We start from the raw sequence: 57,671 nt of genomic DNA on the forward strand, positions 1-57,671 counted from the left end.
TACGTGGTGGTGGCTTAAACGATGTACTGAAAGCGTACCGCCCTTATATTGATACGGCTCTTTTTGAGGGGACACAGTTTCAAAATGTCATCGTCCTGAACAAAGCATCGGTTAATATTTACGAAAGCTCCAAGATGGTGTTTGAAGATATTAAGTATCAGTTAAGTGATAACAAAGCGGCGGCGGTTCTCGCACTGGACAAACAGGCGGATAAAGTGGTGGCCAATTTAGGCACATTGATCGCCCAACTAAAACGCGGGAGCATCGACGTATAGAAGTAGCGAAGTAGAACAAGAGGAATGCCAAGCAAAAAAACAGGCTATTTTGATATTTAATCAGTAGCCTGTTTTTTTAGACAAAAGGATGATGGTGAATTTTAAATGTAAAACATATACCCATCTTGCGGTTCATCTTTATTTTCGTTGGCAAGTAAATCGGCCAAAGTGGTGTTATCTAAAACATTTCGAACAGCATCGCGCATAATCGTCCAAAGTTCGCGTTGTGCAGCTTCTTCGTCTTCCATACTTTCCACTAAAACAATCGGCCCTTCAAGCGTACGAATCACATCTCCAGCAGTAATTTCGCTAGGCTCTGCGTTTAAAATATAGCCGCCGTGTGCGCCGCGAATGCTTTTGACAATGCCGGCATTTCGAAGTGGGCCGACTAATTGCTCTAAATAATGTTCTGATAGATTTTTCTTCTCCGCAATGCTGCGTAGTGATGTTGGTCCTGTACCCATTTGACGTGCAAGTTCAAGGGCGATTGTCAAACCATAGCGCCCCTTCGTTGTAATTTTCATGCTTAAACCTCCACTATTCCGCTAGACTTTATATAGATTCATTATAGCGGAAGTTCCGACAGCACGCAACGAAGTCACTACATATGGTATAATGTAAACAGAACTCAAGGAGGAAGAGAGTATATGGCGATTCAACCTTTAGCATACCGAATGCGACCGCGAAATTTAGACGAAATCGTAGGACAAAGTCATTTGGTAGGAAAAGATAAAATTATATATCGAATGGTTAAAGCGAAGCAGCTGTCGTCGATGATTTTATACGGGCCGCCGGGCATTGGCAAGACGTCTATTGCAAGCGCGATAGCAGGAAGCACGAAATATGCTTTTCGGACGCTAAACGCGGTGACGAATAATAAAAAAGACATGGAAGTTGTGGCAGCAGAAGCGAAAATGAGCGGTACCGTGATTTTACTCCTAGATGAAGTGCATCGTTTGGATAAAGCGAAACAAGATTTTCTCTTGCCGCATTTAGAGAGTGGCGCAATCATTTTGGTTGGGGCGACAACGAGCAATCCATATATCGCCATCAACCCCGCCATTCGCAGTAGAACGCAAATTTTTGAACTAAAGCCGCTTTCAGTAGCCGATATTGAAAAGACAATAGATAGGGCATTGACTGATGCGGAACGTGGTCTTGGAAATTATGACGTTGAACTTGCGGCGGATGCGAAGACGCATTTTGCGACAGCAAGTGGTGGAGATGTTAGGAGCGCGTTAAATGCGCTTGAACTTGCCGTCGTCTCATCAGAACCGAATGATGCAGGAAAAATTTATGTGACGCTTGAGATTGCAGAAGAGTGTTTACAAAGAAAAAGTTTAGCCCATGATAAAGATGGTGATGCGCATTATGATGTGCTTAGTGCGTTTCAAAAGTCGGTGCGCGGAAGCGATGTGAATGCGGCACTTCATTACATGGGGCGTTTAATTGAAGCGGGAGATTTGGTGAGCATTTCAAGACGACTTCTTGTGATGGCCTATGAAGATGTGGGGTTGGCGAATCCAGCTGCTTGTGCGAGGACGCTCGCGGCGATTCAAACAGCTGAAAAGGTTGGTTTTCCAGAAGCGCGTATTCCACTTGCGAATGCAGTTATTGAGCTATGTTTATCACCTAAATCAAATTCAGCTATTACGGCGATTGATGCGGCGCTTTCAGATATTCGAAAAGGCGTGAGCGGTGAGGTGCCTGATCATTTGCGTGATGGACATTATTCAGGTGCTATGAAACTTGGTCGCGCGATTGATTATAAGTATCCGCATAATTATGAGAATGCTTGGGTGGATCAACAATATTTGCCGAATGCACTTAAAAATAAACAGTATTATGAGCCGAAGAAAAATTCAAAATTTGAACAGGCTTTTGCGGCCGTTTATGACAATATTAATGCGAATAAAAAAAGTGGTAAAAATAAAAACTAAAGCCGCTAAAATTGAAAATTTGCTTGGAATATGCTATTCTAAGGATAATAAAAGAAACCCTAATGTATTCGTTACAGTGCCATATATTTTTGAACCGAACAATTATGATTACCTTGGGAGCTCGGTGTTCAGACGCGGCGCAAATGCCTTCACACGAGGACTTGCAAACCGCCTGACAGAGCACCCACCTGTTTTTAAGCAGGTTCAAAGGGAGGGACTCCAAACGGTACGATTGGGGTTTCTTTTTGCTTTTTAGACACTAACTATTTGTAAGGAAGTCAGGTTGCTTTCGCTAGAAATAGTTGTTACAATAGGAATCGATTAAAGGCGTTATGCCGAAAAAAGGAAGAGATACGCTATGGAAAATAAAATTTATCTAGACCATGCGGCAACGAGCCCGGTTCACCCTGAAGTCGTTCAGGCGATGCTCGGTGTTTTGACAAATGATTACGGGAATCCGTCGAGTGTTCACTATGCGGGGCGTTCTGCACGCAAAACGCTTGATGAGTCGCGCGCGAAAATTGCGAATCAAATTGGTGCGAGTGAGCGAGAAATCATTTTTACGAGTGGTGGAACGGAAAGCGATAATACGGCTGTCATTGGAACGGCGCTTGCTTCAAAAGAGCGGGGCAAACATATTATTACGTCGCAAATTGAACACCATGCGGTCTTAAAATCATGCGTTTATCTCGAAAGTCTTGGTTTTTCGGTGACCTATTTACCGGTGGGGGAAGATGGTCTTGTGCGCGTAGCTGATGTTCAGGCGGCGCTGCGTGAGGATACAATTTTAGTGACGATTATGTATGGTAATAATGAAATGGGTGCCATTCAGCCGATTGCGGAAATTGCGGAACTGCTTAAAGAGCATCAGGCGGTGTTTCATACGGACGCGGTTCAGGCGTTTGGGCTTGTTCCAATTGATGTGAGTGCCCTTGGCGTGGATTTACTCTCGGCTTCTGCACATAAAATTAACGGGCCACGCGGTGTCGGCTTCCTCTACGTCAAACAAGGTACAGTGGTTGAATTTCCATTTCACGGGGGCGAACAGGAACGCGCGCGCCGTTCTGGGACGGAGAATTTGGCTGGCATTGCGGGCTTTGCGAAGGCAAGCGAATTAATGGCGGCAAACCGGACGGAAAAAGTAGCAGAATACGAGGAATTCAAGTCGACTATGGTTGAAATTTTCTCCCAAAATGAACTGGCTTTTGAAGTGAATGGTTCAGCGGGAACAAGTTTACCACATATTTTAAGCGTGCGTTTTCACGGTGTGCAGGTGGAGCAGCTCTTGATGAACCTTGATATGGCAGGTGTTGCGGTGTCGAGTGGTTCAGCTTGTACGGCGGGAACAGTGGACCCGTCACATGTGCTCGTTGCGATTTTTGGCGAGAATCATCCAGGTGTAACGGAGACGGTACGAATCAGTTTTGGCCTTGGGAACACATATGAAGAAGTGGTGCTTGCAGCGAGCAAGATAACGGATGTTGTAAACCGCTTAGCTAAACGGAAGGAGCAAAAGGCGTGACGAAAAAAGAAAACAAAGATATACGTGTTGTGGTGGGGATGTCAGGCGGTGTTGACTCTTCGGTAACAGCGTATTTGCTGAAAAAACAAGGATATGACGTCATTGGTATTTTTATGAAAAACTGGGATGATACGGATGAATTTGGTGTCTGCACGGCAACGGAAGATTTTGAAGATGTCATTCGCGTCGCGAATCAAATTGGTATCCCGTATTACGCGGTTAATTTTGAGAAGGAATATTGGGATAAGGTGTTTACGTATTTCTTAGAGGAATACAAGCTCGGTAGAACACCAAACCCGGATGTGATGTGCAACAAGGAAATCAAATTCAAGGCGTTTTTAGAACATGCGGAAAGTCTTGGTGCGGATTTTGTGGCGACGGGACATTACGCGCGGATTAGTCGCGAGGACGGCGAAGTGAAGTTGCTGCGCGGCGTGGATAATAATAAAGATCAAACTTACTTTTTGAACCAATTATCACAAGAACAGTTGTCACATGTGATGTTTCCGCTTGGTGAAATGGAGAAAAGCGAAGTACGTGAAATTGCGCAAAAAGCAGGTCTTGCGACGGCGAATAAAAAGGATTCCACGGGGATTTGTTTTATTGGTGAACGTAATTTCAAGCAGTTTTTGAGCGAGTATTTGCCTGCAAAGCCGGGTGAGATGAAGACGCTCGCTGGGAAAAAGATGGGAAAACATGATGGCTTGATGTATTATACGATTGGTCAGCGTCACGGTTTAGGTATTGGTGGTGACGGTGAAGCTTGGTTTGTAGTGGGGAAAGACTTATCGGAAAATGTCCTTTTCGTTGAACAAGGTTTTCATCACGAAAGTTTATACTCGAATTCATTAATCGCAACGGACGTTTCTTTTACTTCCAACAAACCGAAAGAACAGCATTTTACGTGTACGGCGAAATTCCGCTATCGTCAAGTGGATTCTGGTGTAACGGTACATTTACGTGCGGACGGAACAGCTGAAGTGGTATTTGATGAACCAGTTCGGGCGATTACGCCGGGGCAAGCGGTCGTTTTCTATGACGGTGAAGAATGTATAGGCGGCGCCACGATTGATACGGTTTGGAAAGCGGACGAACAATTGGATTATGTTGGCTAAAATAGAATTTTGAACGGGAAAGTTGCAAGTTAAGCGGCTTTCCTGTTTTTTATGTGCATCTCGTTATTTTTTGGCGAAAATATGGTAAAATATGAAGCGAACGTATGAAATGAGGGTGATTATGAAAAAGATAATTGGTTTTTCAAGTGTGGTCATTGTCGTGCTTCTCGCCATATGGGGCTATTTTTATTTTAATACAGCGCCAAATGAAGTGGCTGAAGAGGCGGCTAATCCTACCCAGGCCGTTAATGTGTTTGAGGAAAACAATACGCTCATTTTTGAACCGAAAAAGGAACAGGCGAAAACAAGCGTGATTTTGTATCCAGGCGCTTTTGTGAATGCACTTAGTTATGCGCCGCTTGCGAAAGAGCTTGCCGATTCTGGATATAAAACGTATGTCGTTGAAATGCCTTTAGACCTCGCGGTATTTGGAAAAAATAAGGCGGAGGCGATTATGAATGAAAATGCCGATGAACAGTTTGTAATTGGTGGTCATTCACTTGGCGGCGTGATGGCGGCTAGGTTTGCCCATGAGCATGCGTCTGATTTACGCGGCGTATTTTTCTTGGCGAGTTATCCAGATAAAAAAGGTTCTTTAAAACAAAGCGGTTTGCCTGTTTTATCGATAACGGCTTCTAATGATGGCGTTTTGAACTTTAAAAAGTTTGAGGAAAATAAAAAGTACTTATCAAATGAAGCGACTTTTCTTAACATAAACGGCGGAAATCATGCGCAGTTTGGTTCATACGGGAAACAAAGTGGAGACCATGATGCGAGCATTTCTGCGGCAAAGCAGACGGCTGAAACAGCAGAAGCGATTACGAATTGGCTTCAAAATTCTGTGAACTAGAAGGAGATATAAAATGGATAAAAATCAGCAAGGTATTGAGTTTATGCAGCAAGGGAAATTGGAAGAGGCTGTTCAAATGTTTACGGAGGTCATTGAGGAGCACCCGACTGATCCGGTTGGCTATATTAATTTTGGTAATGTACTCCTTTCGATGGATGATTTTGAGCGGGCGGAATTGTTTTTTAAACGTGCTACTGATTTAGATGCAACAGTTCCTGCGGCGTATTATAGTTTAGGGACGCTATACTTTGAGTTGGAACGTTACGGGGAAGCGATTCAGGCTTTTGAAAATGCCATCAGCCAAGGCATGGAAAATGCGGATGTGTTTTTCATGCTCGGAATTAGTTTTGTAAATGCCGACCAAAATTCGCTTGCACTTGCTTATTTGCTTCGCAGTACGGAGTTGAATCCGAAAGACGCGGAAAGTGTTTTCCAGTACGGGATTGCGCTTGCTAAGGAAGGGCTTTACGAAGAAGCGGAAATTCAATTGGAGCGTGTGCTGGCGCTAAAACCTGACGATGCGGATGCGCTCTACAATTTGGGGGCGGTGTATTTGGCTTGGCAAGGCGATATTGTCATCGCCAAAAATTATTTTGAGCGTGCGGTAGCCGCTGATGCCAATCATGTGCTGGCTCAAAACGCGCTTGTCGCAATATCGGATTTGGAGGAAAACGCGGAATAGGCGTTTAAACAGAAGTGGGGTGAAAAATATGGCGACACAGGAATCGCTTGCGCTTTTTCAACCAGAAAATGAAGAGTGGTTTATGAAGGGCACGGTGCTGTCGACGATTTTTCATAACCCGGACAATTTATTTTCGGTTGTGCGCTTGCTTGTGAAGGAAACGAATACGACTTGGGATGAAAAGGATATTATTGTGACGGGTGTTTTCCCGAAACTGCATGAGCAGGAAGTGTACATGTTTTACGGGAAAATCACGGAACATGCGAAGTTTGGGGAGCAATTTAAGGCGGAAAAATTTCGAAAAGAGATGCCGCAGACGAAAGCGGGCATCGTTCAATATTTATCAGGCGAGCTGTTTAAAGGTGTTGGGAAGAAAACGGCGGAAAACATTGTCGAGGTGCTCGGGGAAGACGCGATTTCGATTATGATGGCGGATCCAGATAGGCTTTCTGATGTGCCAAAACTTCCTAAAAATACGGCGGATACGCTGATTGCGACGCTGCGGGAAAATCAAGGCTTAGAGCATGTTATGATAGGCTTAAATGAATATGGTTTTGGTCCGCAACTTTCGATGAAAATTTTTCAAGTGTATAAAGAGAATGCGTTAACTATTTTGGAACAAAGTCCGTATAAGTTGATTGAAGACGTAAAAGGGATTGGTTTCCAGCGGGCAGACGATTTGGGGAGAAAACTTGGTCTTGGCGGGGAACATCCGGAACGAATTCGCGCGGGTTTATTGTACGTAATTGATACGGAATCAATTCGAAATGGTGACGTATATTTGGAACGTGCGGACTTAATTCGTGCGGCGCAAAGTTTGCTTGAAGAAAGCGACCCGGTACCGATTCACGAGGAAAACGTGGAGCGCGAAATTGAATACTTAAGTGATAGCGATAAAATCATTATTGAAAATTCGCGCGTTTATATGCCGTCTTTATATTTTGCTGAAAATGGTTTGGCGCACCATGTCAAACGGCTTATGGGCCAGTCTGAATATGCGGAACAATTTCCAGAGTCGGAATTTTTGCTTGCGCTAGGCGATTTGGAGGAGCGCATCAATGTGTCCTACGGGGAATCGCAAAAAGAGGCGCTTCAAACGGCGCTCGAGTCGCCCATGCTCGTTTTGACGGGTGGACCGGGAACAGGTAAGACGACGGTTATTAAGGGCATTGTGGAGCTTTACAGCGAATTAAACGGCGTAAGTCTTGATCCGCATGCGTACAAAGATGGGAACAAATTTCCGATTTTGCTCGCGGCACCAACTGGACGGGCAGCGAAACGAATGAGCGAGTCAACTGGTCTCCCGGCGATGACGATTCACCGCTTGCTCGGCATGAATGGGCAGGAGCAGATGGACGATGATTCGGAGCGCTTAATTGATGGGCGGCTCTTAATTGTCGACGAGATGTCGATGGTGGATATTTGGCTTGCGAACCAATTGTTCCGCGCGCTTCCTAGTCACATTCAAGTCATTTTAGTTGGCGATAAAGATCAGTTGCCATCTGTTGGGCCGGGGCAAGTGTTAAAAGACATTTTAGAATCGAAAGTGATTCCTACAGTGGAATTAACGGATATTTATCGTCAAGAGGACGGCTCTTCGATAATCGAAATGGCGCATGATATTCGGGAAGGCTTCTTGCCGCAAGACTTCGCAAAAAATCGCAAGGATCGCTCGTTTTTCCATTGCCACGTCAACCAAATCGCTGACGTCGTGGAACAGGTTGTGCAAAACGCAAAATCAAAAGGGTTTCGCGCGAAGGACATCCAAGTTTTAGCCCCCATGTACAGAGGGCCTGCGGGTATAAATGTGCTAAATAAAAACTTGCAAGAGATTTTCAACCCTAACGATACGGGGAAAAGAAAGGAACTGACTTTCGGGGATATAAAGTACCGTGTGCACGACAAAGTGCTTCAACTGGTCAACCAGCCCGAAAAAAATGTGTTTAACGGCGATATTGGTGAAGTGGTTTCGATTATGTACGCAAAGGAAAATACGGAAAATCAAGATATGATTGTCGTACAGTTTGATCAAACGGAAGTGACGTATTATCGCCAAGAATTCAATCAATTGACGCACGCGTACTGCTGCTCGATTCATAAAGCCCAGGGGAGCGAATTCCCAATTGTGATTATGCCAGTTGTGCGCAGCTATTACCGCATGCTTAGGCGCGATTTGCTTTACACGGGCGTGACGCGAAGCAAGCAATTTCTTATTTTATGCGGCGAGGAAGACGCATTTCGAATGGGGATTGAGCGAACGGATGAAACAGAGCGACAAACGACGCTTTTGGAACGATTAACATCTGACGAGGCGCTTGAACTTGTGAGCAGCGTGAAGCGGCTTACGGAAGAGAATATGGCAGAAATTGATCCAATGATTGGAATGGACGATGTGACGCCATATACGTTTATGTCAGCATGAAAAAAGCATACATTCAGTAATCATGCCATTTAAAAATGGATTTTACTGGATGTATGCTTTTTTTATTTAAAGCTTATTACGTAAAAAGTGTGTCAACGAAATTTTTATTTAATGTGTAGATAACAGGATTCTTTTTAATTTTAGTAATGATATTTTGTTGCTCAAGTTTCTCAAATTGAGCGTTTAACTTTCTTCTACCAATTTTTAACAATGCTTCTAATTCAGGTGCTGTAATTTGATTGTATTGCGACTGGAAAAGATAGCTTTGTGTAAGAAATTCTAATAATTCATACTCTAACGCATCGCTAGTGACTGTTTTTAATTGTTCTAGCATGGAGTAGAGTAAAGCATTTTTTTCTTGTAAATCAGTCAAAATAGACATTTGCCCTTTTCGAATTAATTTTAACATGGCAAGCACGAAAAAGGTCATTTCACCTTTATTCATAAATGAAGAAGCTTCCTCAAAAGCTTGGTAATAGTCAGAGCGATTTCGGTTAATCATATATGAAAAGGTGAATGCACTATGTGGCCCTAACTTTTTCTGCAAGTTCTTACATAGTATATATCTACCCAGCCTACCATTTCCATCATAAAATGGGTGAATATATTCAAAAAGGTAGTGTCCAATGAGATATTTGTATAAATCGGGCATGTCATTTTCATTCAGTTGTAATAGTTTAGCAAGATGTAAAAAGATTTCATATTCTGGAGTCACACCAGTATGCCGTACCTTCATGCCATCTTTAACGAAAACAATTTCTTTTCTAAACATATCCCCATCAGGCTGGTCATCTTTCTTGACCTCATTTGCGACAAGTTTATCATAGATGCTCCTAAAATCCTCCACTTTCGTTATTTTTTCATCCTCTTCTATGCGATTATACAACTGAACGAGACCAAAGAATCTTTTGTGACTTATTTTATTTCCTTTTTCAATATCTGCCAAAATTTCAGCGAGCTCTTTTTTAGAACTATGAACGCCTTCAACTTCATTAGTGCTTTGCAATTCATTAATTAATATATTCTCCATGAATTTCCTTACAGAAATAGGAGGCATATCTTTTATTAAAAGTTGTATGGCTTTGCTATTTTCGATTACTTCTTCATTTATTTTAGCTAACTCAGGAATATTCACAATAAAAAGCGCTTCCTGATGCGACATCGGTTTACCATTATCCATTGGTTTGATTTCTATTCCGGTTGTATAGGTTGAAAAGCTGGAAATACGCCTTTGAAATTCCTCTAATTGAGCTTTTTCATTTTCCATATAACGTATATTTTTTAAAGGGTAATATTTATCCAATAGAAACAGCTCCTTTTTGTTAATATTAGCACTTATAACCGAATAGAGCAATTATAAAATATAATAAAACAGCTTTTTCCGTAGAAAAAGCTGTTTTCTAAACATCATTATCTCGATAAAACGGCAATCGAATCGTAAATGTCGCTCCGGCACCTGGCGAACTTTCTGCTTCAACAGTACCGCCGTGATTCTCCACAAGTTGCTTCACAATCGAAAGCCCAATGCCAGATTCCCCGAATGCCGTATTCGTCCGTGAAATATCCGCCTTATAAAATCGTTCCCAAATTTGCTCGAGTTCGTCTGTATTCATACCAATCCCCGTATCTTGGATTTGCAAAATCGTTTCCTTATAATCTTGGAAGCCGCGAAGTGTGATGGTACCATTTTCCGTAAACTGAATGCTATTTTTCACAATGTTCATCACAATTTGCGTCAGCCGGTCGTAATCCGCATAGACCTCTAAATCGAGCGGAGCTTCGACCACCAGTTTGTCATTTTTCTTACTGGCTAAAGGCTCTAACTGTTCACTAAGCAAATCGAAAAAGGAATGAACACCGAATTTTGTTTGGTATAAAACGATTTTATTCGCTTGAATGCGTTCATAATCCAAGTTTTCATTGACAAGTTTCGTGAGCCGTTTTGCCTCCGTATCAATCAACTGAACCGCACGATTTGTTTCGCTCAGCGGAATAATATCATTGACAAGACCTTCCGTAAGTCCACTGATGGTTGTTAGTGGCGTGCGCATTTCATGAGAAACGTCCGCAATGAATTGCTGCCTGCGCCGTTCTTGCCGTTCAATTTCCTCGCGCGATTCTGCCAAGTTTTCTGTCATCTTATTAAAATCGTGAGCTAGTTCGCCGATTTCATCAAACGAGTTTTCCTTAAGCCGCGTCTCGTAATCACCACGCGTGACACGCTTCGTTGCATCACGCAATTTGTTAATTCGATTCACCTGAAATTTTGACATGAGCAAGCTTAAAATTAAAGCGACCGCAATCGAAATGAGAATCGTATAAAACATGTACTGGTTAATCGTGCCAATTACTTTCTCCGTTCCGCTAATCGGCGCATTTAAAATCACCGCACCAAGATAGGTGTCGCCGTTCATAATCGGCACATAGACAACAGACATTTCTTGATTAAAACGATTGTCCACTTTTATCGTGACGGTTTCACCTTTTTTCAGTTTTTCCATGTCCGCGTCTGAAATTTTGAAATCTGGTGGAAGAGGTCGACTAGTGTCTGGATAAATGGTTTGGTTGTCGTTGTTCATAATCGTATAGTGAATATTATTCACATCTAAAATCCGCTGATAGGAATTTAATACAGATACCGTCTGATTTCCCGGTGCGTATTTAATATCATTTGAAATCGTATCCCCGTATTTCGATAAAACACCCACTTGTTCCTCAAAAAAATAGTCTTTTAAAAAGTGTGAAACGGACAAGCCAATCATTAAACAAGCAATAAGGAGAATGACAAATTGCGTTAAAAACAATTGATACATATATTTAAATTTCACGTTTATCATTCCGTTTCATCGAATTTATACCCGACACCCCACACAGTATGGAGGAAAGGGTGGTTTTCCGTCGCAATTTTTTGACGAAGACGTTTAATGTGCACATCGACCGTCCGTTCATCGCCATAAAATTGGTAGCCCCAAACGCGTTCTAAAAGCTGTTCTCTTGAGAAGACTTGACGCGGGTGTTGCATTAAGAAATAAAGCAAATCGAACTCTTTTGGTGTAAGCGATTCTAAAAGTTTGTCGCCGTAAAAGACTTCCCGTGTCGTTTTGCTAATTTTAAAATAAGTTGTCTGTAAAATGGAGGCATTTTCACTTGCGGAACCAGGCCCAGAATGGCCACGCCGAGCAACAGCTTTAATTCGCGCCATTAATGTGAGCGGACTAAACGGCTTGGTCACATAATCATCGGCGCCAATTTCAAGCCCTAAAACTTGGTCGGATTCTGATTCTTTCGCAGTTAAAATAATAATCGGCACATCGCTCGTTTCGCGGATTTTCTTACATATCGTCATGCCGTCCATACTAGGCAGCATGAGGTCGATAATAATCATATCAAAATCTTCTTTTAAAAAAGTTTCATAGCCCAGTTTGCCGTCATGTTTAAAAGTTGCTTCAATATTTTCTTTCATAAAAAACATTTCAATCATCTGGCAGACACTTTCGTTATCTTCAATCATTAATAGTCTCACTTGAATCCACTCCTCATACAATAAAATTAGCCCAAAAAAGTGAATTTAGCAAGCATTTACAGAAAGTTTAAAAGTTTGTTCATATTTAGTTCACACACTTCAACTAATCTAGGGTTACTGGCAATGAATGGAGGAAAGAAGTATGAATTTTATTAAACGAGCATTTTTTAGTATGAAAGCGAGAATAGGGCGAGGAGCCTTACAACTTATTATATTTACAATCGTTTCCGTACTTATATTAGCTGGCTTTACGATTCAATCTGCTGCAAATAAAGCAAGTGAAATGGCAAAAGAAGAACTAGGCGGGACCGTAACACTTACGGTTGATCGTGAGAAACAAATGGAACAACAGCAAGCTAATCAGAGCGAGAGTGACTCTGGCGAAAGGACGCCTCCTTCGTTTGAAAGTACACCAATTTCTTTAGAAAACGCGGAAAGTTTAGCGAAATTAAATCATGTTGCAACGTACAACTATTACTCAAGCACGCAAGCTCTGGCGAAAGATTTCGACCCAGTAAAGTCTTCTGGAGATAGTTCAACTGGCGACAACAATGCACCGCAAATGGGCGGTCGGCAAATGACCCAAGCAGATTTAAGTATTAGTGGCGTGTTGGATTCTCAGACTTCAACGGATTTTGACGGCGGAACAGCGGAGCTAAAAAGCGGGCGCGCTTTAACGAGTGACGACGCGAACAAAAATGTCGTCCTAGTGGAGGAGACGCTCGCGGAACAAAATGATTTAAAAGTTGGCGACAAAATGAGCATTCAGTCGAGTGATGAGGAAACGACGGTCGAACTTGAAATTGTCGGCATCTATAAAACGAGCGATTCTGGAAGCGATATGGCGAGCAATTTCTCATTTTTAAATCCGTACAATAAATTGTATGTTCCTTATACGGTCGCTAATACGTTAAAAGGCTCAGACTATAAAGACACGGTTGATTCGGCTGTTTATACAATGGACGATGCCGCGAATATTTCAAGCTTTGAAAAACAAGCGAAACAAGTGGATTCAATTGATTGGGATACATTTAAATTGGACGCAAATGATGCGCTTTACCAACAAATGATTGGCCCTATTAATAATGTGGCTTCGTTTTCAAAAAATGTCGTCTATATTGTGACAATTGCGGGCGCGTTAATTTTAGCTTTACTCGTGATGATGCAAGTACGTGAACGCAAATATGAAATGGGCGTTTTACTAGCTATTGGCGAAAATAGAATGAAACTCGTCGGGCAGTTTTTCGTGGAAATTTTAACAGTTGCGCTAATTTCATTTATGCTGGCAGGATTTAGTAGTCACTACGTTGCCCAAATTGCCGGCAACCAATTGCTTTCGCAGCAAAATGAGACGGCGCAAACAACGACAGAACAAAATGGAAATCGTGGTCCAAGCGGCGGACCTGGCGGTGGCATGATGAGCGGCGGTTTTTCAAGCTTGACGCAAAACACCGAAGAAATTAAAGAACTGGACATTCAAGTAACGCTAGCTGATATGTTGAAGATGGGCGGAATTGGCGTAGGAATTGCTTTCATTTCGGTACTGCTACCTGCTGCTGCGATTTTACGAATGAATCCAAAAACGATTTTAACGAAACAGGAATAGAGGTGTAAGCATGACGAAAATTTTAGAATTTGAACATGTCGATTATTGGTACAAAACAAAAGAGGAAAGTATTTTAACGGATATTAATTACACATTTAAAGCAGGTGTATTTTATACGGTTGTAGGGAGTTCAGGCTCTGGGAAAACAACGTTCCTTTCCTTGGCTGGTGGTTTAGATACGCAAAAATCAGGCGATATTTTTTACAAAGGGCGCTCTTTAAAAGAACTTGGTTTGCCTGTATTTCGGAATAAATATGTATCCATCGTTTTCCAAAGTTATAATCTGTTAACGTATATGACGGCGCTCCAAAATGTGACGACAGCGATGGAAATTACGAAAGTGAAGCATTCGAATCGAAAAGAATTTGCCCTAGAAATGCTCGAAAAGGTGGGTATTGATGAAAAAATGGCGAAGCAGCGCGTTTTAACACTTAGTGGTGGGCAGCAACAGCGTGTAGCCATCGCAAGGGCACTTTCCTGCGAAACGGATTTGATTGTGGCTGATGAGCCGACTGGAAATCTGGATGAACGCACAAGTAAGGAAGTGGTGCGTTTGTTCCAAGATTTAGCACACAAAGAAGGCAAGTGTGTGATTATGGTCACGCACGACCCAGAAATTTCCAAAGTTTCCGATGTGAAACTAACGCTTAAAAATGGACAGTTTGAATCAAAAGAACAAATGCAATTTAACGGTTGACAGATAAGGGCGGCTTCTCTATAATTTAAATGAATAAGCTAGACTTTGTAAGAATTTAATTTTAGAGATGCTTACTTAAAAAGAGAACTTTTCCTTGGCTGAAAGAAAAGTAGAAGCCTCTACAAATCGCTCTCTTACGTGAAAAAGTCCGTTCATCTGCGTTAAAGATGCTAAAGAGGTAATGATACAAGTCTTGTGTCGTTGCAAACAGGGTGGTACCGCGAGAATTCGTCCCTGTAGCAACGATTCACAAGGCTTATTTTTTTCGAGGAGGAAAATAAAATGAAGCAACTAACGAGCAGTGAAGTAAGACAAATGTTTCTTGATTTTTTTAAGGAGAAAGGCCATACTGTCGAGCCTAGTGCGCCACTTGTTCCTGTAAATGATCCGACACTTCTTTGGATTAACAGCGGTGTCGCGACAATGAAAAAATATTTTGATGGCTCTGTTATTCCAGATAATCCGCGCCTTGTGAATGCGCAAAAATCGATTCGAACGAACGACATTGAAAACGTTGGTAAAACAGCGCGCCATCATACGTTTTTCGAGATGCTTGGCAATTTTTCAATTGGCGATTATTTCAAAGAGGGTGCGATTGAATTCGCGTGGGAATTTTTAACGAGCCCCAAATGGCTTGGTTTTGACCCTGAAAAATTATATGTCACGGTGTATCCAGAAGATAAGGAAGCGAAAACAATTTGGAAAGAAAAAATTGGTTTGACTGACGAACATATCGTTGAAATTGAAGATAACTTCTGGGATATTGGCGGCGGTCCATGTGGTCCGGATAGCGAAATTTTTTATGACCGCGGCGAAGCATTTGGAAATGATGCGAATGACCCAGAACTTTATCCAGGTGGGGAAAATGAACGCTATTTGGAAATTTGGAATTTGGTTTTCTCGCAATTTAATCATAACCCTGATGGTTCTTATACGCCGCTTCCAAAGCAAAACATTGATACGGGAATGGGTCTTGAACGAGTGGTTTCCATTATTCAAGGTGCGAAAACAAATTTTGAAACGGATTTATTCATGCCAATCATTCGTGAAGTGGAGCTTATTTCTGGTGAAAAATATGGTGTGACGGACGAAAAAGATGTGGCTTTTAAAGTCATTGCGGATCATATTCGTACAGTTGCCTTTGCTACTGGTGACGGTGCGCTGCCATCAAATGAAGGACGTGGTTATGTTCTTCGTCGTTTACTTCGTCGTGCTGTACGCTACGCGAAACAACTTGGCATTAGTGAGCCATTTATGTTTAAACTAGTTCCTACTGTTGGCAAAATCATGAATGCATTTTATCCAGAAGTTGAAAAACAACAAGCGTTTATTGAAAAAGTGATTCGCAGTGAAGAAGAGCGCTTCCATGAAACATTAAATGAAGGCTTAGCCATCTTAGAAGATATTTTGCAAGAAGCGAAAAGCGGCAAGGGTATTATTTCCGGCAAAGACATTTTCAAATTGTATGACACCTATGGTTTCCCGGTTGAATTAACGGAAGAATACGGTCTTGATCACGGGCTGAAAATTGACCATGAAGGCTTTGAAGCGGAAATGAAATTACAGCGCGACCGTGCGCGTGAAGCACGTGCTGATGTTCAGTCGATGCAAGTTCAAGGCGAGCTACTTGCGAATTTGACGGATGAAAGTACCTTTGTTGGATACGGGCAAACGGTTGTGGACTCTACGATTTTGCATATCATTCAAGAGGACCAACTTGTGAGTGAGGCGGTAGCCGGGAGTGACGTTCAGGTTATGTTTAAGGAAACTCCGTTTTATGCCGAAAGTGGGGGTCAAGTGGCGGATCACGGAACGGTTCAAAGTGATGCGGGGCTAGCGTTTGTGAAAGATGTCCAAAAAGCGCCGAACAAGCAAAATCTGCACCAAATTTTGGTGAAAGAAGGCGTGCTCAAAGTTGGCGATAAAGTTCAGCTTACGGTGGACGAGTATGACCGCAAAAAGACGGTGAAAAACCATACAGCGACTCATTTACTGCACCGCGCGCTTAAAGATGTATTAGGTGAACATGTCAACCAAGCGGGCTCACTTGTCGCGCCTGATCGTCTGCGCTTTGACTTCTCGCACTTTGGGCAAATCACAGAGGAAGAACTGTCCAAAATGGAAACAATTGTGAATGAAAAAATCTGGGCGCAGCTTGCGGTCGATATTCGCGAAATGCCGATTGATGAAGCGAAAGCGCTAGGGGCAATGGCTCTATTTGGGGAAAAATACGGTGATGTTGTCCGTGTTGTTAAAATTGGTGACTACAGCATCGAGCTTTGCGGCGGCGTCCACGTGAAAAACACTGCGGAAATTGGTTTGTTTAAAATTCAAAGTGAAACAGGTATTGGTGCAGGCACACGCCGAATTGAAGCGCTCACTGGTGAAGCGGCTTATCATTTTGTGACGGAACAGGAAAACACGCTAAAAGAAGTAGCGAAAATCTTGAAAGCGAAAGCTTCTGACGCGCCACAAAAAATGGAACAGCTGCAAAATGAACTTCGCGAAGTACGACGTGAAAACGATTCGTTACAAGCGAAACTGGCAAGTGCCGCGAGTGCTGACATTTTTGCTGGCGCTGAAGAAATTGACGGCGTTAAGGTGATTCATAAGCAAGTGAATGCGAAAGACATGGCGAGCTTACGCCAATTTGCCGACAATTGGAAAGACAAAAAAATGGATGGCGTCCTCGTTTTAGGCGCGGTTTCTGGTGAAAAAGTCAACCTCATTGCGGCTGTTTCGAAAGAGGCGATTGAAGCGGGCTTACATGCCGGTAAGATTATTAAGGAAGTGGCGACAATTTGCGGTGGTAACGGCGGCGGCAAGCCTGATTTAGCGCAAGCGGGCGGAAAAGACCCAGCACTACTTGAAAAAGCGCTTGGCGCGGTGCCGGACATCATTCGTAAGCTTAAATAAGTGGCCAAGCAATTGGCAGTTTGCCTGTTTGACGTGTTGCCCCTCTTAAATGCTTTCGCGAACTCGCTTTAAACAATATTAAAATTGTGTTAAAGTATATAATTTCTTTGTCAATTCTGAACGGTTAGTGTAAAATAGGTGGAAGAGCGAAGGAATTGAGGTGTTTAGAATTATGGGTACTAAAGATCAAACAATGCATTATAATTTCGGTGACGGTTCCATTGAAGAAGATGTCAAAAAGATTATGAGCCAAGTCTATTCAGCGCTTGAAGAGAAAGGGTACAATCCTGTCAATCAAATTGTTGGCTATTTACTTTCTGGAGACCCTGCCTATATCCCGCGCCACATGGATGCCCGAAACTTAATTCGTAAACTGGAACGTGATGAAATCATCGAAGAATTAGTTCGCGCATATTTAAAAAACAACGAAATTGGTGGAAAATGAGAATAATGGGTTTAGACGTCGGCTCTAAAACGGTCGGCGTTGCGATAAGTGATGCACTGGGCTGGACGGCGCAAGGGATTGAAACCATTGCGATTAACGAGGAAGCAAAGCAATTTGGCTATAATCGTGTACAGGAACTTGCGACAGAATATGAGGTAGAAAAGATTATCGTGGGTTTGCCTAAAAATATGAACAACACGCTTGGTCCACGTGCTGAAAGCTCCGAGAAGTACGCAGAAGTTCTTGAAAATCGGACGGGGATAAAAGTCGAGCTTTGGGACGAGCGTTTAACGACGCAAGCGGCTGAACGCACGCTTTTAGAAGCAGATGTAAGTCGAAAAAAAAGAAAGCAAGTCATTGATAAATTGGCAGCTGTGATGATTTTGCAGTCCTACCTAGATGCAAATAATTAAATGAGGTGACGTATATGTCAGAAAACCATAATCACGAGGAAGAACAAAATTTTATTACGATTGTAAACGAAGAAGGACAAGAAGAGCAGTTTGAAATTTTATTTAATTTTGATTCAGAGGAATTTGATAAATCTTACGTGCTTTACTTCCCAGCAGGGGCAAGTGAAGACGAGGAAATCGAAATTTTAGCTTCTTCTTACATTCAAGATGAAGAAGGCAATCAAGGACAACTGATGCCAGTTGAAACTGATGAAGAGTGGGATATGATTGAAGAAATCTTAGCTACTTTTTTAGCGGACGAAGAATAATCGAAAAAAGGTATCCCAATTTGGGATACCTTTTTTTAATTTCTTGCCCGCGCTTTTTTATTCCAAATCTTGTATGCAAGCCAAATGACAAAAATGATGCAGAGGGCTAAAATTCCATATGTAATGGGGCGCGTGTATTTTTCAACGATTGACCAATTAGCGCCAAGTGTGTAGCCGAGCCATGTTAAAAATAAATTCCAAGGAATACAGCCAAGAATTGTGTAGAGAATAAATTTTGAAACGTTCATTTTGGCAATTCCAGCGGGAAGTGAGATAAATGTGCGGATAACTGGGAGGATGCGGCCGAAAAAGACAGCGCTTGCTCCGTAGCGATTAAACCAAATTTCGGCTTTATCAAGATGTTTGACGTTTAAGAAAATATATTTGCCGTATTTTAAGACGAGTGTTCGTCCGCCAGCTTTTCCGATGTAGTAGGCAATGAGTGAGCCGACTAAGTTTCCGGCGATACCCGCAAATACAACAAGCCAAAAATTGAGTTTTCCAGCTTCAGCCATAAAACCACCAAATAGCATGACAACTTCGCTAGGCAGGGGGATACAGACGCTCTCGATTAGCATCGCAAGGAAAATCCCGAAATGTCCAAAGGTATCAATTAAATACATGACAAAATCTTGAAGGCTTTGAATAATTGTATGTAACATAAAAAGACTCCTTCTAAATACAATAGTGACTTTGTTATTATAGCATAAGGAAATCATAACGCGTTATTTTTTATAAAAGAAAAGGTTTTTGTATGTTTTTTCGCGTAATCTTTGTTATGATAGTTTTATTCCAAAAATGAAAGAAGGGTTACCATGGAAAAATTTGTTGTGACGGTTCATATGGTGAGCGGGCGTACATACAGCAAAACAGTAGAGAGCGATTCGCAGAAAAAAGCGATTTCGGAGGCGTTAGTGCCAACAGGAGAGGGAACATTTTTACTGGATGATAATGAAGGTCGTTCGGTTAGACTATATAAACGCAATATTGAATCAGTGGAATCGATTGAAGCTTAAAGGTGCCGAAAATTCTGAAAGTGACTTCGCTTTCAGGATTTTTTTTATGAAATATTAAAATTTGTTAAAAAAAATAAATACGCATAGTAATGTGCGGAAAAAATCGGTATAATGGACTGGATAATGTAAAGAAACGAGGGGTCAACTTGAGTAAGTCTAAAGGTAAAAAAATGACCATTATTATTTCTGCCATCGTTCTAGTTCTTATAATTGCCACTTTTTCAGGATATTTTTATATCCAAAGTCAACTAGGTGCGAAAGATGCGGATAGTAAAGCGGAAGTTATTGTTGAGATTCCATCAGGGTCAAATGTGAAAGATATTGGCAATCTATTAGAAGAGAAAAACGTGATTAATGATGCGAGAGTTTTTTCATACTATGTTAAATATACGAATGAAAATAATTTAAAAGCAGGTAAATATCAACTCAGCCCATCAATGGATACGGATGAAATTGTGAAAGTCTTAAAAGAAGGCGATACAGTTGCTCCTGAAAAACTCGTCATTCCAGAAGGGTATGCACTGGATCAAATTGCGGAAAGAATCGTGAATTACCAACCTAACTTGAAGAAAAATGACGTTTTAAAAACGATGGATGACCCAAGTTTTGTGAAAGAAATGATTAAAAAATATCCTGACACGGTGACAGATGCTGTGCTGAATAAAGACATTAAACATCCGCTAGAAGGCTACTTATATCCAGCGACGTATACGTTTAAAGATGCAAATGCTAGTGCGGAGACGATTATCGAAGAAATGATTAAAGCAACGGACACGAACTTAGCGCCGTACCGTGCGGAATTAGCGAAGCAACAAAAGTCGGTTCACGAATTTTTAACGATGTCTTCCTTAATTGAAAAAGAAGCGACAGAAAATGTAGACCGCAAAAAAATCGCAAGCGTTTTTTACAACCGCTTGGACGAAAATATGCGCCTCCAAACCGATCCAACAGTACTTTACGCACTCGGAGAACATAAGGACAGAACCCTTTATTCGGATTTAAAAGTAGATTCACCTTACAATACTTATCGTGTAAACGGCTTACCGCCGGGCCCGATTGCAAATAGTGGTCAAAATTCGATGGAAGCAGCGCTCTATCCAGAAAAAACCGACTATCTATACTTTTTAGCGAATACAAAAACAGGGAAAGTTTATTTTTCAAAAACATTAGACGAACATAATCGCTTGAAAGAAGAGCATATTACAAGCAATCAAGAGTAAGAGGGGAAGTTTATGAATCAAACTATTCAAGATTACCTAGTTGCGCAAATTCCAAAACGATCTGTTTTCTTTACAAAAATGGAAGAGTTTGCGAAAGAAAATCATGTGCCTATTATGGAAGCAGATTCCTTGCACGCGATGCTACAAATTATGGCAATTCAACAGCCAAAGCGCATTTTAGAGCTTGGAACGGCAATTGGTTATTCAGCACTACGCATGCAAGACGTACTCCCAAACGCTGAAATTGTAACGATTGAGCGCGATGAGGAACGTCATCAGACGGCCTTGGAAAACATTGAACGCTACGGGGCGAACAATATTGATTGTGTGCTCGGAGATGCGCTAATTGACGCGGATAAGCTGCTTGAAAAGGGACCGTATGATGCCATTTTTATTGATGCAGCGAAAGCGCAATATGAAAAATTTTTCGCGCTTTATACGCCAAGTTTAAATCAAAAGGGCGTTTTATACAGCGATAATGTTTTATTTAAAGGACTTGCGCTTGATGAATCCGATGAGGTTAAGAAAAAGGCACGTGTTGCTCGTAAAATGCGAGATTTCAACCAATTTTTAGTGGAACAAGAAAATTTTGTGACGACAACAATTCCGCTGGGAGATGGACTTGCGATTACTAGAAGGAGCGAAATATCATGAAGAAAAAGCCAGTTGTTGTGGGAGTTACAGGTGGATCAGGCTCAGGAAAGACGAGCGTATGCAAAAAAATATTCGATCAGTTTGATGAACATTCTATTTTAATGATTGAACAAGATTTTTATTACAAAGATCAAACGGAACTTTCTTTTGAAGAAAGACTTAAAACTAATTACGACCATCCACTCGCGTTTGATACCGACTTATTAATTGAACATGTTAAGCAGCTGCTCCGTTTTGAAGCGATTGATAAGCCCGTATATGATTATACGAAACATACGCGTTCAGATATGCTTATTCATCAAGAGCCACGCGACGTTATCATTTTAGAAGGTATTTTAATTTTAGAAGATCCTCGGCTGCGCGATTTAATGGATATTAAAGTCTATGTCGATACAGATGATGACATTCGCATTATTCGTCGTCTGCTGCGTGATATTAAAGAACGAGAACGCTCGCTTGATTCCGTTATCGAGCAATATTTAACGGTTGTCAAACCGATGCATAACGAGTTTATCGAGCCTACAAAAAAATATGCCGATATTATTATTCCAGAAGGTGGGCAAAATCATGTGGCGATTGATTTAATGACAACAAAAATAGCAAGCGTGCTTCAGGAAAATATGTAATAAGATTCGTTGGGCTTGTCAAAGTATCCAAATTACTGTAAAATTTGCGTTATGAAATGAAAGAGATTTGCTTACTACTTGAAAGAAAGAACGGTTATCTTTCTTGCGTAAAGTAAATATTCGATCATGGTGCGGGGATAGTCTCCGTACTTTTCTATACAAAGAAATGTTCAAAAAGGAGAGAAACTATTTTGGCAACTGAAAAAGTATTTCCAATGACCCTTGAAGGGAAAGCAAAATTAGAAAATGAATTACATGAATTAAAAACTGTAAAACGTAAAGAAGTTGTTGAGCGCATTAAAATTGCGCGTGGTTTCGGTGACTTATCCGAGAACTCGGAATATGATTCCGCAAAAGATGAGCAAGCATTCGTTGAAGGACGGATTACGACAATTGAAAACATGCTTCGTAACGCGCACATCATTGATGGCTCAGAAGTCGATAATGATACGGTTTCACTCGGCAAAAAGGTAACTTTTGCGGAAGTTCCAGGCGGCGATGAAGAAACGTACACGATTGTCGGTAGTGCGGAAGCTGATCCATTTGAAGGTCGTATTTCTAACGATTCTCCAATCGCTAAAGGTTTAATCGGCCATGCAATTGGTGAAGAAGTAAACATTCAAACGCCAGGCGGCGATATGACCGTTAAAATTATTAAAATTGAAGCATAATCCTGCTTTTGAACAAGGTGGTGAGACTCAAATATGGTGACAAAGCAAAATAAAAATCGCCGTGTGAAGCAAAATAGCGTGGAAGGATCCAGGCTCGAGTCGAACACGAAACGCAAAAAAACAAACTTGATTTTAAATATTTTGATCATCATTGTATCGCTTTTAATCGTTGCTTCGCTTTATTTTGTTATTTTGGCAACCGATAATTCTGATACACCAACAGAAACTAAAACGGCATCTTCTACAACGAAAAAAGAAGATGCCGCAAAAAGTGAGAAGGCTAAAAAAGCAGAAAAACAGGACGAGTCTGCGTCTAAAGACACGACTACGACCGAAAAAAGCGATGATCCAAATGTAAATCAAGTCATTACAAAAGACTGGAAACCTGTCGGAACGAAACAATCGGGTGAACATGTAAACTCTTACGATGCAACTAGCCGTGATTGGAAAGAAAAAATCCAAGCTTTTTCGGAAGCGACAGGAATAGACGCGAATAACATGACACTTTGGTTTGTAGGGCGCGGCGCAGATCCAGCTACAGAATCAATCGGAACAGTTTCAGATAAAAGCACACCTGATAAAGCGTATCGCGTATACATTGCTTGGCGTGACGGAGAAGGTTGGCAACCGATGAAAGTGGAAGAGTTAAAGCAAAACGATAAGCGATAAACGCTGGTAAATTTCCGGCGTTTTTATTTGGACAAAAAGGAGGTTTTCCTTGTGATAGGAATTATTGGCGCGATGGAAGAAGAAGTGAAAATTTTAAAAGAGCAAATGACGTTGCTGTTAGAAGAAGAAATCGCAGGAGCAAAATTTTACCGTGGGACAATTTCAGGTCAAGAAGTCGTGCTACTACAATCAGGAATTGGCAAAGTAAATGCCGCGATTTCAACCACTATTTTGTGTGACCATTACAAACCTGAATGCATCATTAATACTGGTTCAGCAGGCGGCCTAGGCGCGAATCTAAATGTGTCAGATGTCATTATTTCAAATCAACTTACTTACGGTGATGTGGATGCGACCGTCTTTGGCTATACATTTGGTCAAGTGCCACAAATGCCAGCTGTCTATCAAGCAGATGCCAATTTGCTAAAGAAAGTTGAGAAAGTATATTTAAATCAATTAAAAGAAACCACGAGCAAAGTCGTATTCGGATTAATTGCCACAACGGATTCCTTTATTTCAACAGATGAACAACGCGAAAAAATCACTACACATTTTCCAGAAGTAAAGGCGGTCGAAATGGAGGCAACGGCTATAGCACAAGTAGCGCATCAGTTTGATATCCCGTTTGTGATTATCCGCGCGCTATCTGATGTTGCGGATAAAGAAGCCGCAATTTCCTTCGATGAATTCCTAGAAACAGCAGCAAAAGCTTCATCAGAATGCATTTTAGCCCTTCTAAAAGAATGGAATTAAAAAAGCGAGAATCCACTAGGATTCTCGCTTTTGTATTTATAAGTCTTCTGTTAGTTTAAGGAATTCAGAAACATCGTTCACGGTAATTTGAACGGCGCTTTCCCAGAAATCAGGTTTTGTTAAATCAACGCCGAGATGTTTTTTGGCAAGTTCTTCCGTTGTCATCGCACCAGTATCTTTTAAGAGTGCAATGTATTTATCTTCGTAGCTTTCGCCCTCTTGAATGGCTTTATTATATATACCAAGCGAGAAGAGGTAGCCAAATGTGTACGGGAAGTTGTAAAATGGCACTTCTGAAATGTAAAAATGAAGTTTGGAAGCCCAGAACTGCGGATGATATTCATCAAGTGCATCTAAATAAGCTTCACGCTGGGCTTCTTCCATTAAACGATTCAGTGCGTCTACAGATAAAATACCTGCTTTACGCGCTTCGTAAAAACGTGTTTCGAATAAGAAACGAGCATGGATATTCATGAAGAATGCCACACTGCGCCCAATTTTATCTTCAAGAAGCGTTATTTTTTCTTCTTTTGTGCTGGCTTCCTTCACAGAAGCATCGGCAATAATCATTTCAGCAAATGTAGAGGCAGTTTCAGCAACATTCATGGCGTAGCCAGTATTTTCAAAAGGCTCATCGCGAATCACGTATGAATGGAAAGCATGTCCCAGCTCATGTGCCAGTGTCGCAACGGTACTTGGCGCTCCGTCATAGGTCATAAAAATGCGACTCTCTTTAACAAGAGGGAAGTCTGTGCAAAAACCGCCTGGACGTTTATTGTCGCGATCTTCCGCTTCAATCCACTTGTTGGCGAAAGCATGTTCAGCGAAATGGGCCATTTTAGGACTGAATTTTTGGAACTGTTGAATGATGAAATCCGCGCCTTCTTGGAAAGAATATTTTTTCGTATCTTCACCGAAAACGAGGGGCGCTTCTACGTCATAAAAGCTAAGTTTTGGAACACCAAGTAATTTGGCTTTACGATCTAGGAAAGTGGTAAAGGTACTTTTATGTTCACGAATCACGTTCCACATCGCGTCAAGTGTGCCTTGCTCCATTCGATTTATCGCAAGCGGTTCAGCGAGCACTTTATCCCATTTACGCATGTCATATGTAGCCAAACGAAAGCCTGCTAAATGGTTCAATGTGTCAGCGAATAGCCGCCCATTTTCCTGCCAACTTTTCGTATAAGCCTGAAAAACCGCTTGGCGGACGTCACGTTTTGGGTGGTTCAACATGTTGAGCGCTTGACCAGCTGAAAGGTCTTTTGTTTCACCGTCAATCTCGACTTTAACGCGAACTTTTGACACGATGGTATCATAGTGGTCAGACCAGCCACGGTAACCATCAACGGAAAGGGCGTTAATTGCGGCTTCCACTTCTTTCGTTCCTTTTTTCTTGCGATTTGTGCGCGCTTCATTTAAGACGAAAGCAATTTGTTCAAAGCCATTTTGTGTCAGGATTTCATTCCAAACGCGGTCCGAAATTTGCGCAAATTTTTCATGCCATTCGTCTTCTGCCGTTTGCAAAATAGATTGATGTTGGTAAACAAGTGCTGCCAGTTCAAGCGCGCGTTCATCGTTCACATTGGCCGAGGCTAAACATTCTAAATAAGAACTTGCGGTTAATAAAACGCGTGAAATATCAGCGTTTTGATTGATTAAAATGAGAAATTCTGCGGTGTCCTCTGTATTTTCTGGGATACTCCAATCCCGAATGTTTTGCACAAATTGATCGAGCTCTTGTTTGTTTTGTTGGAGTGCATCACGGAGTTCAGTTGAGCTACTGCCACCACTATAAATTGAATCGAGTTCCCAAATAAGAGAATAGTCTTTTGACATGTTTTTTCCTCCCTATCAAACGCGTAATTGTAAGATTATTTCTTCATCATTATAGCATTAAACCATTCTTTTTTTGTAAAAAAAGCAGAAAGATGTTAAAATTTGTAGATTATCTTTGTAAATAACGGTATGATAGTATTTGCAGATTTATACTATATAAAATGGGGTGCGAAAGAGTGCTAAAGCAATTTTCACCAGATCGGATGTTAAATTCTCCGTTTGGAATTACGGCAACGCATATTAAAAGTTTAGGGAAAACAACAATTTTAACTGATTTAGATAATACACTTCTCGCTTGGGACGAAATGGACGCGACGCATGAAATTATTAACTGGTTCACACTGCTTGAAGCGGAAGGCATCAAAGTGATGATTTTATCGAATAATTCGGAGGAACGCGTTGAACGAGTTGCGCGCGCCACACGAATTCCATTTTTAGCCAAAGCCAAAAAACCACTTCGCAAAAATTTCCAAAAAGCGCTGCGCGAGCTTGACTCGACGCCTGAGGAAACGATTATGATTGGCGATCAAATTATGACGGACATTTTTGGTGGTAACAGGCAGAAATTGATGACAATTTTTGTGCGTCCAGTAAAGGAAACGGACGGACTTGCAACGAAATTTAATCGCTTTATGGAGCGAATTATTTTAAAACGGTTAGCGAAAAAGCAACCGATGGAATGGGAGGATTCACTTTGACCGAAGAATTAAGATGTATTGGGTGCGGCGCGATTATCCAGTCTGTGGACAAATCAAAACCGGGTTATGCACCAAAATCTTCACTGGATAAAGAACAAGTCATTTGCCAGCGTTGCTTCCGCTTAAAACATTATAACGAAATCCAAGATGTTTCTTTAACAGATGATGATTTTTTGAAAATCTTAAATGATTTGGGGGCTAAAAAAGCACTCATTGTTTACGTTGTCGATATTTTCGACTTCGATGGGAGCTGGCTGCCTGGACTTCACCGCTTTGTCGGAAGCAACCCAGTGCTTTTGGTCGGAAATAAAGCGGACTTGCTACCAAAGTCTTTAAAACGTGATAAATTAACGCGTTATATGCGCACGCGGGCGAAAGATTTAGGACTTCGCGCGGCAGATGTTGCCCTCATTAGCGCCGAGAAGGGCTACGGCTTTGAATCGCTGATGGAACAAATTGAGGACTTGCGCGACGGGGAGGACGTTTTTGTTGTTGGTTGTACAAACGTCGGAAAATCAACGCTAATTAATCGGATTATTAAATTTGCGACGGGTGAAAACAACGTCATTACGACGTCACAATTTCCAGGAACGACGCTTGATAAAATTGAAATCCCACTTGAAGGAAACCGCGTGTTAGTGGACACACCAGGGATTATTAATCATCATCAAATGGCGCATTTTATCGGTCCAAAAACATTGAAACTCATTACACCGAAAAAAGAAATTAAACCCGTTGTCTACCAATTAAATAGTGCGCAGACGTTATTTTTTGGTGCGCTTGCACGTCTTGATTTCACGGAAGGTGGGCGCTCATCGTTTATCGTTTACATGTCGAACCAGCTTGAGCCACACCGGACGAAATTAGAAAAAGCAAATCACCTTTACGAAACACAAAAAGGCTTGATTTTAAGTCCGCCGAGTGAAGAAGACATGGCAGATTTACCAGAACTTGTTCCCCACACGTTTGTCATTCGCGAAAAAGCGGATATCGTATTTTCAGGATTAGGCTGGGTATGTGTGCCAAACGGCCATGTTAAAGTAACAGCATGGGTGCCAAAAGGCGTCAACGTGACGATTCGCGAACCGCTTATTTAGGAGGCATACGGAATGGAAAAATTTGCAGTAATCGGCAACCCAATTGCGCATTCGCTCTCGCCAGAAATGCATCATGCAGCGATTCACGCACTCGGTATGGAAGCCGTCTACACACGCCAAAAAATTGATATCGAACAATTTAACACGGAAATCCCTCTTTTTATGGAAAAAATGGATGGTTTTAATGTTACCGTACCGTTTAAAGAACGCATCATTCCTTTTTTAGATAGCCTCGATGAGTTTGCCGAAAAATGCGGGGCAGTCAACACGGTCGTTCGGAGAAATTCAAAGTGGGTAGGCTATAACACAGATGGTTTGGGCTATCTTGCTGGCCTAGCTGAAATCCACCCGCTACGCCCAACTGATTCAGTCTTAATCATCGGCGCGGGCGGTGCAAGTAAAGGCATTTATTTGGCGATTAAGGAAAAAATTGGAAGTCGCGTGGTGGTGGCGAACCGCACCATTTCAAAGGCGGAGCAGCTAATTCAAGGCTATCCCGAAGATGCTGCGCTCACCATTTCGGAGGCGGAAAAACAATTGGCGTCTTTTTCAGTTGTGATTCAAACGACCTCAGTTGGTCTCCTGAAAACCGCAAATGAAACGCCACTGTCATTAGCTAATTTGCGTCCGGGGACAATTGTTAGCGATATAATTTACAATCCGAAAAAAACGCCATTTTTAAAAGAAGCAGAAGAGAAGCAGGCAATCATTCAAAACGGCTTGCCGATGTTTATTCATCAAGGTGCACTTGCCTTTGAATTATGGACGGGGCAAAAGCCTGATACAGAAATTATGAAACAGGCGGTGCTTGCTTCATTATAGGAGGAAAACGATGTTAACAAACCCACAAAAACGTTATTTACGAAAAAATGCGCATTCGCTTCACCCGATTTTTCAAGTTGGAAAAGGCGGCGTGACACCAAATATGGTGATTCAAATTGCGGAAGCGCTTGAAGCTCGTGAACTCATTAAAATTTCCGTTTTACAAAATTGTGAAGTTCCAAAAGAAGAAGTGGCGGAAACAATTAGTGGCCGGGCCGGCGCCGAACTAGTTCAAGTGATTGGCCGCACTATTATTTTATATAAAGAATCGAAAACTAAAAAACAAATTGTATTACCTTAAATTTGAGGTGAAACTATGAAAAAGCGCGTTGGTATTTTAGGTGGCACTTTTGATCCGCCACATATTGCTCATTTGATTATTGCAAACGAGGTCAGGGTAGCGCTGAACTTGGAACAAATTATTTTCCTCCCAAATTCAGTTCCACCGCATAAAGAGAGCGGGAATGTTTCGGCTACAAACCGCGCTGAGATGTTGCAGCATGCGATTTCTGATAATCCGCATTTTGCAATGGATACGCGTGAACTTTTGCGTGCGGGGAAATCTTTCACTTATGATACAATGAAAGAAATGGTGGAAGAAAATCCAGATACAGACTACTATTTTATTATTGGTGGGGATATGGTAGAATATTTACCAAATTGGTACAACGTTGACCAGTTAGTTCAGCTGGTTCAATTTGTTGGCGTAAATCGCCCAGAATATTGCCTTGAAACGCCTTACCCAGTTAAGAATGTGTTTGTGCCGGAAATGTCTGTGTCGTCTTCACTCATTCGTGAGCGCATGGCGAAAAAGATGCCAATTGACTATTTTTTACCGAAACAAGTTGTGCGGTATGTGAAGGAGCATCAGTTATATGAATCGTGATGAAATGCTTGAAAAAGTACGCCAAGCAATGCCTGAAAAAAGGTTTATTCATACGCTTGGTGTCGAGGAAACGGCCATAAAGCTCGCCAAAATTTATTTTGAATCGGAAGAGAAAGCAAGTATTGCTGCCATTTTGCACGACTATGCGAAATATATCGATGATGCGAAAGCACGCGATATCATCGTGCAAGAGAAGATGAATCCGGAATTTTTGCGCTATCAAAATGCGATTTGGCATGCACCAGTTGGGGCTTACTTGGCGGAGCATGAATTTGGCATTACCGATGAGGCGATTTTAGATGCCATTCGCTGGCATACGACTGGTACGGAAAACATGTCAACACTAGATAAAATTATTTTTTTAGCTGACTATACGGAGCCCGGTCGGGATTTCCCTTGCGTGGACGAAGCGAGAAAAATCACCGCGGCTTCTTTAGACAAAGGAATGTTGTTTGCTCTTGGTCGTACGATTGGCTATTTAGCGAGTAAAGAGCAGCCGATATTCCCAGATACATTTTTAGCTTACAATCATTATGCGTTTTTAATTAAAGAAGGAGATGTTTTGAAATTTGAATAGTTATGATGTACTCATGTTAGTTGCAAAAGCAGCTGACGACAAGCGTGCGGAAGATATTCTAGCACTAAATATGAAAGGTTTGTCTAGTTTTGCCGACTATTTTGTCATTTGTCATGGTAATTCTGATAAACAAGTCGAAGCCATTGCGCGCGAAATTAAAGAACAAGCACAAGAAAATGATGTCGAAGTGAAGCGTTTAGAAGGCTTAGAAGCTGCCCAGTGGGTGCTGATTGATTTAGGCGATGTTATCGTCCACGTATTCCACCGCGATGAACGTTCTTACTACAATTTGGAAAAACTTTGGGGAGATGCCCCGCTTGAAGATGTTTCAAAAGCGTTCACTTCATAAAGGAGATGTACGACTGTGAGCTACGAATTTTTTCCGCAAGTGTATGATGAACTAATGGACGCGGAACTCTATGATGAGTGGGCTGATTTCGCACATCAAGTACTTCCAAAGGATAAAAAAACGTTGCTTGATTTGGCAAGCGGGACAGGTGAATTTGCCATTCGCATGCATTTTCAAGGCTACGACGTCACAGGTCTTGACCTGTCAGAAGAAATGGTTCACGTGGCAAAAGCTAAAATGAACGCCACCAACCTACCCATTCCTTTTTTGACAGAAAATATGACCAATTTTTCATTCCAAAAGAGCTTCGATGTTGTGACCTGTTTTTGTGATTCACTCAACTATTTAGAAACCGAAAAAGAGCTAGATGCAACGTTCGAGCGAGTTTATGAACATTTAAATACAGATGGAGCCTTCTTGTTTGATGTGCATTCCGTTTATAAAGTGGACGTTGGTTTTCAAAATTATAGTTACGGTGATAGCGATTTAAGCGTTTCAACGATTTGGAATTCATTTCCCGGGGAAGCGCCTCATTCGGTTGAACATGAGTTAACTTTTTTTGTTGAAAATAGCGATGGTTCTTACTTCCGGAAAGATGAACTCCATAAAGAAAGAACGTATCCGGTTGCGACGTATGAAAAAAAATTAATTGCCGCCGGATTTAGCAAAATTAGCGTGTATGCAGATTTTTCGCTGGAAAAACCAGATGAAAAGAGCGAAAGAATCTTCTTTTTAGCAAGAAAGTAGTGTAAAAAACTGCTTTCTTTTTTTATGTCTTCATGAGGAATTTAGTTGCCAATGTCGAATAAGTAAAAATAAAAGGAGATAAAGTATGAAAGAACTGTATCAAAAGTATCCGAAATGGTTTTGGCTCTGCGGGGCAACTGTTTTGTGTATCATCGTAATAAGCTATGTTATGTTGCAACCAGCCACAAATAACGCGGCAAAAGCCGAACTTATTCCCAATGTGCCAAAAGAAGAAACTGCAGAGACCGAAGAAAAGTCGGGGAGTAAAACGGTTGTAGTTGATGTCAAAGGTGCTGTGAAAAATCCGGGCGTTTACGAAATCGCGTTTGATGGGCGTGTAAAAGATGCCATTACAGTTTCAGGCGGCTTCACAGCTGAAGCGGACTTAAATGCTATCAATTTAGCAGAGAAATTAAAAGATGAAATGGTGATTACCGTGTATAAAAACGGTGAGGCAAAACAAATTGCATCAAGCGGATCCGCAGAAAATTCTAATGCAGGACAAAAAATAAATCTCAATCAAGCTTCAATCAGTGATTTACAACAAGTGCCGGGCATTGGTGCGGCGAAAGCAAAAGCAATTCTAGAATACCGTGAAAAAGAAGGTTTATTTCAAACGATAAATGACTTAAAAAATGTCAGTGGAATTGGCGAAAAGACCGTTGAGAAGTTAAAAGAGTATGTAGAGGTTTAAATTTTTGATTGACTCCCTAAAACATCAAATTTATACTTAAAGGTGAAAGTGAGGTAGAATCATGAAACGTATTGCTTGGGACCAGTTTTTTATGGCGCAAAGCCATCTAATTTCTTCGAGAAGTACATGCACACGCCTAATGGTAGGTGCAACAATTGTACGTGATAAACGCATTATTGCTGGCGGATATAATGGCTCTATCGCAGGTGGTGACCACTGCGCTGAACACGGTTGTTTAGTCGTGGAAGGTCACTGTATTCGAACCATTCATGCTGAAATGAATGCCATTTTACAATGTGCAAAGTTTGGCGCATCAACAGACGGCGCAGAAATGTATGTCACGCATTTTCCTTGTGTGGCATGTTGTAAATCCATAATTCAAGCGGGCATTAAAACGGTCTGCTACGCGGTAGACTACAAAAATCACGCCTATGCTGTCGAATTGTTCCAACAAGCAGGAGTAGAAGTGAAAAAAATCCCGTTTGATTCACATATTTTTGCGGGAGAAAAATTAAATAAAGAAGAGCTACTTGATGAAGTCAAGCAAGCTGCTATTTCCGAACAAATACCTGATGAATATATCCAAAAGCTCTATGCGAACTTAGAAAACAGACTATCTTAAGAAACGGAGTGAAGGCCATCGAACGATATACATTTTTTTCGGTTGTGGTTCTTATCTTTTCCATTTTAGGAGTCTTTTTGACTCCTCTTTTTTTAGCCATCAATTTCGCACTATGCCTCATATTAAGCTTAAAAGATAAAAAGTGTATGCTCTTATTTTTTGTGGCAATTGCGACCTTTCTGTATATAACTACGGTAGAACAACGCAATGTAACCAAGTTAAAACCAGAAGAAATAAAAGTAGCTAATTTCATTCAATCCGAATTGAAAATTGATGGGGACAAACTGCAATTCATTTCCTTTTATCAACAAGAAAAAATTCTTGTCACATATAAAATCACTTCAAAAGCTGAAAAAGAACTTCTTCAAAAGTTAAAACTGGGTATGTCCTACACAGCTAACGCGACCTTAGAACGCCCTACACCCAATCGAAATGATGCCCAGTTTAATTACCAAAATTATTTAAAACACAAAGGAATTCACTATGTAGCGAAGGCTACAAATATTCAATTTGGGGAGTCGAAAAAGGAAAATTTCCTTCAAAAAGTTGAAAATATTAGACATTCGATTATCGACTACATCGAACGAACTTATGACGAAAAAGCTTCGCCGTACGTTGCGGCTTTAATTGTTGGCGAAAAAAGTTTATTTGATGATGATATTTTTAGCCAATATCAAAAACTCGGCGTTGTGCATCTTTTGGCTATTTCAGGCCTGCATGTTAGTTTGTTTGTATCGCTTTCTTTCGGGCTGTTCCTTCGTGCCGGTTTAACGCGTGAAGCGAGTCGAGTGCTGCTGCTCATTTTAATCCCAGCCTACGCCTTATTAGCAGGATGTAATCCACCAGTTATTCGAGCCGCTGGAATGAGTTTTTTAGTTGTACTTTTTGCGAAGAAGCTATCTGCTTTGTCGGCTATTTCACTTACATTCATACTTTTTGTCCTCTTAAATCCGTATGTTGTTTTTGAAGTAGGATTCCAATTAACATATAGCGTCGCCTTTGCTATCATTTTATCAAGGAAGATTGTAAATCGAATAGCGAATATGTGGTTGAGTGGCCTTACCATATCGATTATTTCCACATTAGCATCTTCTATCGTAATGATGTTTCATTTCTATGAGTTTTCGGTTATTGGAATTTTGCTCAATATTTTTTACGTACCTTTATTTTCAGTCATCATTGTGCCACTTGTTTTTTTGTGTTTTTTCATGTCTTTACAGCCGCTGTTTTTTGTCATTCCAAACTTCATACTTACACAGCTTCTTCATTTCACCGAGCAAGTGACACAAATATTAGCGGAGCTACCTTTTAAGAGTATTGTAACTGGCAGACCAAACGGGATTTTCCTATGTTTATTTATCATTATCCTATTTCTCTTTTTCATGTTACTTGAAAAACAATACTTTAAACGGGCATTTTTCATTTTTGTTGTTTATTTAAGTCTATGCAATTGGCAAAATTTCCCGCTTAAAGGGGAAGTCGTTTTCATTGATGTGTCGCAAGGGGATAGCATTTTGATACAGTTACCTCGAAATGCTGGCACCTTTTTAATCGATACTGGGGGAACACTCCCTTTTGCAAAAGAAGAGTGGCAGAGGAAACAAAAAGAGTTTTCGATAGGGACAAACGTGTTAGCGCCTAGTTTAAAAGCGCGTGGGGTTAAGCAGCTTGATAAAGTTTTTATTACGCATGCAGATGCGGATCATATGGAGGCGCTAGACGAGCTCGCTAAGGAAATGCGGATTGAACAACTTTATATTAGTGCGGGTTCTGGTCAAAAAGCGATTTTAGGAGCGACTCTTTTGGAGTTAAATGATATTCCTGTGGAGGAGCTTGTGTCAGGTGCGCATTTTAATTACGGGGAAAATAGTTTAACGGTTTTACACCCTGATGAAAAAGGCGCAGGTGCTAACGATGATTCGCTTGTCATAAAAGCAAATTTAGATGGTCTGACGTGGCTTTTTACAGGGGATATTGAAGCGCCAGCAGAAGAAGTGCTTCGCAACAAAGATATTCAAGCTGATATTTTAAAAGTTGCGCACCATGGAAGCAAAACATCGACAACCGATGCTTTTGTCAAGGCAGTTAAGCCGCGCTTAGGGCTGATTTCTTGTGGATTAAATAATCGTTTCGGGCATCCACACGCGGAAACGCTTAGGACTCTTGAAAAAAATCAAGTCGCAATTTTCCGAACGGATCAAACTGGAATGATAACATATATTTTTGGCGAAGGGTTTCATTTTACGCTTGAAAAGAAAGCTGGATTGGATTAGGATGGGAGAGAGGAGTGGTTGTTTTGATAGATGAGTGGAAGAAAATAGAACAAAAAAAGATTGCGCCTGTTTACTTAATTATCGGCGTGGAAGATTATATTATCAACGAAACGAAGAAACGACTGCTTGAAAATGTTCTTTCGGAAGAAGATACGGAGTTCAATTATGTCCATTTTGACTTAGATGAAATGCCTATTCAATCAGTGCTTGAAGAAGCGGAAACTTTGCCATTTTTTGGTGAGAAACGCCTTGTGTTAGCTAGCAATCCGACTTTTCTGACGACTGAAAAAAATAAAAGTAAAGTGGAACATCAAACGGAAAAACTAGAAGCGTATTTAAATGAACCGGTTGATTATTCCATTCTATGCTTCATTGCCCACGTTGAAAAGCTGGATGAGCGTAAAAAACTTACGAAGCTGCTGAAAAAAACAGCGACAGTTATTGAAGCGAAACGTCCAAATGAAAAAGAATTTATTGGCTGGATACAAAACAAAGTGAAGCAAAATGAATTCGAGATGAAACAAGATGCCATTTTGCGTCTATTTGAACTTACAAGCGGAAATTTGACTACGGCGATGAATGAACTAGACAAACTCATGCTTTTTAAATTTGAAGAAAAGCAAATTGGGTTAAGTGACGTTGATAATTTAGTCGTTCGCTCACTGGAGCAAAATATCTTTTTACTGCTCGACAAATTGATTGCCCAAGACATTTCAGGTGCACTTCGAATTTATTATGACTTATTGAAACAAAAAGAGGAGCCAATTAAAATTATGGCTTTAATTGGAAGTCAGTTCCGGCTTCTAAGTCAGCTTAAAATTTTAGAAAAAGAAGGCTATAGTTCGCAACAAGCGGCAGGCACATTGAAAGTTCACCCATTTCGGGCGAAGCTAGCGGCAAAACAAGCGCGTGGATTTAGTCAGGAAGAACTTAATTATGCTTTGCTACGTATTTCAGAGATTGATTTAGAGTTGAAAACGGGAGTTGGGAATAGGGAGCAAAAATTGGAATGGTTTTTGTTTGAGCTGGAGGACTATCGTAAAAGACAAAAAGACCTTATATAAGGTCTTTCAGCTTGTAGAAAAACGCTAAACGTAAGCCAAACAAAACGTACTAAGCACAATCAGACTGATGCCAAATGATGAGATTCTCACGCATTGCCGAGTACCGGAGCGGAGGCAAGAACTCCGAAGATTGTCGTTTATCATCAGTCTGGGGCTTTTTGTGCAAACAAAAAACACCACCGACAGTGATGTTTTCATCGATTATTTAACTTTAGCAGCTAAACGAGATTTGTTACGAGCCGCTTTGTTTTTATGAATCAAGCCTTTAGATACAGCAGAATCGATTTTTTTGCTGGCATCAACAAATAATTCTTGTTTGTTGTCAGCGTTAGTAGCAGCAGCTTCTTCTACTTTTTTAATGGCTGTACGCATTGCGGAACGTTGAGCAACGTTACGGCTGTTGCGTGTTTCAGTTGTTTTTACACGTTTAATCGCAGATTTAATATTTGGCATTCCATTCACCTCCGTCCAAACTAATGAGGTACTATTTATTTCAAAACATACCCTTTTTAAATTACATCAGAACAAATGCTATTATACATAAAGATTGGCGGATTTGCAATAATACTTTCCAATTTTTATTTAAAAATCATTTATTTTTGAAAGAAGTCATTGAATAATCGTGTTTCTACTGATATAATCAAGCTTAGCTTGCCATCTTATAAGGGATGAGCCAAAATCAGGAGCTGGGATAATGAATAAAAAAGAAATGCTAGAAAGACAAAAGAAAATAAGAAATTTTTCCATTATCGCTCACATTGATCATGGGAAATCTACGTTAGCTGATCGTATTTTAGAAAAAACGCATGCTTTGACGCATCGGGAAATGAAAGATCAGTTACTTGATTCGATGGATCTTGAAAGAGAGCGTGGGATTACAATTAAATTAAATGCGGTTCAACTTAGCTATTCTGCTAAAGACGGTGAAACCTACACTTTTCATCTTATCGATACTCCTGGGCATGTCGACTTCACCTATGAAGTGTCGCGAAGTCTTGCCGCGTGTGAGGGCGCTGTTTTAGTTGTGGATGCTGCACAAGGTATCGAGGCGCAAACGCTAGCAAATGTTTATTTGGCGCTCGATAATGATTTAGAAATCTTACCTGTTATTAATAAAATTGATTTACCTGCGGCTGACCCGGAGCGTGTTCGCGAGGAAATTGAAGATGTTATCGGGCTTGACGCAAGTGAGGCAGTGCTTGCTTCTGCTAAGGCGGGCATCGGCATCGAAGATATTTTAGAGCAAATTGTGGAGAAAGTTCCGGCGCCACAAGGGGATATTGACGCGCCTTTACAAGCGCTTATTTTTGACTCGGTGTTTGATGCGTATCGCGGTGTTATTGCGAACATTCGAATCGTTGAAGGTACAGTGAAAGCTGGGGACAAAATCCGTATGATGTCAAATGGCAAGGAGTTTGAAGTCACAGAGGTTGGAGTTTTTAAACCAAAAGCAACGGCTCAAGATGTTTTAATGGTTGGAGATGTTGGTTATTTGACAGCTTCGATTAAAAATGTTGGAGATACACGTGTCGGGGATACTATTACGCTTGCAAATAATCCAGCGAAGGAAGCTTTGCCAGGATACCGGAAGTTGAACCCGATGGTGTATTGTGGTTTATATCCGATTGATTCTTCCAAATACAACGACTTGCGTGATGCACTTGAAAAATTGGAATTGAATGATTCTGCACTTCAATTTGAGGCGGAAACTTCTCAAGCGCTCGGTTTCGGATTCCGTTCTGGATTTTTGGGACTTTTGCATATGGAAATTATTCAAGAGCGGATTGAACGTGAATTTAATATTGATTTGATTACAACAGCTCCAAGTGTTATTTATCATGTGAATTTGACGGACGGGGAACAAATTGTTGTGGATAATCCGGCGGAAATGCCAGAGCCAGGCGTTATTGAATCTGTGGAAGAGCCCTACGTGAAGGCGACGGTGATGGTGCCAAATGAGTACGTTGGTGCGGTTATGGAACTTGCGCAAAATAAACGCGGAAACTTTATTACAATGGAATATTTGGACGATATTCGGGTGAGCATCATTTATGAGATTCCGCTATCTGAAATCGTTTATGATTTCTTTGACCAGTTGAAGTCTAGCACGAAAGGCTATGCATCATTTGACTATGAAGTGCTGGGCTATCAAACTTCGAAGCTCGTTAAGATGGATATTTTACTTAATGGGGAAAAAGTAGATGCACTTAGCTTCATTGTTCACCGTGACTTTGCTTATGAGCGCGGTAAAATTATTGTAGAAAAATTACGCGAACTGATTCCGCGCCAGCAATTTGAAGTGCCGATTCAAGCTGCAATAGGGACTAAAATTGTGGCTCGCTCGACGATTAAAGCTTTGCGTAAGAACGTCTTAGCAAAATGTTACGGCGGGGACGTATCGCGTAAACGCAAATTGCTTGAGAAACAAAAAGAAGGTAAAAAGCGGATGAAGCAGATTGGATCTGTGGAAGTGCCACAAGAAGCCTTCATGGCTATTTTGAAAATGGACGACAATCAATAAAACAAAAGAGTTGCCACTCATTTTTGGCAGCTCTTTTTTAAAGAAAGAAGTGTGGCGTGTATGACGGCCGTGTATATTCATATTCCTTTTTGCGAACATATCTGTTATTATTGCGACTTCAACAAAGTGTTTCTAGAAGGGCAACCTGTGGAACGCTATGTTGATTTGCTCATTCAAGAAATGGAGATGGCGACAGCTTTGAAAAAGCTTGATACAGTGGAAACCGTGTTTGTCGGCGGAGGGACGCCAACAACGTTAAGCGAGAACCAAATTGAGCGATTGTGTGAAGCAGTTCATCGGATTTTTCCACTTTCGCAAGATGTGGAGTTTTCGTTTGAGGCAAACCCAGGCGACCTTTCTGTTTCTAAATTAAATGCAATGAAACAAAGTGGGGTCAATCGGATTAGTATGGGCGTTCAGAGTTTTAATAATGACCTACTAAAGAAAATTGGTAGAATCCATACTGTAGCAGATGTGTATCAGTCTATTCAGAATATGGAAAAAGTTGGTTTTCGGAATGTTAGTATTGATTTAATTTTTAGTTTGCCGGGTCAAACGGAAGACGACTTTAAAGATACACTTCAAAAAGCGTTAGCGCTTGATTTACCGCATTATTCAGCTTACTCGCTCATTATTGAACCGAAAACGATATTTTATAATTTGATGCAAAAGGGACAACTTATTTTGCCAAACCAAGATGCCGAAGCGAACATGTATGATTTTTTGATGAGTGAGATGGAACGACGCGGGAAGAAGCAATATGAAATTAGCAATTTTGCTGAAGAAGGATTTAAAAGCCGCCATAATATAGTTTATTGGAGCAATGAGCATTATTTCGGCTTTGGAGCAGGCGCACATGGTTATTTAAATGATACGCGGTACAGCAACTTTGGTCCGCTGAAGCAATATATGACACCGCTTGAAGAGGGCAGACTTCCCATTTTTCAAACAAAAGATTTATCTCTTAAAGAGGAGATGGAGGAAGAGATGTTTCTTGGGCTTCGCAAAGTTGATGGTGTCAGCAAGGTGAGGTTTTTTGAGAAATTTGACCGGGAGTTAGATGCTACATTTCAGAAAGCGATTGCTACGACTGTTGAAAATGGGTGGCTTGAAAATACGAAAGAATATGTAAAATTAACAAGAGAAGGTCGTTTTTTAGGAAATAACGTTTTTCGTGAGTTCTTATAAATCGCATGGTTGACCAATTTTGACCAAACAAGTCGGTCTTTAGTCTTAAATGAAGTGTTTTCAGTTGACTAGAGCTGATTTGTTTGGTAAATTTATACTTGTATTTAGCACTTGAACGATTTGAGTGCTAAAAAAAGAGGTGAAAGGTATGTTGACGGAAAGGCAGCTTCAGATTTTTCGAGCGATTATCGATCATTTCACTTGGACTGTTCAGCCTGTGGGTTCTAAAAATCTGCTAAAAGAAAGCGACCTTCCTTACAGCTCTGCGACAATTCGAAATGAAATGAGCGTGCTTGAAGAATACGGCTTTATTGAAAAGACGCATTCATCTTCGGGGCGAGTACCATCTGAGAAAGGTTACCGGTTTTATGTGGACTATTTATTAAAGCCAAAGGAACTTTCAAAAGAAGATCAAAAGGTGATTCAGTCGGTATTTCAAGCGGATTACGATGAGGCGGAAGAGCTGATTCAAAATTCGGCATCGCTACTTTCGGAATTGACAAGCTATACGTCCATTGTGCTTGGTCCACATTCAGCTGCAAATAGGTTGAGCGGATTTCGGTTTGTGCCGATTAGTCGCCAGCAAGCAATGCTGATTTTAATTACGGATCAAGGTCATGTGGACAATCATTTGGTGGCGCTCCCTGCTGGGGTTACACTTTCGGATATGGAGAGGACCGTGAACATTTTAAACGATCGCTTGGTCGGAGTTCCGCTTGACCATCTAGAGTCCCGTATCGCGCACGAAGTACAGGCGCTTCTCACCGAACATGTTGAAAATGCTGAGCACATGAGCGATATTTTGTTAAATACGCTGCATCGTGTGAATAAAGAACGCATTTATCTCGGGGGGAAAACGAATATTTTAAATCAACCTGAGTTTCATGATATTGCGAAAATTCGTGGTTTCTTGCAACTGGTTGAAGCGGAAGATGTCCTTTATGATTTATTCCGCGATATTCCTGACGGGATTGCGGTTAAATTTGGTCGCGAACTGAACAACGAATTCATGGACGATTTAAGTATCGTGACAGCGACCTACCAAATTGCCGATGAGCGCGTTGGCGGTATCGTCCTACTCGGTCCGACAAGAATGGAATATAGCCGAATGCTCGGGCTAGTCGATGTATTTAGTCGCGATTTAACAACCGTTTTAACAAAACTTTATCATGAGAACCAAAAATAGAAAGGGCTGAAGAAACGAACGTTTTTTCAGGAGGTGACACTTTTGTCTGAGAAAAAAGATAAGCAAGCTAAATTGGAAGAAGAGCTTCAAAAAGAAGCAGACGTTGAAACAAATGAAGTAGAAGTTGAGATGGAAGAGCAAGAAGCGGCAAAAGCTTTAGAAGCCAAAATTGCTGAGCTTGAAGAAGAACTTGCAAAACAAGAAAATCGCTATTTGCGTTTACATGCTGATTTTGAAAATGTCAAAAAACGTAACACGCTAGACCGTGAGGCGGCGATGAAGTTTCGTTCTCAAAGCTTAGCAGAAGATTTGCTACCAGCGCTTGACAGCTTTGAAAAGGCGCTTGATTCTGAATCGGATAACGAGGAAGTACAAGCGATTTTAAAAGGCATGAACATGGTGTACAGCCAAATTGTGACGGCTTTACAAAAAGAAGGCGTCGAGAGCATTAAAGCCTTAGGTGAACAATTCGATCCGAATTTCCATCAAGCGATTATGCAAGATCAAGATGAAAACGCGGCAAGCAATGAAATAACTGCAGAACTACAAAAAGGCTACAAGATTAAAGACCGCGTAATTAGACCTTCTATGGTCAAAGTAAACGAGTAAACAACTTTATTATATATATTCAGGAGGAATTTAAATTATGAGCAAAATTATTGGTATTGACTTAGGAACTACAAACTCAGCAGTCGCAGTATTAGAGGGCGGCGAAGCGAAAATTATCCCAAATCCAGAAGGTGCGCGTACGACACCATCTGTTGTCGGCTTTAAAAATGGTGAACGTCAAATCGGTGAAGTTGCCAAACGTGCGGCAATCACAAACCCAAACACAGTGAGCTCTATCAAACGCCACATGGGAACAGATTACAAAGAAACAGTGGAAGGAAAAGACTACTCCCCACAAGAAATTAGCGCGATTATTTTACAATATTTAAAAAGCTATGCAGAAGATTATTTAGGGGAAAAAGTAGATAAAGCAGTCATCACAGTACCTGCGTACTTCAACGACGCCGAGCGCCAAGCAACTAAAGATGCAGGTAAAATTGCAGGACTTGAAGTAGAACGAATTATCAACGAGCCAACTGCAGCTGCACTAGCATACGGCATGGATAAAACCGAGCAAGACCAAACCATTTTAGTTTTTGACCTTGGTGGTGGTACGTTTGACGTATCTATCCTTGAACTAGGCGATGGCGTTTTCGAAGTGCATTCCACAGCGGGTGACAACCATCTTGGTGGTGACGACTTCGACCAAAAAATTATTGATTATTTAGTCGCTGAATTTAAAAAAGAAAATGGCATTGACCTTTCTAAAGATAAAATGGCGTTACAACGTTTGAAAGACGCCGCTGAAAAAGCGAAAAAAGATTTATCTGGTGTAACAAGCACACAAATTTCCTTACCGTTCATTACAGCAGGCGAAGCCGGTCCGCTTCACTTGGAAGTTAGTTTAACCCGTGCGAAGTTTGATGAACTTACTCATGATTTAGTTGACCGTACAATCGGCCCAACTCGTCAAGCGCTTAAAGATGCAGGCCTTTCTGCTAGCGATATTGATCAAGTTATTTTAGTTGGTGGATCAACGCGTATTCCAGCTGTTCAAGAAGCGATTACGAAAGAGCTTGGTAAAGAACCGCATAAAGGCGTAAATCCTGATGAAGTAGTGGCAATGGGTGCAGCGATTCAAGGCGGCGTGATTACAGGTGATGTAAAAGACGTTGTTCTTCTCGATGTAACGCCATTATCACTTGGTATTGAAACAATGGGTGGCGTAATGACTGTCTTAATCGACCGCAACACGACGATTCCGACTTCTAAATCGCAAACATTCTCGACTGCGGCAGATAACCAACCAGCTGTTGATATTCACGTGCTTCAAGGTGAACGTCCAATGGCGAAAGATAATAAAACGCTTGGTCGTTTCCAACTTGCGGATATTCCACCAGCACCACGTGGTATCCCACAAATTGAAGTATCGTTTGATATTGACAAAAACGGTATCGTAACGGTTCGTGCGAAAGATCTTGGAACAGGTAAAGAACAAAATATCGTAATTAAATCTTCTTCAGGTTTAACAGATGACGAAATCGATCGCATGATGAAAGATGCAGAAGCAAACGCAGAAGAAGATAAGAAAAATAAAGAACATGCTGAACTTCGCAATAACGCAGACCAACTTGTCTTCACGGTTGATAAAACCCTTAAAGAGTTAGAAGGCAAAGTAGACGAAGAAGAAGTGAAAAAAGCAGAAACGGCACGTGATGAACTTCAAGAAGCACTTAAAGGTGAAGATTTTGAAGCAATTCAAACGAAAACAGATGCTTTAAATGAAATCGTTCAAAACTTATCTGTTAAACTTTACGAGCAAGCTGCAGCTGAACAACAAGCGGCACAAGGTGAAAATCCAGAAGCAGCAGGTTCTGATGATGTTGTTGATGCTGAATTTGAAGAAGTAAATGACGACGAGAAAAAAGAAGATAAATAAGTAAGCAGTAGAAAAGGTCAAAGTCATAGTGGCTTTGGCTTTTTCCGGCTTGTAGGCTGTTCTTATCAAAAGTCTTGTGATACAATACGTAAGGATAATGAAAAGGAGTGATGGCGGATGGCCAAACGCGATTATTATGAAGTACTTGGCGTTTCAAAGAGCGCTACGGCAGATGAAATCAAAAAAGCATACCGGAAACTGTCCAAAAAGTACCATCCGGATATCAATAAAGAGAGTGGCGCTGATGAGAAGTTTAAAGAGATTTCTGAGGCGTATGAAGTATTAAGTGATGAAAACAAACGCGCGCAGTACGATCAGTATGGACACGTTGATCCAAATCAATTTGGCGGCGGCGGTGGCGGTTTCTCTGGCGGCTATTCGAGCGGAGGATTTTCAGGATTTGAAGACATCTTTGATACATTCTTCGGAGGCGGCGGTGCGCGTCAAGACCCAAATGCACCGCGTCAAGGAAATGATTTACAATATACAATGCGCTTGAAATTTAAAGAAGCAGTTTTTGGAAAAGAAGCTGAAATTGAAATTCCGCGTGAAGAAGAATGCGATACTTGTCATGGTTCAGGAGCAAAACCAGGCACACATCCTGAAAAATGTTCGCATTGTGACGGAAAAGGTTCCATTAATGTGGAGCAAAATACACCATTTGGAAGAATCGTGAATAAACGTACGTGTAGTTACTGTAATGGCACAGGAAAAGAAATTAAAGATAAATGTTCTACTTGTCACGGTACAGGTCGCGTGAAAAAGACGAAAAAAATCAAATTGAAAGTGCCCGCTGGTGTGAATGATGGGCAACAAATGCGTGTTGCTGGCGAAGGGGAAGCTGGTATTAACGGCGGACCAAGCGGCGATTTATTCGTAGTATTTGTCATTATTCCAGACGAATTTTTCGAACGAGATGGCGATGATATTTTTGTAGAAGTACCACTAACATTCGTTCAAGCAGCATTAGGCGACGAAATTGATGTGCCAACTGTTCATGGTAAAGTGCGTCTTAAAATTCCTGCGGGTACGCAAACAGGCACGACTTTCCGTATGCGAGGTAAAGGTGTTCCACATCTTCGCGGCAGCGGCACAGGCGACCAACACGTGTCCGTGAAAGTTATCGTACCGAAAAAACTCGATGATAAACAAAAAGACATTTTACGTGAGTTCGGGGCGACAATAGGCGATAAAGTTGATGAGCAAACATCAGGTTTCTTCGACAAAATGAAAAAAGCTTTTAAAGGCGATTAAAAGAGAACCGTATGTTGACTAAAAGTAGGTTTTTCAACATGCGGTTTTTTACATAGGAGGAGTGAAAAAAGTGGAGTGGTCTGAGGTTGAAATCCATACATTAAATGAAGCGGTAGAGGCGGTCGCCAATCAGTTGACGGAATACGGGGCGAGCGGTGTTTCGATTACAGATGCCAGTGATTTTCACCGGGAGCGTGAAGATAAATTTGGCGAAATTTACGCGTTGAGTGCGGCTGATTATCCCGATGACGGTGTAGTGATTAAGGCATATTTTTTAAAAACGGATGAATTTATTGCCCAGTTACCTGACATGGAGCAAGCCATTCGCGATTTAAAACAATTCGATATTCCACTAGGCGAGCTTAGCTTTCACGTCAATGATGTGGACGACGATGACTGGGCGACGGCTTGGAAAAAATATTATCACCCTGTTCAAATTACGGAAAAGGTGACAGTTTCACCAACGTGGGAAAACTATGTGGGCAGTCAAGACGAGATTGTCATTGAACTTGATCCGGGCATGGCTTTTGGAACGGGGACGCATCCGACGACACAGCTTTGTATGCGGGCACTTGAAACATATTTGCAGGAAGATGACACGGTGATTGATGTCGGAACGGGATCTGGTGTGCTTTCGATTTTATGCGCGAAACTAGGCGCGAAGGAAGTGCTGGCGATGGATTTAGATGAGGTCGCTGTGCGAGCGGCACAGGAGAATATTAATCAGAATCAAGTGGACGCTATTGTGACGCTCAAACAAAACAACTTGCTCGAAGGTCTGAACGAGCGGGTCGACCTCATTGTGGCTAATATTTTAGCCGAGGTTATCTTGCTTTTCCCAGAAGATGTGTATCAAACATTAAAACCAGGCGGCACATTTATTGCTTCGGGGATTATTGCGGAAAAAGCGGAAGTTGTTCGTGAAGCGATTGTGAATGCTGGAATGACGATTGTTCAAACGGAAACGCAAGGGGACTGGGTCGCGATTATTGCGAAACGAGGCGAAGCATAAGATGCAACGTTATTTTACAAGCCAAAAAGTAGATATGACAAAACCTTTTTCGATTTCTGGCGATGATTTTCATCATATGTCGCGTGTTATGCGCATGAAAACGGGGGACCAAATTTACGTGGTAGATTGCAGTGAAACAGCTTTTGTTGCGGAGCTTACGAATTTAGTGGCAGATTCAGCCGAGCTTCGCGTACTAAAAAAGCTTGAGCAAAGTCCTGAGTTACCTGCGCAAATTTCGATTGCGAGTGGTTTGCCAAAAGGAGATAAGCTGGAACTGATTGTGCAAAAAGCGACGGAATTAGGTGCGCATGCATTTATTCCGTTTGCTGCGGAGCGTTCGATTACGAAGTGGGAAGCGAAAAAGATGCGTAAAAAGCTCGAACGCTTAGAAAAGATTGCCAAAGAAGCAGCGGAGCAATCGCACAGGACACATATTCCAAGCGTTTCTTTTTGTGAAAATTTAACGGCATTAATGGCGACTTTTGCAGATTATGATTATGTGCTTTGTGCGTATGAAGAAAGTGCGCGTGAACATGAAACGAAGACGCTCGTGGCTACTTTTGAAAAAATGCAACCTGGTGAGAGGCTGTTAGTTATTTTTGGTCCAGAAGGCGGCATGAGTGAAAATGAAGTAGCTCGGCTCGTAGAAGAAGACGCATCGTTAGCTGGTCTAGGCCCGCGAATTTTACGAACTGAAACAGCGCCGTTCTACGTTTTGGCTGCGGCCTCGTATCATTTTGAGCTTCGTTAAGTAGTCATTGGGCTAATTTTTTAATAAAGTTAACGATTTCATGTTGACGCAAAAACAGGTTTCATATATAATTTTAAATGAGTGAATGCTTATCCTGTTATGCTTTCAGAGTTTTGCTAACAGTTCGCTAGCATTCTGAAGCCTTATAAGGACTTTCACTAGTCCATGTAAGTGTCGGAGGGAGGGAAAGAGAGATGTCAAAAACAGTAGTTCGTAAAAACGAATCGCTTGAAGATGCTCTTCGTCGCTTTAAACGTACTGTTTCTAAAAGTGGAACTTTGCAGGAATCTAGAAAGCGCGAATTTTATGAAAAACCAAGCGTAAAACGTAAGAAAAAATCAGAGGCAGCAAGAAAACGTAAATTCTAAAATTAAAGGCGATGATATCGTTGACACTGCTTGACAAATTGAATGAAGATATGAAGCAAGCGATGCGTAACAAAGAAAAAGAAAAACTTTCTGTTATCCGCATGTTAAAAGCTGCTTTACAAAATGAAGCGATTAATCAAGGTGGCACTCTTTCAGGAGATGATGAAATCACTGTTCTCGCTCGTGAAATGAAACAGCGTCGAGATTCTTTGTCTGAGTTTGAAAAAGCTGGGCGGGAAGATTTAGCTGAAAAAGTTCGCGCTGAAATTGTTATCGTGGAGCACTATTCTCCGAAACAATTGTCAGATGAAGAGCTTGAAGAAATTGTAAAAGTAACGATTGCAGAAGTTGGCGCCTCGTCAAAAGCCGATTTTGGTAAAGTGATGGGGAAAATCATGCCGAAAGTAAAAGGCAAAGCTGATGGAAATGCAGTGAATAACTTTGTTAAAAAATATCTTTCATAAAATGCTAAAAAGGCTAGCCTAATGACTAGCCTTTTTTTTGATGCTGAAACTATGTGCATGTTTAAATGATGGCGCATTGGTCTGAGTTTTTATTATGCGGCATTTTCGTGTATAATAGAAGTGAAATTTAGTTTAAACGATAAGGGGTTAAAGCATGCAAAATGAGTCCTACAATGAAATCATTGAATTAAATGAAATGACCGATGGACGCGATTTATTCGGCAATAATGACGCAAACATCGATATTTTAGAAGATTCCTTACAAGTTAAAATTGTAACGCGTGGGGGAGATGTTTCCATCACGGGGACCGAGGAAGCCGTTTTGCAAACAAAGCATGTGATTGCAGCTTTGATTGATGTGCTTAAAAAAGGCGTGCATATAGACGGACGCGATGTGGCTCAAGCAATAAAAATGGAAAAAGGCGGAACACTTGAGTATTTCCCAACATTATTTGATGATGAAATCACGAAAAACGCACAAGGGAAACCAATTCGTCCCAAAACCTTTGGGCAGCGAAAATATATGCAAATGGTTCGGAAATATGACATTGTTTTTGGCGTCGGTCCAGCAGGAACAGGAAAAACGTATCTTGCTGTTGTTATGGCCGTTGATGCTTGGAAAAAAGGAAAGGTAAGTAAAATTATCTTAACCCGCCCAGCGGTTGAAGCAGGTGAGAGTCTGGGGTTTTTGCCGGGTGACTTAAAAGAAAAAGTCGATCCATATTTGCGCCCTGTTTATGATGCACTATACGATATTTTTGGCGTCGAACATACAACGCGTCTGATGGACCGTGGCGTCATCGAAATTGCGCCGCTCGCTTATATGCGTGGTCGGACGCTAGATAATGCGTTTGTCATTCTTGATGAGGCACAAAACACGACGATTGCACAAATGAAAATGTTCTTAACGCGACTTGGTTACGACTCGAAAATGATTGTGAATGGTGACATGACACAAATTGATTTACCGAAAGGCGCGGTGAGTGGCCTAGTCAATGCTGAACAAGTTTTAAGCGATGTAAAAAATATCGGTTTTGTTTATTTTGAGCATCACGATGTGGTCAGACATCCGCTTGTGGCAGAAATCATTAAAGCGTATGAGCGAATTTAGCCAAGAAAGGCTGTGATTAGGTGAAGCAAAAATGGCAAGATGTCTATAGCAAACACAAAGAAAAGCTTTTCATCCCATTATTTATCGCAGTTCTTTTTTTCGCATCCTATTTCTTACTTATTCAAGTTACGAAGCCAGAGTCCTATCAAGCGAAGCTGTTTTCGGTTTCTGAGAAAACCATTCGTTCCCCTCAAACCGTTGTGGATACGAAAAAAACAGAAGAGGAGAAACGGAAAGCAAGCGACGAAGTGGAGGATGTTTATGTTTACAATCGTGAAACAGCGGCGAATCAAGTTGCCTTCACGGAATCGATTTTTGATTATATAAACGAAGTAAGAACGGAAACTGCCGATGCCGAGAAAGAGGCGAAAGCGGAAGCTGAGTCGAACAATAAGCCGATGCCAAAGCCAGTAACAGACGCTAATAAACTTAAATCTTTTAAGGAAAAACTCGTTGGGGATCATGCTGAAAATATAACAGAAAATGTGTCGGACGCAACGTTTATTAATCTTTTGAACGCCACGCAAGCCGATTTAAAAGCAACAGAGGACGAAGTTATTTCAGAAGTGAAGCGTGCCATGGACGACCGCATTCGCGAAAGCAATTTAAATACAAAGAAAATTCAAGCGCGTGATGCAATCGAATTGTCCGCTATGCCGTCCAATTATAAAACAAGCGCGAAATCGCTCGTTTCAAATGCCATCATTCCAAATGAAACGGTGGATAAAGAACAAACAAAAGCGCGTAAAAAAGAAGCCGCAGACAATGTCGTCCCTGAAAAGATATTACAAGGTCAAGTCATTGTTCAAGAAGGGCAAATTATTGATAGAGAAACATACCGACAACTGGAGTTACTCAATTTAATTGATCAGAAAATGCCAATCAAACAATATACAGGATATGCATTTTTAGTATTAGCACTCTTTCTTTTACTTTATTTTTATACGAAGAAAAGAAAATATCCACCTAAAAAACGCCGTCAAACTATCTTGATTTTTACGAGTGTCTATGTGACAACGCTTGTGTTCTTGCTTGTGATACGCTGGCTTGAAGGTGCGAATATCATGAATATTGCCTTTGTTTTTCCAGCCGCGTTTATGCCAATGGTGCTAAAAATTCTTTTAAACGAACGATTTGCTTTCTTTGGCGTTATTGTCGTTGCAATCACGAGCTTGTTCGTGTTTGAATCAGACACGACGAGCATTATGAATGTGCTGATGGTCGCTTTCATTCTTTTAAGCGGGCTAACAAGCGTTGTCGCACTCAAAGATTACAGCCGCCGCATCGCAATTTTCCAAACAGGCATGATTGTAGGCGCGCTGAACGTCGTCTATGCGCTTTTGCTTCTCGGGATTAATAATTCCACTCTTCTTAGTTTAAACGCCGTCCAAGTCATCTTTTACGCGTTTTTAGGTGGAATAGGTTCATTTATGTTAGGCTTGGCGCTCATTCCTTTATTTGAAACGCTGTTTGGTATTTTAACAACGAGCCGCCTCATTGAACTCGCGAATCCGAATCACCCACTGCTAAAGAAAATTTTGATGAAGGCGCCTGGAACGTATCATCATAGTATGATGGTCGCCAATCTAGCCGAAACATGTGCTGATGAAATTGGCGCGAATAGTTTATTAGTGCGAGTCGGCTGTTTCTATCATGATATTGGTAAAACTTTGCGCCCGCCGTATTTTGTGGAAAACCAATTGCAGGGCATTAATCCGCATGATAGGTTGACACCGAAGCAAAGTCGCGATATCATTTTAGCGCACACAACGGACGGGGCAGAAATTTTAAAGGAAAACCATATGCCACAGCCAATTATTGACATTGCACTGATGCATCACGGCACGACAATTTTGAAATATTTTTATGTAAAAGAAAAAGAAAACCATCCTGACGTAAGCGAAAGCGAATTCCGTTACAGCGGACCGAAGCCACAGACGAAGGAAATTGCGATTATTAATATTGCAGACAGTGTGGAAGCCGCTGTTCGTTCCTGCGATGTGCCAACGAAAGAAAAAATAAGTACCATTATTGATGGCATTATTCGCGAACGCATTTTAGACGGTCAATTTACAGAATGCGATATTACGTTGCATGAAATTGAAACGATTCGTGACACCTTAAAACGGACGCTAAACGGGATTTACCATCAACGGATTCAATATCCAGATGATTCGAAAGGGGAAAAAGAATGAGTGATTTGGAACTAGACTTATTCGATGAAACAGAGCAAGTTTCAGAAAAAGAACAAGCTTTTATTCGCGATATTTTAAATTTTTCTGTGGATTATTTAAAACTAGAAGGCATGATTGAAATGTCAGTCACTTTAACCGATAATCCCCGCATTCAAGAGATAAACCGTGAATATCGCGGAAAAGATCAACCGACCGATGTGATTTCCTTTGCGCTCGAAGAACTCGGCGAAGATGAAATGGAAATCATGTCAGAAGAAGAGCTACCACGGAACATTGGTGACATCATCATCTCGATTGAACGCGCAAAAGAACAAGCTGACGAATACGGACATACTTTCGACCGTGAACTTGGATTTTTAGCCGTACATGGACTGCTCCACCTGCTCGGATACGACCATATCGAGCCAGAGGACGAAAAGGAAATGTTCGGACTTCAAAAAGAAATGTTGGATGCTTATGGGTTACAAAGATAGAAAATATCAGCGGAATCGCAATTTATTTGAGTCTTTTAAACATGCTTTTACGGGAGTAAAAACGGCAGCAGCCGAAGAGCGAAATATGCGAATTCACCTCTTAGTCGCACTTGTCGTCTTGATTGCCGCCTTCGCATTTTCAGTGACTAAAACCGAGTGGCTTATTCTCCTTGTCTGCATTTTCGTCGTCATTCTTCTTGAAATGGTAAACACCGCGATTGAACGGGCAGTCGATGCGATTACAACTGATTTTTCACCCGAAGCAAAAAAAGCAAAAGATGTTGCAGCTGGCGCCGTTTTAATTGCCGCAAGCATGTCTTTTATCATCGGACTTATCATTTTTATACCATACGTGTTAGCTATTTTTTAAAGAGATAGGAGTTTAAAGTATGAAAGAAAGTAATTTTGTTGAACTTGCAAAACGTGCGCGTGATTTTGCTTACGTCCCGTATTCCAAGTTTCCAGTAGGCGCTGCGCTTGTTACAGCAGATGATGAAGTCGTATTAGGTTGCAATATTGAAAATGCCTCATTTGGGCTAACCAATTGTGCGGAGCGAACCGCGATTTTTAAGGCTGTGTCAGAAGGGAAGACGAATTTTAAAAAACTGGTTGTTGTGGCGGATACAGACGGACCAGTTTCACCTTGCGGGGCATGTCGCCAAGTTATAAGTGAGTTTTGCGACAAGGACATGCCGGTTGTACTAACAAATTTAAAGGGCGATGCAGTTGAAGTAACCGTTGAAAAATTGCTTCCTGGCGCCTTTACGAGTGGAGATATGGATAATGAGCGATACGTTTAAGTCTGGTTTTGTTGCGATTGTTGGGCGCCCGAATGTAGGAAAGTCCACGCTTTTAAACCAAATAATAGGTCAAAAAATTGCGATCATGAGTGATAAAGCGCAAACGACCCGAAACAAAGTGCAAGGGGTTTATACGGAAGACGATGCGCAAGTAGTGTTTATCGACACGCCTGGTATTCACAAGCCCAAACATAAACTTGGTGATTTCATGGTCAAAGTGGCCTTAAATACATTTCGCGAAGTCGATTTAATTTATTTTGTTATCGATGCGGAAGCTGGCTTTGGCCGCGGCGACGAATTTATCATTGAGAAATTAAAAAATGTGGAAACACCTGTTTTCCTGCTTATCAATAAAATCGATTTAATTTCCAAAGAAAAATTAGTGGAGCTCATCGAAAAATATAAGGAGCTACTCGATTTTGCGGAAATTATTCCGATTTCAGCTTTAGAAGGAGACCAAGTGCCAAATCTACTAGCTGAAACGAAAAATTACTTAGATGAAGGTCCGATGTACTATCCAAAAGACCAAATCACTGACCACCCAGAGCGTTTCATCATCTCAGAACTTATCCGTGAGCAAGTGCTTCAATTAACACGTGAAGAAGTGCCGCATTCGGTGGCGGTCGTAATCGAAGGCATCGAAAAAAATCCGAAAACGGAGAAGCTTACAATCATGGCCACAATTATTGTCGAACGCAGCACGCAAAAAGGCATTATTATCGGCAAACAAGGCCAAATGCTCAAACAAATCGGCATGCGCGCAAGAAAAGAAATCGAACTTTTAATGGGTTCCAAAGTATTTTTAGAAGTTTGGGTAAAAGTCCAAAAAAATTGGCGTGACAAAGAGCATTATTTACAGGATTATGGTTTTAATCAAGATGAATATTAATAGAAAATCGTAAATAAAAACACAAAAGCGTATGGGCTTCCTAAACTTTTAGGAGAAGCACCATTCACTTTTGTGTTTTTTCAGTTATTAGATTTAAAAAGTCTTTACGATTATTAATCTTGGAGAATTCAGTTATGCACATTGTCAGAGAGTATCAATCCATTTATGTACTCTTTCGCTTCTTCTAAAGAGACATGTGGTTGGTACTCACAAACTTTTTGAACTGCTTTTATTGTATTTTTTCTAAAAATTAAATATGAAATTTCAGTTTCCTGTTCTTTAGACAAAGCTATTTTTTTATTGTTGACTCTTCAAAAGCATGGGGGAGGGGCACTTTAGAAAGATCCGACATACTTAAATTATCCACATATTTTTTTGCAGTCGCTATTGACACCCCAGGTTGCCAATCCATAATCATCTTTACCGCTAAAATTTTGTTTTGCCGATAAATCAAATCCAATACTTCCATTTTCTGTGGCTCTGCTAAATTAATCATTACTGAATCTGTCGTTGTCTCTTGTTTTTGGCGTTTAAAACTGTTTTTGATTGCAATCGCCACTATTACGAAAAATGTAAAAAATACTACTATAGTCACACTTATACCTATTGTCATGGCTAACATGTTCTCTCTCCTTGTTGTAAAAATTCAAATGCACTAAGCTCTATAATCTATACGAGAAACCAAACTCTTTTAGTTCCAAATTAAATTATCGTACTCCATTTCAAGAAAACCATCATCACCTAAATACTCGTAATAAATCGAAAAACTCACTGTCTTCCCAGGCTCAATCTTTTCATGAAAGTAATCTTTTTTTTCTATTTCTGCGTAGTCAGCCGCATCATATTGGAACAAATAAAAATCTTTAGCGGACACATAAATCGGTTCTTTACCATCGTTGCGCATTTTGACATCAACTTTATAGTATTTATCAATTCCACGCTCATCAACTTCATACGTCGTAGGCTGCTTAACAAGCACCGTCGCATCCTCACTAGATTTCCCCTCATCACCAAAAGAGAGCTCCATATAATCTTCATCACTATAATCATCTGTATAACCTTCATTATAATCACTTGAGATTTCTGTATCATTAGACGTATTCTGCTCGCTCACATAATAAATAAACGCGCTAAGTCCAATCAGGCAGCTAATTAGAAAAATAGCACCGCCAATGCTCGTAAATAAAATCCCCATAAGCTTCTTTTTCTTTAAAAGTAAGAGTGCGACACCCGTAATGGTGGCGGCAAACGAAATCAAGCAAACAAATCCAATGACAATCGAATAAATCATATGCGCGTCTCCTTTTTTTATACTACTAATATTGTACCATCTCCGCACAATTTAGAGAACTATAAATACACCAAAAAACCTGCCAAAACAAACTAGGCTAATTTTGTTGTAATATATTTAAATTGTTAATAGATTTATAGTCAATAAGAATGTTTGCCAGAATCCATAGACTCCACATAGGCTTCATGCTATAATTTTCACGAGGTGAAACAAATGGGAAAACAAATTAAACTGCCAAGTAATAGGCTTTCAGAGCACGCGACAGACATTTCTAAGCATTCAGCTGAGTTAAAATTAACTCTATCGTCGCCTTTGTCCTATTCAACTGGTTCGGCTCAAAGCCTTCAGTACAGTTTGACAGAAATTTCAGAGGGACTTACAGGTTTTCAAAACGCAATTCAAAAAGAAGCAAAGAATTTGAAAGAGATTGAGCGAGCAATGGAGGAAAATGAACACAAACTTGCAAAAATGATTGCAACAACGCTAAAGCAAGTGGGTGAGCATTTATGAAAAAAATAGACTATGAAGAAGCTTTATACCAAAAGCATCTTCAGAAAAATCGTATGGAATGGGTAAATGAGGATATTGAGCGATTAGGACAACTACAACTTGAGATTGTCAATCTTGCAAAAGCAGGATGGCGAGGACAAGCCGCCAACGAATTCTGTATTGAATTGGAGGAGACCGCAGAGCAAGAGTGGGGGAGTCTCAAGCAGGCGAGCAAATCTTTGGAAGAAGAGCTAGAAAACGAAAGAGCAAAACTACATATTGCACAACAAAAAGGGAATGAAGACAATGGCAAGGATTGATATTGCAGAAGTGAAGCATATGTGCGACCAGTTTCAAAGAGAAGCCAATCGAATGAAAAACGCGCTAGATGGTCTAAAAAAAGATGTCACCCAATTGATTGAGGACAATGATCTTCAGGGACAAATGGCGGACAGTGCTAAAAGTTACTACCAGGATATTATTTTAGTCCTTGTCAAAAAAGGAAAAAATGTTTTGGATGAAGGGATGAAAAAGGTGAAGAAATATATAGCCGATTTCCACGACCAAGTAGACCCTTCTGGTAATGCACGATTAGACTCAGAAGTATTATATGAGATGGAAATTCAAATTGCAAACTATCAATATATGATGGAGAATATTCTTGTAGAAATGAAAATGGTTGGGGGCATTGATGCATTACCCCAGCAATTTAAACAGTTAGATAAGTGTACAAGCGCGATGAGTACCATCAACAAGAAAATAGATATTTTACGCAAATTTGAAACCTTTGAAGCTAGTCATCAAGATACATTAAATGAAGTTTTAACTGATTTATATTACGTTAAACAAGGTTTAGAAGATGTACAAAGTGGTCGCTTTTTCAAAGGGAAAAGTCATTCTTACGAAGTCAATTCAAAAGTCACTTGGCTCAGTCATTTAAAAGAAAAAGATAACAAAATGAAAACCGATTATGATTGGGACTCGTTTGAAAAACATAAAGATAATAATGGCTTCTGGATGCTTTCAAAAAAGGGTTTGTCTTATAAAGAACGGCTAGAAATTTCCTCTATCTACAACGGCTTAATTATAAACGGCAAACTTAAAAGTCCTGATGAAATGGAGCAAGAAGAATCCGAAGAAATGACCAAAATAATGGCAGATACGATTTGGGCAGCTTGGGCAGATCAGCTCCAAGATGGTAGTGGCAACAACTTAGATAACGTGCAAAAAATGTCGATTACGATTGGAAGCTCAATTGGGCTTGCCTCACTACTTTGGGTTGGCAAAACAGGTAGTAAAGGTGTTAAAATTAATTCTGCTGAACTGACAAAATTAAAAAATATGCAGAAAACAATGGAAGGCAGTACATATTCGGTTAATAAACCCACAAGTGTACTTCAAAGTCAACTAGTTCGAGATTATATTCGAGATATTGAAACGCGGACCGGGCGAGGTATCCCTAAGAATCAAGTGGATTTATTGAAAGAGGCTCTGCGGGTTAAGGAATATACAGCTTTAAGTAAAGCTGAGACGGCCACTCACAGAAAAGAATTTAACAGAGTAAAAAATGATATTATAGAAGAATGGGAATTAAATACAGGACAGAAGTGGCCTACTTATGATGAACCAGTTTATTCAGCGAATGGGAATTTGATAAAAAAGGTTGGGTATAAGTACGACGCTCATCATATTATTGAAAATGGTTTTGGGGGAGATAATAAGTGGTGGAACATACATCCAGCAAAAGCCTTTGATGAACATCAAGGCGGTATCCATGGAAGTAATGCACCATCAAAAGATATATTTAAGAGGGAGTGAGTTTAATGTATAAATTTATGAAAAATAATCCAGAAAATGATTTTTATAATGTATCAAAAAATGAAATTGTTGAGGTAGAGAATCAATTAGGCTTTACTTTTCCTTCTGATTTAATTCAATTTTACACAGAGCTTGGTTATGGGTTTGTTTTTGAAGGAGATCAAAATAATGATAATCGGTTAATGGATCCAGTTTCAGTAAAGGACTTTCGTCTGAGAAAAGATTACTTTGCTTGGCTACCTGATATAGAGGTATATTCATTGTTTGAAGAAAATAAGTTGATTTTTTTTCAAATTAACGAGTCAGCATTTCTATCAATTGGTTTTAAAGGAGAAGCTATGAATAAAATTTTTTATGATGATACGTGCATAGCACAAAATTTACAGGACTTTTTCAAAAAAATGGAAGTGAATAATGAGTATTATCTAGAATTAGTGTAAGTTTGATTATGATAATTATTATTTTGATATACTCAACTAGTTAACTTTTCTGGCTGTGAAAATTTTTTGTTTTGGACTAGCGAACACTCGTTCAGCATTTTACTTTAAAAATAGCTCACTAGGGTTTATATCTTAGCTACTGAAGCTTTTAGAATACGCCTTTTCCGTGTATAATAAAAGCTTGGGGAGGTGTTCTTTTGGAAAAATGTGAAGGCATTGTTTTGCGTGCTAGCAATTACCGGGAGTCTGATAAAATCGTTGTCGTTTATACGCGTGAATTCGGGAAAATCGGAATGGTTGCGCGTGGGGCTAAAAAAGGACAAAGTCGTCTTGCCGCCGTGACACAACCGTTTACACAAGGAAGCTTTACTTTTTTCGGAAATAGAGGGCTCGTAACACTCCAGCAAGGTGATTTGATTCATAACTTTTCAGATATCCAAACAGATATTTTTTTAACCGCGTACGCCGCTTACGTTTGTGAGCTACTCGATAAAGCAGTAGAAGAGCGGAAACCAAACGCTTATATATACGAACTTGTTTCAGAGATTCTAAACGACATTGATGAAGGCTATGATGCGCAAATTTTAGTGCAGATTTTTGAAATGAAAATGTTGAATGTTTTAGGATTTTACCCCGTTATGGATAAATGTGCGATTTGTGGGGCTACTTCCGGACATTTCGATTTTTCAACGCACGCAGACGGTCTAGTTTGCCACCGCTGTTTTGAAAAAGACCATTATCGGTTGCATTTACCTGAAAATGTTGTGAAACTTTTGCGTCTATTTTATATTTTCAAGCTTGATCGCCTTGGCGAAATTAATGTGAAGCCAGAAACGAAGGCCTTGCTTGAAAAAACTATTGATACGTATTACGAGGAAAAAACGGGGCTGTTTTTGAAAAGCAAGCGTTTTTTGCGTGATATGTCGAAGTGGGATCACATGT

61 protein-coding genes, 1 other RNA gene and 1 pseudogene (1 of these 63 running past the window's edge) are annotated in these 57,671 nt (G+C 40.7%); 54 read left to right on the top strand and 9 right to left on the bottom strand.

The features are described from left to right. Positions 1-275: pseudogene (locus BN1609_RS00005) on the top strand (SA1320 family protein); the annotation flags it as partial. Positions 276-376: 101 nt separating this feature from the next. On the opposite strand, the gene cymR reads toward BN1609_RS00005, so the two are convergent. Then, on the bottom strand, positions 377-799 hold the full coding sequence (cymR, locus tag BN1609_RS00010; protein WP_088809055.1) for a cysteine metabolism transcriptional regulator CymR: 423 nt from the start codon (positions 797-799) through the stop codon (positions 377-379). Positions 800-922: 123 nt separating this feature from the next. Between cymR and BN1609_RS00015 the strand changes: the two genes are divergently transcribed. The 7 genes from BN1609_RS00015 (at position 923) to BN1609_RS00045 (ending at position 8,806) form a co-directional block, all read left to right on the top strand. After that, entirely contained in the window at positions 923-2,215 is a 1,293-nt protein-coding gene (locus BN1609_RS00015; RefSeq protein WP_088809054.1) for a replication-associated recombination protein A, read from the top strand. 53 nt (positions 2,216-2,268) lie between these two features. Continuing rightward, positions 2,269-2,458, top strand: a non-coding RNA gene (ssrS, locus tag BN1609_RS00020) — 6S RNA. A gap of 115 nt (positions 2,459-2,573) precedes the next feature. After that, entirely contained in the window at positions 2,574-3,737 is a 1,164-nt protein-coding gene (locus BN1609_RS00025) for a cysteine desulfurase family protein (protein WP_088825156.1), read from the top strand. Then, positions 3,734-4,852 carry a tRNA 2-thiouridine(34) synthase MnmA gene (mnmA, locus tag BN1609_RS00030; RefSeq protein ID WP_117584599.1) on the top strand — a complete coding sequence of 373 codons (1,119 nt, stop codon included), beginning with the start codon at positions 3,734-3,736 and terminating at the stop codon, positions 4,850-4,852. The genes BN1609_RS00025 and mnmA overlap by 4 nt, the downstream gene beginning before the upstream one ends. A gap of 121 nt (positions 4,853-4,973) precedes the next feature. Further along, positions 4,974-5,702: an alpha/beta hydrolase gene (locus tag BN1609_RS00035; RefSeq protein WP_088809052.1), complete on the top strand. Its 729-nt coding sequence runs from the start codon at positions 4,974-4,976 to the stop codon at positions 5,700-5,702. 13 nt (positions 5,703-5,715) lie between these two features. Next, positions 5,716-6,384 carry a tetratricopeptide repeat protein gene (locus tag BN1609_RS00040; RefSeq protein ID WP_088815301.1) on the top strand — a complete coding sequence of 223 codons (669 nt, stop codon included), beginning with the start codon at positions 5,716-5,718 and terminating at the stop codon, positions 6,382-6,384. 28 nt (positions 6,385-6,412) lie between these two features. Continuing rightward, the gene (locus BN1609_RS00045; RefSeq protein WP_088809050.1) at positions 6,413-8,806 is read left to right on the top strand and encodes an ATP-dependent RecD-like DNA helicase; all 2,394 of its coding nucleotides are present in this window, start codon (positions 6,413-6,415) and stop codon (positions 8,804-8,806) included. Positions 8,807-8,882: 76 nt separating this feature from the next. Here BN1609_RS00045 and BN1609_RS00050 read toward each other — a convergent pair whose 3' ends face one another. The 3 genes from BN1609_RS00050 to pieR form a co-directional block, all read right to left on the bottom strand. Further along, positions 8,883-10,109, bottom strand: a complete 1,227-nt coding sequence (locus tag BN1609_RS00050; protein ID WP_088840374.1) for a Fic family protein — start codon at positions 10,107-10,109, stop codon at positions 8,883-8,885. Positions 10,110-10,206: 97 nt separating this feature from the next. After that, positions 10,207-11,643: a two component system sensor histidine kinase PieS gene (pieS, locus tag BN1609_RS00055; protein WP_088815298.1), complete on the bottom strand. Its 1,437-nt coding sequence runs from the start codon at positions 11,641-11,643 to the stop codon at positions 10,207-10,209. Beyond that, positions 11,640-12,329, bottom strand: a complete 690-nt coding sequence (pieR, locus tag BN1609_RS00060) for a two component system response regulator PieR (RefSeq protein ID WP_088809047.1) — start codon at positions 12,327-12,329, stop codon at positions 11,640-11,642. Before pieR ends, pieS begins: the two co-directional genes overlap by 4 nt. Before the next feature lie 142 nt (positions 12,330-12,471). On the opposite strand from pieR, the gene BN1609_RS00065 reads away from it, so the two are divergent. The 6 genes from BN1609_RS00065 (at position 12,472) to BN1609_RS00090 (ending at position 18,714) form a co-directional block, all read left to right on the top strand. Next, a complete protein-coding gene (locus BN1609_RS00065) occupies positions 12,472-13,935 on the top strand; it encodes an ABC transporter permease (protein WP_088809046.1) in 1,464 nt (487 codons plus the stop codon). Positions 13,936-13,945: 10 nt separating this feature from the next. Next, a complete protein-coding gene (locus BN1609_RS00070; protein WP_088809045.1) occupies positions 13,946-14,632 on the top strand; it encodes an ABC transporter ATP-binding protein in 687 nt (228 codons plus the stop codon). A gap of 282 nt (positions 14,633-14,914) precedes the next feature. Beyond that, on the top strand, positions 14,915-17,548 hold the full coding sequence (gene alaS / locus BN1609_RS00075) for an alanine--tRNA ligase (RefSeq protein ID WP_088840375.1): 2,634 nt from the start codon (positions 14,915-14,917) through the stop codon (positions 17,546-17,548). Between the two features lie 172 nt (positions 17,549-17,720). After that, on the top strand, positions 17,721-17,993 hold the full coding sequence (locus BN1609_RS00080; RefSeq protein WP_088809043.1) for an IreB family regulatory phosphoprotein: 273 nt from the start codon (positions 17,721-17,723) through the stop codon (positions 17,991-17,993). Further along, a complete protein-coding gene (gene ruvX / locus BN1609_RS00085; RefSeq protein ID WP_088809042.1) occupies positions 17,990-18,406 on the top strand; it encodes a Holliday junction resolvase RuvX in 417 nt (138 codons plus the stop codon). Before BN1609_RS00080 ends, ruvX begins: the two co-directional genes overlap by 4 nt. A gap of 14 nt (positions 18,407-18,420) precedes the next feature. Next, positions 18,421-18,714, top strand: coding sequence for a DUF1292 domain-containing protein (locus tag BN1609_RS00090; RefSeq protein ID WP_088809041.1), 294 nt, complete (start codon positions 18,421-18,423; stop codon positions 18,712-18,714). A 35-nt stretch (positions 18,715-18,749) separates the two neighbouring features. Here the strand turns inward: BN1609_RS00090 and BN1609_RS00095 are convergent, their stop codons facing one another. Then, positions 18,750-19,376 (bottom strand): DedA family protein, encoded by a 627-nt coding sequence (locus BN1609_RS00095; RefSeq protein ID WP_088809040.1) that lies wholly within the window; start codon positions 19,374-19,376, stop codon positions 18,750-18,752. A gap of 153 nt (positions 19,377-19,529) precedes the next feature. Between BN1609_RS00095 and BN1609_RS00100 the strand changes: the two genes are divergently transcribed. The 7 genes from BN1609_RS00100 (at position 19,530) to BN1609_RS00130 (ending at position 24,323) form a co-directional block, all read left to right on the top strand. Next, positions 19,530-19,730, top strand: coding sequence for a hypothetical protein (locus BN1609_RS00100; RefSeq protein WP_088809039.1), 201 nt, complete (start codon positions 19,530-19,532; stop codon positions 19,728-19,730). A gap of 146 nt (positions 19,731-19,876) precedes the next feature. Continuing rightward, on the top strand, positions 19,877-20,950 hold the full coding sequence (mltG, locus tag BN1609_RS00105) for an endolytic transglycosylase MltG (RefSeq protein WP_088809038.1): 1,074 nt from the start codon (positions 19,877-19,879) through the stop codon (positions 20,948-20,950). A 12-nt stretch (positions 20,951-20,962) separates the two neighbouring features. Beyond that, positions 20,963-21,604, top strand: a complete 642-nt coding sequence (locus BN1609_RS00110) for an O-methyltransferase (protein WP_088838784.1) — start codon at positions 20,963-20,965, stop codon at positions 21,602-21,604. Continuing rightward, positions 21,601-22,230 (top strand): uridine kinase, encoded by a 630-nt coding sequence (gene udk / locus BN1609_RS00115; protein ID WP_088840376.1) that lies wholly within the window; start codon positions 21,601-21,603, stop codon positions 22,228-22,230. Before BN1609_RS00110 ends, udk begins: the two co-directional genes overlap by 4 nt. Positions 22,231-22,421: 191 nt before the next feature. Continuing rightward, the gene (greA, locus tag BN1609_RS00120) at positions 22,422-22,901 is read left to right on the top strand and encodes a transcription elongation factor GreA (RefSeq protein ID WP_088809035.1); all 480 of its coding nucleotides are present in this window, start codon (positions 22,422-22,424) and stop codon (positions 22,899-22,901) included. Between the two features lie 33 nt (positions 22,902-22,934). After that, on the top strand, positions 22,935-23,570 hold the full coding sequence (locus BN1609_RS00125) for a YrrS family protein (RefSeq protein WP_088815293.1): 636 nt from the start codon (positions 22,935-22,937) through the stop codon (positions 23,568-23,570). Positions 23,571-23,621: 51 nt separating this feature from the next. Next, a complete protein-coding gene (locus BN1609_RS00130) occupies positions 23,622-24,323 on the top strand; it encodes a 5'-methylthioadenosine/adenosylhomocysteine nucleosidase (RefSeq protein WP_088809033.1) in 702 nt (233 codons plus the stop codon). Positions 24,324-24,359: 36 nt separating this feature from the next. On the opposite strand, the gene BN1609_RS00135 is transcribed toward BN1609_RS00130, so the two are convergent. Continuing rightward, a complete protein-coding gene (locus BN1609_RS00135; RefSeq protein WP_088840377.1) occupies positions 24,360-26,162 on the bottom strand; it encodes a M3 family oligoendopeptidase in 1,803 nt (600 codons plus the stop codon). Positions 26,163-26,338: 176 nt separating this feature from the next. Here BN1609_RS00135 and BN1609_RS00140 point away from each other — a divergent pair, with 176 nt between their 5' ends. The 12 genes from BN1609_RS00140 (at position 26,339) to holA (ending at position 35,991) form a co-directional block, all read left to right on the top strand. Beyond that, positions 26,339-26,860, top strand: a complete 522-nt coding sequence (locus tag BN1609_RS00140; protein ID WP_088809031.1) for a YqeG family HAD IIIA-type phosphatase — start codon at positions 26,339-26,341, stop codon at positions 26,858-26,860. Further along, positions 26,857-27,957, top strand: a complete 1,101-nt coding sequence (gene yqeH, locus BN1609_RS00145; RefSeq protein ID WP_088840378.1) for a ribosome biogenesis GTPase YqeH — start codon at positions 26,857-26,859, stop codon at positions 27,955-27,957. The genes BN1609_RS00140 and yqeH overlap by 4 nt, the downstream gene beginning before the upstream one ends. Positions 27,958-27,969: 12 nt before the next feature. Further along, positions 27,970-28,779: a shikimate dehydrogenase gene (gene aroE / locus BN1609_RS00150; protein WP_088815292.1), complete on the top strand. Its 810-nt coding sequence runs from the start codon at positions 27,970-27,972 to the stop codon at positions 28,777-28,779. A 10-nt stretch (positions 28,780-28,789) separates the two neighbouring features. Further along, positions 28,790-29,080 carry a ribosome assembly RNA-binding protein YhbY gene (gene yhbY, locus BN1609_RS00155; protein WP_088809028.1) on the top strand — a complete coding sequence of 97 codons (291 nt, stop codon included), beginning with the start codon at positions 28,790-28,792 and terminating at the stop codon, positions 29,078-29,080. 15 nt (positions 29,081-29,095) lie between these two features. Further along, the gene (locus BN1609_RS00160) at positions 29,096-29,665 is read left to right on the top strand and encodes a nicotinate-nucleotide adenylyltransferase (RefSeq protein WP_088809027.1); all 570 of its coding nucleotides are present in this window, start codon (positions 29,096-29,098) and stop codon (positions 29,663-29,665) included. Beyond that, positions 29,655-30,242 carry a bis(5'-nucleosyl)-tetraphosphatase (symmetrical) YqeK gene (yqeK, locus tag BN1609_RS00165; RefSeq protein ID WP_088840379.1) on the top strand — a complete coding sequence of 196 codons (588 nt, stop codon included), beginning with the start codon at positions 29,655-29,657 and terminating at the stop codon, positions 30,240-30,242. Before BN1609_RS00160 ends, yqeK begins: the two co-directional genes overlap by 11 nt. Further along, on the top strand, positions 30,235-30,591 hold the full coding sequence (rsfS, locus tag BN1609_RS00170) for a ribosome silencing factor (protein WP_088809025.1): 357 nt from the start codon (positions 30,235-30,237) through the stop codon (positions 30,589-30,591). The genes yqeK and rsfS overlap by 8 nt, the downstream gene beginning before the upstream one ends. Positions 30,592-30,606: 15 nt before the next feature. Further along, positions 30,607-31,338 (top strand): class I SAM-dependent methyltransferase, encoded by a 732-nt coding sequence (locus BN1609_RS00175; protein ID WP_088840380.1) that lies wholly within the window; start codon positions 30,607-30,609, stop codon positions 31,336-31,338. A gap of 85 nt (positions 31,339-31,423) precedes the next feature. Continuing rightward, positions 31,424-32,032 (top strand): helix-hairpin-helix domain-containing protein, encoded by a 609-nt coding sequence (locus BN1609_RS00180; protein WP_088840381.1) that lies wholly within the window; start codon positions 31,424-31,426, stop codon positions 32,030-32,032. Between the two features lie 61 nt (positions 32,033-32,093). Beyond that, a complete protein-coding gene (locus tag BN1609_RS00185) occupies positions 32,094-32,654 on the top strand; it encodes a ComE operon protein 2 (RefSeq protein WP_088809022.1) in 561 nt (186 codons plus the stop codon). A 44-nt stretch (positions 32,655-32,698) separates the two neighbouring features. Further along, on the top strand, positions 32,699-34,927 hold the full coding sequence (locus BN1609_RS00190) for a DNA internalization-related competence protein ComEC/Rec2 (protein WP_255377280.1): 2,229 nt from the start codon (positions 32,699-32,701) through the stop codon (positions 34,925-34,927). 23 nt (positions 34,928-34,950) lie between these two features. Further along, positions 34,951-35,991 (top strand): DNA polymerase III subunit delta, encoded by a 1,041-nt coding sequence (gene holA, locus BN1609_RS00195; RefSeq protein WP_088825166.1) that lies wholly within the window; start codon positions 34,951-34,953, stop codon positions 35,989-35,991. Positions 35,992-36,192: 201 nt separating this feature from the next. Here the strand turns inward: holA and rpsT are convergent, their stop codons facing one another. Beyond that, a complete protein-coding gene (rpsT, locus tag BN1609_RS00200; protein WP_088809019.1) occupies positions 36,193-36,444 on the bottom strand; it encodes a 30S ribosomal protein S20 in 252 nt (83 codons plus the stop codon). A gap of 241 nt (positions 36,445-36,685) precedes the next feature. On the opposite strand from rpsT, the gene lepA reads away from it, so the two are divergent. The 16 genes from lepA to era all read left to right on the top strand — a co-directional run bounded on the left by lepA (position 36,686) and on the right by era (position 52,691). After that, entirely contained in the window at positions 36,686-38,512 is a 1,827-nt protein-coding gene (gene lepA, locus BN1609_RS00205) for a translation elongation factor 4 (RefSeq protein ID WP_088809018.1), read from the top strand. A gap of 60 nt (positions 38,513-38,572) precedes the next feature. Next, positions 38,573-39,700 (top strand): radical SAM family heme chaperone HemW, encoded by a 1,128-nt coding sequence (hemW, locus tag BN1609_RS00210; RefSeq protein WP_088809017.1) that lies wholly within the window; start codon positions 38,573-38,575, stop codon positions 39,698-39,700. A 148-nt stretch (positions 39,701-39,848) separates the two neighbouring features. Beyond that, complete coding sequence (hrcA, locus tag BN1609_RS00215; RefSeq protein ID WP_088825167.1) at positions 39,849-40,886, top strand: heat-inducible transcriptional repressor HrcA; 1,038 nt, start codon at positions 39,849-39,851, stop codon at positions 40,884-40,886. 42 nt (positions 40,887-40,928) lie between these two features. Then, the gene (gene grpE / locus BN1609_RS00220) at positions 40,929-41,495 is read left to right on the top strand and encodes a nucleotide exchange factor GrpE (RefSeq protein ID WP_088809015.1); all 567 of its coding nucleotides are present in this window, start codon (positions 40,929-40,931) and stop codon (positions 41,493-41,495) included. Between the two features lie 37 nt (positions 41,496-41,532). Beyond that, positions 41,533-43,374: a molecular chaperone DnaK gene (gene dnaK / locus BN1609_RS00225; protein WP_088809014.1), complete on the top strand. Its 1,842-nt coding sequence runs from the start codon at positions 41,533-41,535 to the stop codon at positions 43,372-43,374. Positions 43,375-43,491: 117 nt separating this feature from the next. Then, positions 43,492-44,628, top strand: coding sequence for a molecular chaperone DnaJ (gene dnaJ / locus BN1609_RS00230; protein WP_088809013.1), 1,137 nt, complete (start codon positions 43,492-43,494; stop codon positions 44,626-44,628). A 70-nt stretch (positions 44,629-44,698) separates the two neighbouring features. Further along, a complete protein-coding gene (gene prmA, locus BN1609_RS00235; RefSeq protein WP_088815286.1) occupies positions 44,699-45,640 on the top strand; it encodes a 50S ribosomal protein L11 methyltransferase in 942 nt (313 codons plus the stop codon). 1 nt (position 45,641) lies between these two features. Then, a complete protein-coding gene (locus BN1609_RS00240) occupies positions 45,642-46,391 on the top strand; it encodes a 16S rRNA (uracil(1498)-N(3))-methyltransferase (RefSeq protein WP_088809011.1) in 750 nt (249 codons plus the stop codon). A 194-nt stretch (positions 46,392-46,585) separates the two neighbouring features. Further along, entirely contained in the window at positions 46,586-46,759 is a 174-nt protein-coding gene (gene rpsU / locus BN1609_RS00245; RefSeq protein WP_003719762.1) for a 30S ribosomal protein S21, read from the top strand. A gap of 20 nt (positions 46,760-46,779) precedes the next feature. Then, positions 46,780-47,223 carry a GatB/YqeY domain-containing protein gene (locus tag BN1609_RS00250; RefSeq protein ID WP_088809010.1) on the top strand — a complete coding sequence of 148 codons (444 nt, stop codon included), beginning with the start codon at positions 46,780-46,782 and terminating at the stop codon, positions 47,221-47,223. Positions 47,224-47,377: 154 nt separating this feature from the next. Continuing rightward, the gene (locus tag BN1609_RS00255) at positions 47,378-48,334 is read left to right on the top strand and encodes a PhoH family protein (RefSeq protein WP_088815285.1); all 957 of its coding nucleotides are present in this window, start codon (positions 47,378-47,380) and stop codon (positions 48,332-48,334) included. Positions 48,335-48,354: 20 nt separating this feature from the next. Continuing rightward, positions 48,355-50,529: an HD family phosphohydrolase gene (locus tag BN1609_RS00260; protein ID WP_088840383.1), complete on the top strand. Its 2,175-nt coding sequence runs from the start codon at positions 48,355-48,357 to the stop codon at positions 50,527-50,529. After that, positions 50,526-51,002, top strand: coding sequence for an rRNA maturation RNase YbeY (ybeY, locus tag BN1609_RS00265; protein WP_088809007.1), 477 nt, complete (start codon positions 50,526-50,528; stop codon positions 51,000-51,002). Before BN1609_RS00260 ends, ybeY begins: the two co-directional genes overlap by 4 nt. Continuing rightward, positions 50,980-51,372 carry a diacylglycerol kinase family protein gene (locus tag BN1609_RS00270; RefSeq protein WP_088809006.1) on the top strand — a complete coding sequence of 131 codons (393 nt, stop codon included), beginning with the start codon at positions 50,980-50,982 and terminating at the stop codon, positions 51,370-51,372. The genes ybeY and BN1609_RS00270 overlap by 23 nt, the downstream gene beginning before the upstream one ends. A 19-nt stretch (positions 51,373-51,391) precedes the next feature. Beyond that, positions 51,392-51,802 (top strand): cytidine deaminase, encoded by a 411-nt coding sequence (locus BN1609_RS00275; protein WP_088809005.1) that lies wholly within the window; start codon positions 51,392-51,394, stop codon positions 51,800-51,802. Next, positions 51,786-52,691 (top strand): GTPase Era, encoded by a 906-nt coding sequence (gene era, locus BN1609_RS00280; RefSeq protein ID WP_088815283.1) that lies wholly within the window; start codon positions 51,786-51,788, stop codon positions 52,689-52,691. The genes BN1609_RS00275 and era overlap by 17 nt, the downstream gene beginning before the upstream one ends. Before the next feature lie 289 nt (positions 52,692-52,980). On the opposite strand, the gene BN1609_RS00285 is transcribed toward era, so the two are convergent. After that, positions 52,981-53,313, bottom strand: a complete 333-nt coding sequence (locus BN1609_RS00285; protein WP_088840384.1) for a hypothetical protein — start codon at positions 53,311-53,313, stop codon at positions 52,981-52,983. Between the two features lie 69 nt (positions 53,314-53,382). Then, positions 53,383-53,982, bottom strand: coding sequence for a DUF4352 domain-containing protein (locus tag BN1609_RS00290; RefSeq protein WP_088809002.1), 600 nt, complete (start codon positions 53,980-53,982; stop codon positions 53,383-53,385). Positions 53,983-54,195: 213 nt separating this feature from the next. On the opposite strand from BN1609_RS00290, the gene BN1609_RS00295 reads away from it, so the two are divergent. The 5 genes from BN1609_RS00295 to recO all read left to right on the top strand — a co-directional run. Further along, complete coding sequence (locus BN1609_RS00295) at positions 54,196-54,492, top strand: DUF3130 family protein (RefSeq protein WP_088840385.1); 297 nt, start codon at positions 54,196-54,198, stop codon at positions 54,490-54,492. Further along, positions 54,489-54,791 carry a hypothetical protein gene (locus BN1609_RS00300; protein WP_088840386.1) on the top strand — a complete coding sequence of 101 codons (303 nt, stop codon included), beginning with the start codon at positions 54,489-54,491 and terminating at the stop codon, positions 54,789-54,791. The genes BN1609_RS00295 and BN1609_RS00300 overlap by 4 nt, the downstream gene beginning before the upstream one ends. After that, entirely contained in the window at positions 54,778-56,289 is a 1,512-nt protein-coding gene (locus tag BN1609_RS00305) for a T7SS effector LXG polymorphic toxin (RefSeq protein WP_159458318.1), read from the top strand. Before BN1609_RS00300 ends, BN1609_RS00305 begins: the two co-directional genes overlap by 14 nt. Positions 56,290-56,294: 5 nt before the next feature. After that, positions 56,295-56,729 carry an SMI1/KNR4 family protein gene (locus BN1609_RS00310; protein ID WP_088808998.1) on the top strand — a complete coding sequence of 145 codons (435 nt, stop codon included), beginning with the start codon at positions 56,295-56,297 and terminating at the stop codon, positions 56,727-56,729. A gap of 197 nt (positions 56,730-56,926) precedes the next feature. Then, positions 56,927-57,671: the 5' portion of a DNA repair protein RecO gene (gene recO, locus BN1609_RS00315; protein WP_088808997.1), read on the top strand. The gene runs 23 nt beyond the window's last position; only the first 745 of its 768 coding nucleotides appear in the window; its start codon is at positions 56,927-56,929; its stop codon lies off the right edge, out of view.

Source organism: Listeria sp. ILCC797, assembly GCF_900186185.1.
Lineage (GTDB): Bacteria > Bacillota > Bacilli > Lactobacillales > Listeriaceae > Listeria > Listeria goaensis.

Bases quoted from the DNA above. Each gene is read 5' to 3' on its own strand.
- cymR (WP_088809055.1), bottom strand. From the start codon at position 799: ATGAAAATTACAACGAAGGGGCGCTATGGTTTGACAATCGCCCTTGAA.
- BN1609_RS00015 (WP_088809054.1), top strand. From the start codon at position 923: ATGGCGATTCAACCTTTAGCATACCGAATGCGACCGCGAAATTTAGAC.
- BN1609_RS00025 (WP_088825156.1), top strand. From the start codon at position 2,574: ATGGAAAATAAAATTTATCTAGACCATGCGGCAACGAGCCCGGTTCAC.
- BN1609_RS00035 (WP_088809052.1), top strand. From the start codon at position 4,974: ATGAAAAAGATAATTGGTTTTTCAAGTGTGGTCATTGTCGTGCTTCTC.
- BN1609_RS00040 (WP_088815301.1), top strand. From the start codon at position 5,716: ATGGATAAAAATCAGCAAGGTATTGAGTTTATGCAGCAAGGGAAATTG.
- BN1609_RS00045 (WP_088809050.1), top strand. From the start codon at position 6,413: ATGGCGACACAGGAATCGCTTGCGCTTTTTCAACCAGAAAATGAAGAG.
- pieS (WP_088815298.1), bottom strand. From the start codon at position 11,643: ATGATAAACGTGAAATTTAAATATATGTATCAATTGTTTTTAACGCAA.
- BN1609_RS00065 (WP_088809046.1), top strand. From the start codon at position 12,472: ATGAATTTTATTAAACGAGCATTTTTTAGTATGAAAGCGAGAATAGGG.
- BN1609_RS00070 (WP_088809045.1), top strand. From the start codon at position 13,946: ATGACGAAAATTTTAGAATTTGAACATGTCGATTATTGGTACAAAACA.
- alaS (WP_088840375.1), top strand. From the start codon at position 14,915: ATGAAGCAACTAACGAGCAGTGAAGTAAGACAAATGTTTCTTGATTTT.
- BN1609_RS00080 (WP_088809043.1), top strand. From the start codon at position 17,721: ATGGGTACTAAAGATCAAACAATGCATTATAATTTCGGTGACGGTTCC.
- ruvX (WP_088809042.1), top strand. From the start codon at position 17,990: ATGAGAATAATGGGTTTAGACGTCGGCTCTAAAACGGTCGGCGTTGCG.
- BN1609_RS00090 (WP_088809041.1), top strand. From the start codon at position 18,421: ATGTCAGAAAACCATAATCACGAGGAAGAACAAAATTTTATTACGATT.
- BN1609_RS00095 (WP_088809040.1), bottom strand. From the start codon at position 19,376: ATGTTACATACAATTATTCAAAGCCTTCAAGATTTTGTCATGTATTTA.
- BN1609_RS00100 (WP_088809039.1), top strand. From the start codon at position 19,530: ATGGAAAAATTTGTTGTGACGGTTCATATGGTGAGCGGGCGTACATAC.
- BN1609_RS00110 (WP_088838784.1), top strand. From the start codon at position 20,963: ATGAATCAAACTATTCAAGATTACCTAGTTGCGCAAATTCCAAAACGA.
- udk (WP_088840376.1), top strand. From the start codon at position 21,601: ATGAAGAAAAAGCCAGTTGTTGTGGGAGTTACAGGTGGATCAGGCTCA.
- BN1609_RS00125 (WP_088815293.1), top strand. From the start codon at position 22,935: ATGGTGACAAAGCAAAATAAAAATCGCCGTGTGAAGCAAAATAGCGTG.
- BN1609_RS00135 (WP_088840377.1), bottom strand. From the start codon at position 26,162: ATGTCAAAAGACTATTCTCTTATTTGGGAACTCGATTCAATTTATAGT.
- aroE (WP_088815292.1), top strand. From the start codon at position 27,970: ATGGAAAAATTTGCAGTAATCGGCAACCCAATTGCGCATTCGCTCTCG.
- yhbY (WP_088809028.1), top strand. From the start codon at position 28,790: ATGTTAACAAACCCACAAAAACGTTATTTACGAAAAAATGCGCATTCG.
- BN1609_RS00160 (WP_088809027.1), top strand. From the start codon at position 29,096: ATGAAAAAGCGCGTTGGTATTTTAGGTGGCACTTTTGATCCGCCACAT.
- yqeK (WP_088840379.1), top strand. From the start codon at position 29,655: ATGAATCGTGATGAAATGCTTGAAAAAGTACGCCAAGCAATGCCTGAA.
- BN1609_RS00180 (WP_088840381.1), top strand. From the start codon at position 31,424: ATGAAAGAACTGTATCAAAAGTATCCGAAATGGTTTTGGCTCTGCGGG.
- BN1609_RS00185 (WP_088809022.1), top strand. From the start codon at position 32,094: ATGAAACGTATTGCTTGGGACCAGTTTTTTATGGCGCAAAGCCATCTA.
- rpsT (WP_088809019.1), bottom strand. From the start codon at position 36,444: ATGCCAAATATTAAATCTGCGATTAAACGTGTAAAAACAACTGAAACA.
- lepA (WP_088809018.1), top strand. From the start codon at position 36,686: ATGAATAAAAAAGAAATGCTAGAAAGACAAAAGAAAATAAGAAATTTT.
- hemW (WP_088809017.1), top strand. From the start codon at position 38,573: ATGACGGCCGTGTATATTCATATTCCTTTTTGCGAACATATCTGTTAT.
- hrcA (WP_088825167.1), top strand. From the start codon at position 39,849: ATGTTGACGGAAAGGCAGCTTCAGATTTTTCGAGCGATTATCGATCAT.
- dnaK (WP_088809014.1), top strand. From the start codon at position 41,533: ATGAGCAAAATTATTGGTATTGACTTAGGAACTACAAACTCAGCAGTC.
- dnaJ (WP_088809013.1), top strand. From the start codon at position 43,492: ATGGCCAAACGCGATTATTATGAAGTACTTGGCGTTTCAAAGAGCGCT.
- BN1609_RS00240 (WP_088809011.1), top strand. From the start codon at position 45,642: ATGCAACGTTATTTTACAAGCCAAAAAGTAGATATGACAAAACCTTTT.
- rpsU (WP_003719762.1), top strand. From the start codon at position 46,586: ATGTCAAAAACAGTAGTTCGTAAAAACGAATCGCTTGAAGATGCTCTT.
- BN1609_RS00255 (WP_088815285.1), top strand. From the start codon at position 47,378: ATGCAAAATGAGTCCTACAATGAAATCATTGAATTAAATGAAATGACC.
- ybeY (WP_088809007.1), top strand. From the start codon at position 50,526: ATGAGTGATTTGGAACTAGACTTATTCGATGAAACAGAGCAAGTTTCA.
- BN1609_RS00270 (WP_088809006.1), top strand. From the start codon at position 50,980: ATGCTTATGGGTTACAAAGATAGAAAATATCAGCGGAATCGCAATTTA.
- BN1609_RS00275 (WP_088809005.1), top strand. From the start codon at position 51,392: ATGAAAGAAAGTAATTTTGTTGAACTTGCAAAACGTGCGCGTGATTTT.
- era (WP_088815283.1), top strand. From the start codon at position 51,786: ATGAGCGATACGTTTAAGTCTGGTTTTGTTGCGATTGTTGGGCGCCCG.
- BN1609_RS00285 (WP_088840384.1), bottom strand. From the start codon at position 53,313: ATGTTAGCCATGACAATAGGTATAAGTGTGACTATAGTAGTATTTTTT.
- BN1609_RS00290 (WP_088809002.1), bottom strand. From the start codon at position 53,982: ATGATTTATTCGATTGTCATTGGATTTGTTTGCTTGATTTCGTTTGCC.
- BN1609_RS00295 (WP_088840385.1), top strand. From the start codon at position 54,196: ATGGGAAAACAAATTAAACTGCCAAGTAATAGGCTTTCAGAGCACGCG.
- BN1609_RS00300 (WP_088840386.1), top strand. From the start codon at position 54,489: ATGAAAAAAATAGACTATGAAGAAGCTTTATACCAAAAGCATCTTCAG.
- BN1609_RS00305 (WP_159458318.1), top strand. From the start codon at position 54,778: ATGGCAAGGATTGATATTGCAGAAGTGAAGCATATGTGCGACCAGTTT.
- BN1609_RS00310 (WP_088808998.1), top strand. From the start codon at position 56,295: ATGTATAAATTTATGAAAAATAATCCAGAAAATGATTTTTATAATGTA.